Source organism: Streptomyces olindensis (genome assembly GCF_040645895.1).
Lineage (GTDB): Bacteria > Actinomycetota > Actinomycetes > Streptomycetales > Streptomycetaceae > Streptomyces > Streptomyces olindensis.
In genome coordinates, this window is the sequence record NZ_JBEYZD010000005.1 from 67,236 (window position 1) to 123,241 (window position 56,006).

Genomic DNA, 56,006 nt, shown 5'->3' on the forward strand with positions numbered 1-56,006 from the left:
TGGGCCCAGACCACCCCGACACCCTGACCAGCCGCAACAACCTCGCCAACGCCCTCTACGGCATGGGCCAGTACGCGCAGGCAGCCGACCACCACCGGCAGATCCTGGACGACCGCACCCGCGTCCTGGGCCCAGACCACCCCGACACCCTGACCAGCCGCAACAACCTCGCCAACGCCCTCTACGGCATGGGCCAGTACGCGCAGGCAGCCGACCACCACCAGCAGGCCCTGGACGATCGCACCCGCGTCCTGGGCCCAGACCACCCCGACACCCTGACCAGCCGCAACAACCTCGCCAACGCCCTGAACGGGATGGGTCACTGCGAGCAGGCGGTCGACCTGCACCGGCAGACCCTCGTCGACCGCACCCGCGTCCTGGGCCCAGACCACCCTCACACCCTGGCCAGCCGCAACAACCTCGCCTTCGCCCTGGATGCGATGGGCCGGTACGAGCAGGCGGTCGACCTGCACCGGCAGACCCTCGTCGACCGCACCCGCGTCCTGGGCCCAGACCACCCTCATACCCTGGGCAGTCGGCACAATCTTGCCGACGCCCTCCGGGGCATGGGCGAGTACGCACAGGCCGCCGACCTGTACCAGCAGGCTCTCACGGCCTACCTCCGCGTCCTCGGTCCGGATCACCCGAACACCTTGGGCAGCCGGCACAACCTGGCCATCGCATTAGAGGGCATGGGCGAGTACGCGCAAGCGGCCGACCGCCACCGGCAGAACCTCGACATCCGCACCAGCACCCTCGGACCGAACCACCCTGACACCCGGCTCAGCCGCGACAGCCTGGAGGCAGCGCTGACCGCCTCGCGCACAACGCTCAGGTCACGCAACCGTCCGCCCCGGCACAGAACGATCACCGACTGACCCCCCAGTAAGAGAGATCAGGCGTCGTGAAGTGGCTCCGGAGGGCGGTTCGGTCCGGCACCACCGGGCGGCTGGTCAGGACGTCGGCATCCAGTAGCGGCGCTTGTCACCAACCCTGTCGATGAACTGGCCGCCGTTCGTCTCGATCACGCGCTGGGAGGCGGTGTTCGTCTCGTCGCAGGTCAACAAGGCCCGCCTGATGCCGAGCGAGTGGGCGATCGGCAAGGCTGCGGCGAGCATCGCGGTCGCGTGTCCGTGGCGGCGTGCGCTGGGCCGGACGTCGTAACCGATGTGGCCGCCGGCCTTCTCCAGAGGTGGAGTCAGCCGGTGGCGGATGGCGAGCCTCCCCAGCATCTGGTCACCCTCGGCCCACCACAGCGTTGTCATCGGCACGAACCAGTCCGCTCGCCCGGCTGCCTCGTCCCGTTCGCTCAGCACGCGCTTCACGTAAGCGGCGAATGCCGCGGTGTCGGTCAAGGCCGGAGGGTCGACGTCGTTGACGAACCATGGAGTTGGGTAGTCGTGATCTTCGCGGAACTCGTTCACCGCCGCCAGGAAGGACGCCTGCAAGCGGACGGTCGGATCGATCAGCTCGGCCATCTGGTCATGATGCCCGTCCGTCTGCTGCGGGCCCAGCTGTTGCCGGCAGCGGGCCAGGCCCGCGGGTTCGCGTGTTTGGGCACTACTTGATCCCGTTGGTCGCCTTCCCCTGATCACGTTTGTCCCTGCGGAGCTACGCCCATCGTCTCCAGCCGGCTGTCGATTCCGCAGTGCAGCGTGTAGGTCAGCGCCAGCGGGTTGGCGAATTCCCGTGCGAAACGGCGCACGAGGGTCATGGTGATCTCTCCAGCCGTCAGACCACTGCTCAGATAGAGGTCGAGGAACGCGTACGCGTACTCCGCCGCGAAGCACTGCGGAATCTCTATCTGCGAGCCCAGAACACCGCTCGCACCCATATCGACAAGGGCCCTGCCCAGATGCTCGAGTTCCGGCGACGCGGCTGCCTGGCCGGTGTGGCAGGCGTTGAGGAGCACGAAGGGACGGAAGATCGCGTCCGGGGAACCTAGGTATCTGGTCCGTTCCCGCAGGACCAGGTCAGCGTCGATGCATCGTTCGTCGGAGAGCTTGACGGCGAGGTGCTGATGCTGCGAGCCGTTGTCGACGAAGCGGCCGTGACACCAGAAGTACATGATGTCGTCGTCCAGGACGGCCTCGGACAAGGCACTGAGCAGTGTCGCGGATCGCGTCCGCACGGTCAGGGTCGCGCGTTCCTCCAGCAGCTTGCGGACCTGGGGTGCTCGGCCCACGTGAGCAAGGGAGTCATCCGTGTTGAGGCTCGCGGCCGGCAATCGGCGAGGCGCCGTCTCACCCTGGATCATCGGGTACGACGCGCCGGTCTGCTCCACCTGGTGCCGGTAGCCGAGGAACCGGGAGCACGGGTGAGGGTCGTTCGACCTTTCGACGGCGAGCATCGGCCAGGGCAGATGGAGGTCGGAGTCGAAGCTGATACGCAGCCCTTCCTCTCCGCTGAGCACGCTCAACAGATGTGAGCGGAACTCCTTCACCTCATGGTTCTCCCCGGCGAGGAGCCGGTCGAGCAGGTACTGGCCCTCCTTGGCGAGCTCAGCGGTGAGCAGTTCGGTATCCGACGCGTACGGGGTCAGATCGGCTGCTTCGGCCAGGGGGAATCCGGCGATGGGGGTGCCATCGGCGTCCGCTGGTTGATGCCGTACGAAGAGATCTCGCCAGGTCGTGCGGAGCCGTCCGGCCGTTCTGAGGACGCTGGTGGCGGATGCGGTGAGGTATGCATGGTGGAGCCGGGTCCGGGGACCGCGCTCGCCGGGCCTGAAGGCGGTCATGTGCAGCCCGTCGGTTCCACTGCGTCGCAGGGCCACGACGAGGTCCAGCGGTGCGACCGGGTGCGGTGCCGCGTCAGACACTTCCCGGCGCGCGGCCACAGCCGTGTAGTCGCGCGACGGATTGTGCCGAACATGAACCGTCGCCTCCTGGGACATGCTCAACTGCTTCCCCCTCCAGCAGTGCCGGAGACGGGCGCGAGAAGGGGCGCCGGGACGTGGACGATCGCCTCGAAGTCCTGGAGCACCCGGCCCAGGTCACGGTCGTACACGGTGAAGCGCAGCCGGTGAGCGCCGGGCTCCCGCGCGATGAAGGTGAACGCCGCAGGTGCGCCTTCGGCCGCGTACTCGGTCGCCGCCGGCTCCAGGGCGGCCGCGGACCCGACGGAGGAGACCAACACCATCGGAGGCAGCGTGCTTTCCGACGCGGCCCCGCCGGGGCTGGTCCGCTCCAGCCTTACGTCCACCGTGACCGGCTCACCGACTCGCGGGGCCCCGGATCGCAGTGTCAGACGAGGTGCCCACGGCCGGCGGACACCCGTGTCCGGTCGGAGGTGCTCGGCCGGGACCGCCGCCTCCTCGGCGGCGCGCATCTCCTCGACGAGCAGACGGTAATCCGCGTCGATGCCATGCAGCGTGTCGAGACAGGACACCAGGTCCGCCTGCTGTCGCCGCAGGGTCCGGGCCGCTGCCCCGGTGCCCTCCGCACCGTACTCCGCGTCACGGAGGAACGTGCGCAGCGGCTTCACAGCCAGTGTTGCCACTTCCTCGGCGTCGTGCGATGCGCTCTTCCGCAGCGCCGTCGCCACTTTCTCGGCGATCTCGGCCCGCATTCGCGCCTCCAGTTCGGAGAATGACGCCAGAGAGATCAACCAGACGGTCACCTGGGCCAGGCCGGGCAGGGGCACGCTGCCCTGGATGCGGTACAGCGTCGAGACAGAGGTCGGTGGCACCAGGGCGGCTTGTATGCGCGCCGTGGGGAACTCTTCAAGCGGCTCGGCAAGCACCGTGTTGAAGAGATCCTCCAGTTGATGCACGGCGTCCCTCAGCCGGTTCTCCAAAGTGCCAGACCAGATCTCCACCTCTTGCTGGGCCCGCTGCAGGAGGAGGCCGGTCAGCTCATCGGCCCGCGCCCGCAGGGATTCCTGCACCCGGAGTGTCACTTTCGCCGTGAGCTCCGCCTCCGCCGCCCATCGCGGGCACTCATCAGCGACGTGGTTGAAGAAGCGCTCCCCCTCCCAAGCGATCCTCTCGCGGGTCCGCTCGATGAGCGCCGCTCCCTGGTGAAGAGCCCTCCCGTACCGTTCGGCGAGGACGGTCTCTTCGCTCCGCAGCACCTCCAGTGCGTCGTGCCCGGATCGCATGAGGGAGCCCACGGTCCTCCCCAGGTCACGAGCGGATTGCAGGAGTACGTGCGTGCGCTGCGCTGCGGCTCGTCGCAAAAGTGCCCGTTCGAGTTCGGGAATGCCGGTGTCAGTGATCGCCGTATCGTCCTGTCCTGTCCGGGCCGTCAGGGCCCTTCGAGCCTGGACGAAGAACAGTTCGTCGCCGGAGCGCATCAGCGGAGTCACTTGTTCACGCAGGCGCGCGCGCACGGCCGCCCGCTGGTGCTGGGCCACCAGGTCCTCCTTGTTGACGACAAGGAGGAGGGGGGCGGCCTGTGGTGCTCGTAGGCGATCGCCGAGGAAGTGTGCATCCGTGTACGACAGCGGAGCGCTGCCGTCCAGCACCGCGATCAGCAGGTCGGCGCCTTGCACGGTTCCGGTGAGGTGCTGCGCATGGAGGCCGTCCGCGTTTCTGCCGGGTAAGTCGACCAGGACCAGACCGTCCCGGCACACCTCCGCGGGCCAGCGGATCTCAGCGCGTTCGTAGCGCGCATCCGGCCTCGACGTGTCGTCACACGGCATGAGGTGCGCCGCGACGTCCTGGACGTCTACCTCCCTGCGGAGTGGTGGAGCAGGTCCGCCCGAGGGGGCCGGATACAGATAGGCCGTGGCAGTGGGTCCATAGGAGACCTCGGTTGTCACTGCCGGGGTGCGCTGCGGGGCTTGGGGAAGTACTGCGGCGCCCAAGAGAGAGTTGATCAGGGTGCTCTTGCCCGCGCGGCTCTGGCCGACCACCGCAACCCGGAAACGGTCGTCCGCCAGGGCGGACGAGTGCCGCAGGAGCCGTGCGTGTGTGTCTTCCCTGCCGAGAACACTGGCTGCCGACGCGGAGCGCCGTACCAATGCGATCAGGCGGCTGCGATGGTTCCCCGCGGCCACGTGACCTGACCGCGCTTCGACCGGCGACGTCGGCGTGTCCGGTTCAACGGCCCGCTCGGCCCATGCGCGAAGAGCCGCACCGAACATCGCGTCCGCGGCGGCCCGTGCCGAGAGAGCGGCGCTCAGGAGGTGGGCACGCTCTGTCTGGGCCGGATCCTCCTCCAACGCGGCCATCTCACGAGCCCCCGATCCGGCGGCCTGGGGCAGGCCGGCCGCGTCCGGCTGCCGGCCCAATCCCGTGGAGTCGTGCACCAGGTCACTCAGCGCGGACCACGCCTGCCGTTCACGTTCACCGGCGTCGCTCCTCGCCAACGACACCAGCAGTTCCGCAGGAATGTCGACCACGGCCCACCCCGCCCCCTGAACGCGCTGCAACAGCGCACTCACACCAGGTTAGAGCTTGGACGACCGCCGAGGGCCGTTATCTAGTGCCTGACCTGTCGCCGCATCTCCAACAAGAGGTGCATTGCGGTGCGCCATCTCCAGATCTCCCCGACTCCGACGACAGCGGATCGCCGGGTGAGCTGGCCCGGGTCGGCGCGATGAGCCCGAGGGCTTCCCGTCCCGCGCCGAGTGCCGCAGCCGCGCGTAGCCCGGCGCATGCACAGCATGAGCTCATCGCATGACCGGGGTGGCGCCGGTCGCCGCGATGGACAGTTCCCACAGCCGTGCGGCTCCGTCGGGGTCGATGGCGTAGGCGCGGACGCCGCCGTCGTCCATGGGCGCGGCGGGGGCGGAGACGCGAGCGATGTCGCAGTCCTCGAGATAGAGCCCGCCGCGGCCGTCGAGGAGCGGGGAGGTGGCGGCCCACAGACCGGTGGCGGCGCCCTGGGAGGGTGTCTTGAAGTCGGCGCCGATCACGGTGCCGTGCTCGTCCACCCATCCCCGTTCGATCTGTTCCTCGAGAGTCATCTCTCGCTGGAGGCCGGTGATGATCTTGCCCGGGTGGGGAGCGAACGCCCGAACGCCGTCGTTGTGCCCGAGCCCGTCGAGCTGTACGGCGAACAGGGCGTTGGCGGTCTTGGCCTGGCCGTAGGCCAGCCACTTGTCGTAGCCGGTACGGAAGTGCGGGTCGTGCCAGCGGACGTCGGTCAAGGTGTGCCCGGCGGAGCTGTTGACGACGACGCGCGCACCACCGGCGGCGGCCAGGAGCGGATACAGCTCGCAAGCGAGAGTGAAGTGGCCGAAGTGGTTGACAGCGAGCTGGCCTTCCCAGCCGGGCCCGACCCTCCGCTCAGGGGTGGCCATCACGCCGGCGACGGCCATGAGGAGGTCGAGCCTGTCGATGGAGTCATTGATCTGTGAGGTGGCGGCGCGCACGCTGTCGAGGTCCGCCAGGTCCATGGGGATGACGTCGCAGCCCTCCACGTCTGCGAGAGCAGCGCGGGCGAGGCCGGGCCGGCGTGCCGGGACGATGACCCGGGCTCCGGCGGCCGCCAGGCCTCGCGTGGTCTCCAGACCGAGTCCGGAGTAGCCCCCGGTCACGACGGCTGTCGCGCCGGAGAGGTCGAGGCCGGCCATGACGTCCTCGGCGGTGCTGGTGACGGAGAAGGGCGAGCCGAGCGGCTGCTGATCGGTGATGGTCATGCCGACGACGCTAGAAACTAGAGCGAGGTCTAGATCAAGTCCTAGGCTGGGCGGCATGCCGACTGTCGAAACCCGCGCGGAGCCACTGAGCATCGGCGAGGTGGCCGAGCGAACCGGACTCAGCGTGCATGCACTGCGCTTCTACGAGCGCGAAGGTCTGCTGGTCGGACTGGTCCAACGCACAGCGGGGGGCCGGCGGCGATACACCACCGCCGATGTCGACTGGCTGCTGATCTGCGTCAAACTGCGCGAATCCGGCATGCCGCTGGCCGACCTCAAACGGTTCGCCGAGCTGGTACGGCACGGCCCGGGCAACGAGGCAGAACGGCTGCAGCTCCTCGACGCACATCAGCAGCGCGTCGAGGCACAGATCCAGGCGCTGGAGGAGTGTCGCTCGGTTATCGCCTGGAAGGTGGGCGTCTACGCCGAACACCTTGCCCGCGGCGAGGCCGGCGGACTCTGGGACCCGACGGTCACCAACGTCCCGGGACAGCACACCTAGCACTTCAGCTGTAGATCGTGATGTGTGCCATGGTCTGGGGGCTCTCTGCCGCTGATGGAAACTCAGGTGGCATCGGCGGGCGGTCCGGGTAGATTCGCGCCGTGCCCGAGCTGAAGCAGCTGGATGCTGGCCATGCCCCGGCGGTCCTGGCCTTCGAGCTGGCGAACCGCGCCTACTTCGCTGCCTCGATCTCCGACCGGGGCGACGAGTTCTATGACCAGTTCGCCGACCGGCACAGTGCCATGCTGGCCGAGCAAGAGGCCGGCGGCTGCGCCTTCTATGTGCTGGTCGCCGCGGACGGCTCGGTTCTGGGCCGGTTCAACCTGTACGACTTCAAGGACGGCACTGCCCATCTCGGCTACAGGGTCGCGCAGCACGTCGCGGGCCGCGGCGTTGCGACCGCGACCGTCCGGGAGTTGTGCCGGCTGGCGGCGATACGGCACGGGCTGCGCACACTGCGCGCAGCCACCTCCCATGCCAATGCCGCGTCCCAGAGGGTGCTGACCAAGGCCGGGTTCGTCCCGGTCGGCCCGGCAGACCCGGCCGACCTCGGCGGTAAGCCGGGCACCTGGTATCAGCGCGACCTGGCACTCCAGCCGTAGACCGCGATCTTGCCGGTGGGCCGGAATCGCCGGCCGCGAGCACCGCGGACGTCATGGTCTCCCCCAGGGGGCCGACTCTGACGCCGCTGCCCGGCCACGCGGTTCCTCGGCCCTCGGGTCGCAGTGGACGCGACAGGCGCGCTCGTACCACAGGGCCGCGAGCACCAAGGTCAGCGCAGCGGTGCCGAGCACCAGCAGGCCGAGGGTGAAGGGACCGGACACAGGGGTGGCCAGGCGGACCCCCGGGACCAGGTCGAGCAGGAGGGGAATGCCGGCAGTGGCTGCTTCCGGTGTTCTGGAACCGGGCGGACGGTCTTGCATGTACATGATGACGCGCGGCTCTCTGGAAGGAGGAGGGGGAACTCCCGGGCTGTCCGGGCCTCGTGGCTTCCTCACGTCGCGACGCTCATCTGCCGCCGTCACGGTGACGGCGGCAAAGACGTGGCGGCCAAGGCCCGTAGCGCGGCGACCGGTTTGCGCAGTCCGTAGGCGACCGCCGTCGACGTTCCGTCGGCATGGGTCCAGGTCAGCAGTGCGCGTCCGTCGGCCACGCTGCCCTGCACCGTGGTGGGTTCGCCGAGGAGCGGCAGACGGCCGACGATCTTGACGGTGAGACCGGCGACCTCGGTCCAGAAGTAGTCGTCCTGCGGTGGTCCCGGCGCAGCGAGACCGAGGGCGGAGGCCGCCGCGGTCCTGCCCTGGGCGACGGCGTTGGACCAGAAGGGCGCACGCCGGTCGGGCCGTGTGCCGTCGCCGCGGAGGTAGGTGACGTCGCCGGCGGCGAACACGCCGGGGACGGTGGTGGCGCAGGCAGGGTCGATGCCGACGCCGAGGCGGTCGGCGAGGCCCGTCCCTGCCAGCCAGCCGGTGCAGGGCACTTCTCCGGCGCAGGTCACCACCAGGTCCGCGGTGAGTTCGGTGCCGTCGGGGAGCGCCACGCCGCTCACGGGGTCGCCGGTCAGGGTGGCGAAGCCGGTGGCCTGGATGAAGCGGATGCCGTACGTCGCGGCTCGTGTGGTGATCTCGGCGGACAGGTGGTCGCCGAGGATGCGCTCCAGTGGCCGGTCGGCGTCCACGACGGTGACCGGGATGCCGCGGGCGGCGCAGGCGCTGGCCACCTCCATGCCCAGGAAGCCGGCGCCGACCACGATCGCCGAGCCGGCGCGGGCCAGGCGGGCGCGGAGTTGGCGGGCGTCGTCGAGGGTGCGCAGGACGAGTTCGCCCCGCTGCCCGGGGGCGGCGAGGCGCCGGGCGCCCGCGCCGGTGGCGATGATCAGCGCGTCGTAGCCGACCTGGCGGCCGTCGGCGGTTGTGACGGTGCGGTGCCGGGTGTCGGCGGTGACGGCGGGCGAGCGGATGACGTCGGCGTCGAGTCCGTCGAGGGCCAGGCCGAGGGTGTCGTCGGCGGCCGGGTCTTTCAAGACGGCTTTGGACAGGGGCGGGCGCGAGTAGGCGCCGTGTTCTTCCGCACCGATGATCGTGAGGGGTCCGGTGTGGCCGAGGGTGCGCAGGTGGCGGGCGGCGGTGGTGCCGGCGAGTGACTCGCCGACGACGAGCACCGAGCGCGGTGCGGTCACGACAGGACTCGCAGGGCGGCGACCGGGCAGGCATTGACGGCCGCGCGGGCGGCGAGCTGATGCTCCTCGGGGACGTCGGTGCCCTCGAAGTGGTAGGTGAGTTCGGCGTCGTCGTCCAGGCTGAAGATGTCGGGGGCCTGGTCGGCACAGAGGCCGTGGCCTTCGCAGCGTGGATGGTCGACGGAGATCTTCATGGTGCTGTCCTCAGCTGTCCTGGAACGGGCGAGCGGCGGGGTTCAGGCGGGGATGAGTTCGAGCGGCAGACGCTCGAGGCGATGGATGACGTTGTTCAGGGCCCACTCGGGTGTCCCGGCCACCTCGATGCGGTCGACGCGTTCGACCAGGGCGCGGAGCATCGCTGAGGTCTCCATGCGGGCCAGGCCCTGGCCGGCGCAGCCATGGGTGCCCTGCCCGAAGCCGAGTTGGCGGGCGGCGTCGCGGCGGATGTCGAAGGTGTCCGGGTCGTCCCACTCCAGCGGGTCGCGATTGGCGGAGCCGTAGAGCACCAGCACCCGGGAGCCCTTGGGGAGCGGGACGCCCGCGAGTTCCGTGTCGCAGGCGGCAGTGCGGGAGAAGGCGCGGATCGGGGATTCGTAGCGGACGATCTCGTTGACCGCTTTCGCGACGAGGTCGGGGTCCGCCTTCAGCAGGCGCCACTGTTCGGGGTGGGTGGCGAAAAGGTACAGAGCGCTGGAGATGGCGCTGATCGTGGTGTCCAGGGAGGGCGCCAGGTAGTCGATCATCATGGTGACGCACTCGGCGGGCATGATCCGGCCATCGTCGGCGGCGCGCAGCAGGTCGTGGCCCATGCTGCCGTCCAGCACGGACCGGTCGCGGACGACACCGCGGGCGTAGCGCATCATGCCGAGGGACGAGGGGAGGGTGCGCATCGCCTGGCGGTTGAACGGGCCCAGCGCGTCGAAGGTGGCGCCTGCCCAGCGCAGCAGGTGTTCGCGGCCCTGCTGGGGCCAGCCGACCAGGTCGGGGACGACCGACATCGGCAGCGCCGTGGCGACCTCCACCGCATCCACCGTCCGGCGGGCTACGGCTGCCGCGACCACGGCGGCCGCCTGCTCGTCGACCGTGTCCTTCATCGTGCGCAGCGCCCTGGGCGTGAGGCGATGCGCGAGGAGGGAGCGGCGGCGGGCGTGCTCCTCACCGTCACTGCACAGCGTGGTGCCCTGCCCCACACGGTTGGCAACGGGGTTCAGACCGACGCCGTCCGAGGAGACGAAGGTGTCGTCGTCCAGCAGCACCTGCTTGCACTCGGCGTAGCGCGGCAGGGCGTAGACCTTGTGCTTGCTCAGCCAGACCACGGAGCCGAGCTCACGCAGCGCGGCGTAGTGCGGATGAGTGTCGCGGATGGCCGACGCCGAGTACAGGTCGGGGCGGTAGACGGGAATTGCCGCAAGCATGGGCATGAACAGCCCTCCTGAAGGGGCGGTGAGAGAGGGGGGCATGACGGGTGTGCGTGTGGGGCGGGCGGTCGGCGGACAGCTGACGGGAGCGCAGCCCCGGCGAGCTCCCGCTCCATCCCGTGCACGGGCGGGCGCCGTCAGCGCAACAACGCCGTAATGACGAAATAATCAAGCTTGATGGAATGCTGCGTCAAGAGTTACGCCAAAGAAAACGATGAACTCATCAGAACTGCGAGTGTTCTCTCTTCATGCGCCGGAGCAAGCTAGACGACGGAGGCCGGCTCCCAGAGCGCGGCGTGCTTCTCCTTGCCCAGCTCGGCCCAGACCGTCTTGCCCTGCCGGGCGTGGCGGGTTCCCCAACGCTCGGCGAGCTGGGCGACGAGGAGCAGGCCGCGTCCGCCCTCGTCGAAGGCGCGGGCCCGGCGCAGGTGGGGGCTGGTGCTGCCGGCGTCGGACACCTCGCACAGGAGCGACTGGTCACGGATGAGGCGCAGGCGGACGGGGGGCCGGCCGTAGCGGATGGCGTTGGTGACCAGTTCGCTGACCACCAGTTCGGCGATGAAGTCGAGGTCACCCAGTCCCCAGGACGACAGCTGCCGGACGGCGCTCGAACGAGCCCGGGCGACGGCCGCCGGGTCGGCGTCCACGTCCCAGGCGGCGACTTGGTGGTCCCCGAGGGCCCGGGTGCGGGCGAGCAGCAGGGCGGCGTCGTCATGGGGTCGGCCTGCGGGCAGCAAGGCCTGGAGCACGGTGTCGCAGGTGGCCTCCAGGGATGCGGAAGGCTGTGCGAGGGCGTGGCGCAGGAGGGTGAGGCCCGCCTCGATATCGCGGTCGCGGGCTTCGACCAGGCCGTCGGTGTACAGGGCGAGGAGGCTGCCTTCGGGCAGGTCGACCTCCGCCGCTTCGAACGGCAGTCCGCCCAGGCCCAGCGGCGGACCGGGTGGCAGATCCAGGAGGTCGACGGTTCCGTCGCCGCTCACCACGGCGGGCAGCACATGCCCCGCGCGGGCCAGGGAGCAGCGGCCGTCGACGGGGTCGTAAACGGCGTACAGGCATGTGGCGCCGACGTCCCCGGCCGTTTCCGGGTCCGGGTCGGCCGAGGCTTCGGCGGACAGCCGGATGACGACATCGTCCAGGTGCGTCAGCAACTCCTCCGGAGGCAGGTCGACGTCGGCGAGCGTACGCACCGCGGTGCGCAGGCGCCCCATCGTGGCGGCGGCGTGAATGCCGTGGCCGACCACATCGCCCACGACCAGGGCGACCCTGGCTCCGGACAGCGGAATGACGTCGTACCAGTCGCCACCCACACCGGCCTGGGCTCCGGCGGGCAGGTAGCGGCAGGCGACATCGACGGCGGTCTGCTCCGCCGTACGCCGTGGCAGCAGACTGCGCTGGAGAGTGAGGGCCGTGGCATGGGCGTATGTGTAGCGGCGGGCGTTGTCGATGGCCACGGCCGCCCTGGCCGCGATCTCCTGGGCGAGGAACAGGTCCTCGTCGTCGAAGGGAACCGGGTCACGGTGACGGCAGAACCGCGCGACGCCAAGAGTGGCGCCGCGGGCGGTCAGCGGCACCACCAGCGTCGAGCGGGCAGGAGGGGTGCCGAAGCCGTCGGCCGGATCCGTCGGCGTCGTCGTGTGCCGGGACGGCCGGCCGGTGGCCAGGGCGCGAGCCGTGACCGATCCGTCCGCGCAGGTGTGAACCGCCCCCAACCCGACCGTCGGCTCCGGGCCGCCTTGCGCCGACGACGCCTGGGCGACCCGGCGCAGGACGAGCGGGTCCGGCGCCGGACCGCCGTAGCCGCGGACCATGGCGTCGAGCAGGTCGACGGTGACCAGGTCGGCGAAGTGGTCGAGGGCGAGGTCCGCCAGTTCCTGGGTGGTGCGGGCGATGTCCAGGGTGGTCCCGATGCGCAGACCGGCCTCGTTCACCAAGGACAGCCGCCATTGCAGTCGCCGGTCCCGCTCCTCCTGGAACGCCGTGACACCTTGCTCGGACGCGTCGTCGACGTATCCGTTCGCCATCGCGATCAGGAGGCGCGATGCCGCGCTGATCAACTCCGCGTCCTTCGTCAGCCGAGGCATTTCGGCAAGCAGTCTGTCCAGGACGACGCCCTGACCGAACCGGAAGGCCCGCAACAGCACTGTGACCGGCGTGCCGTGCCGGGCCAGCCGACGCGCGCGTTCCAGCTCGGCGGCCGGCGGATCTGTCTCGCTCGGCTCGATGCCGTGTTCCAGGCCGGCCAGCACGCCGACGACGTGCTCGGTGATGTTCTCGGACGTCATGCGGACGAGATCCGGGTTGCTCCACAGTTCGGGAACCTCACGCCGCAGGCACCGCACCACGTCGGCGATCATCTCGTCCGCCATCGGCCCGAGGTCGCCGGCGACACGGGACACAAGGCTGGCGGCGGTGTACTCCACACTGTCGACGGTACGCCGTATGGGAGGCCCGCGAGCTGTCGGGATGGGAGGCCCGTGAGCGGTCGGGCATCGGCAGTGTCCTGCTCGGTGCGGCGCGCAACCCGGTGCGTCAGCCGGTGGCGATCGCCGCCCCGGCGTACGCCACCGCCGTCAGGGCCAGTACGGCGGCCGGGACGGCCCGGACCGGCGGGTCGCCGTGGCGCAGGTGGACCACCGCCGCCGCGGCCATCAGCAGGGCGAGGCATGTCGCGGCGGCCACGCCCAGTGGCATCCAGGTCAGCCCCGTCAGCAGACCGGCAACCCCGGCCACCTCCAGCGCGCCGACGACGCGATAGAGCCGTACCGACATGCCGAGATGGGCCGCCGCCTGGCGCATGAACGGCGCCGCGGCCAGCTTCGCCAGCCCCAGCGGAAGGAAGACCAGGGACAGGACGACGGCGAGCACGGTGGTCATGAGTCGGACCCGCCCTTGCGCCGCTCCTCGCCCAGCCGGGCGTAGTGGTCGATGAGTTCGGGGCTGTCCACAGCGGCCGGATTGACGACCTGCTCCACCGCGGCGCCCTGGAGCAGTCGCTTGATCGGGACCTCCAGCTTCTTGCCGGTACGGGTGTGCGGGATGCCCGGCACTTCGAGGATCTCGTCGGGGACGTGGCGGGGTGAGGCGCCGGTGCGGATGGCGTCCTTGATCCTCTCCCGGAGGGTGTCGTCGAGTTCGACACCCGCCGCTGGGACCACGAACAGCGGCATCCAGTAACCGCCGTCCGGCTCCTCCGCGCCGATGACCAGCGCCTCGGCGATCTCGGGGAGACGTTCGACGACGTCATGGATGTCGGCGCTGCCGAGCCGTACACCGTTGCGGTTGAGCGTCGAGTCGGAGCGGCCGTGGACGATCACCGAGCCGTGGCCGGTGACCGTGATCCAGTCGCCGTGCCGCCAGACACCGGGGTAGAAGGAGAAGTACGCGTCGCGGTAGCGGGTGCCGTCGGGGTCGTTCCAGAAGTACAACGGCATCGACGGCATGGGACGGGTGACGACCAGCTCGCCCACCCGGTCCACAACCGGGAAGCCCTCGACGTCATAGGCGGCCAGCGCCACACCCAGGTGGGGTGCGGACAACTCCCCTGCCCAGACCGGCGTGTTGGGCGCGCTGCCCGCGAAGCCGGAGACGACGTCGGTGCCGCCGCTGATCGACGCGAGCAGTACGCGGTCGCCGACGTGGTCGCGGACCCAGGGGTAGGCGGAGGCCGGCAGGGCGGAGCCGGTGCAGCCGACCACGCGGATCGACGACGGGTCGTGTACGGACGGGTCGATGCCGAACTTGGCCATGCCCAGCAGGTATTGGGGGCTGGTGCCGAAGACGGTGACCCGGTGGCGCGCGGCCAGCTTCCACAGGATGTCGGGCTGGGTGAGGGGTGCCGGGCTGCCGTCGTACGTGCAGGTCGTCGCGCCCGTCAGCAGCGTCGAGGCGACGAGGTTCCACATCATCCAGTGGGTCGTGGTGTACCACAGGAAGCAGTCGTCGGGACCCAGGTCGCAGTGCAGGCCCAGGGTCTTGAGGTGTTCGAGCAGGACGCCGCCGTGGCCGTGGACGATTCCCTTGGGCAGACCGGTGGTGCCGGAGGAGAAGACGACCCACAGGGGGTGGTCGAACGGCACCGGGGTGCAGGTGAGTTCCTCGGTGCGGGTGGCCGCGTCCTCCCACGGGAGCACCAGCGAGGGGTACGCCCTCGACGGCCAGGGCAGGCCCACATGGTCCACCAGCACAGTGGCCTTCAAGGTGGGCAGTGCGTGGGCGAGTTCAAGGGCGGCGTCGCGGCGGTCGTGGGTGGTGCCGTTGAAGAGGTAGCCGTCGGCGGCGATCAGGACGGTGGGTTCGAGCTGGGCGAAGCGGTCGGCGGCGGCCTCGGGGGCGTAGTCCTGGCCGCACACCGACCACACGGCGCCCAGGCTCGCGGCGGCCAGGAACGCCACGATCGCGTGCGGGGTGTTGGGCAGATAGCCCACCACCCGGTCGCCTGACCCCACGCCCAGCTCGCGCAGGGTGCCCGCGACCGAGGCGACCTGGGCGCGCAGGCGGCTCGCGGTCACCTCGTAGCAGGAGCCGGTCTCGTCCAGGGCGATGACCGCCACGGCATCGTCGGCGAGGTTGCGCAGGGCGTGGTGGGCGTAGTTGAGGGTGGCGCCGGGGAACCAGCGGGCGCCCGGCATCCTCTCCTCCCTCAGCACCCGCTCGTACGGCGTGTCCGCGTCGATGTCGAAGTACTCCCACACCGCCCCCCAGAAGCCCTCCAGGTCGGTGACCGACCAGCGGTACAGGTCGGCGTAGTCGGCGCCGGACATCCCGACATGGCGGGCGAAGTCCATGAGATTGCTGTCCGCGACGGCCTGCGGATCCGGCGTCATGAAAGGCTCGGGCACACTCATCAGGTGACGCTCCTCAGCAGGCTGTTGTCGACGGTTCGTCGCGGCGGGTGGGGACTGCGGGTGCTGTGCAGCAGGGACGCCCAGGCGGCGGTGCCGGTGAAATCCCGGCCCCCGGCGGGGACGACGTCCATGACGACGCGGTCGGGGCGCAGCAGCACGGCGTCCGCACGGCCGGCGCGCAGCCAGGCGGCGAGTGTGCCGTCGTCGCCGAGGCCGGTCACGGGGACCGCCCGGACACCGAGCGCGTGGGCGAGGGCGTTCAGCGAGGGCCAGGGATCGGCGGTGGTCAGGATGGTGAAGGAGTCGCCGAGCACCTCGTCGAGGCGGCTGCGCCGTCCGTCGGCGGTGATCCATGGTTGGGGGCAGTGCGTTCCCGCAAGGCCCTTGCGGAGGCGGCGGCGTACGAGGAGTCCCGTGGTCAGGGGCGGGCTGAGGTCGCGGCCGGCCAGTTCGGTCAGGCCGGGTATGCGGCAGGCCGCGGCCAGGGCGCTGCGGCGGATCGCGGCGGCACTGTCCTGGCCGCCGGTCATGGCCCAGCCCATGGCGACCGCGAGCCGGATCACATGCCGGGCGTGCGGCTTGCGTTCACTCTCGTAGGTGTCCAACAGCCGCTCGTCCCCGCCCTGTCGGAGCACGCGGGCGAGCTTCCAGGTGAGGTTGTAGGCGTCCCGCAGTCCCGCGCACAGCCCCTGTCCGATGAACGGCGGGGTGAGGTGGGCGGCATCGCCGAGCAGGAAGACCCGTCCGCTGCGCCAGCGGTCGGCGAGGCGGGCCCGGAAGGTGTACTGCGTCTCCCGGACCACCTCGAAGTCCCCGTCGTACGAGGGCGGCAGCCACGGCCCGATCAGCTCGCGGACCGGCTGCTCCTCCCCCTCGCGCAGCCGGAACTCCCAGCGGTAGCGGTCCTCGCCGACCCGCATGAAGGTCGCCGGGCGGTCTGGGTCGCACACCTGGTCGACGCCCTCCCAGCAGCGGACGTCGGCGTCCGTCCGGACGTCGATGACGGTCCAGCGTTCCTCGAAGCGCAGGTCCTCCCAGACGGCGCCGATGGCCTCGCGGGTGAGGCTGTTCGCGCCGTCGCAGCCGAGCACCGCGTCGGCCCACAGTTCGTGCTCACCGTCGTCGTCCCGGTAGGTCACGCGCACGGGGCCTTCTGTGTCGGGGCCGATGCTGATGACCTCCACGCCGCCCCGCAGTTCGCACTCCGGGTGCCGGGTGAGGGCATCGTGCAGCAGCCGTTCCAGCTCGGGCTGGTCGAACATGCTGGTCTGCGGGTAGCCGTGCAGGCCGTTCTCGGTGCGCCGGAACTCGGCCATCACCCGGTGCCGGGCGTCCAGCAGCCGCAGCCCGTTCGCCGGGCGGGCGATCGCGGCGAACTCCTGCCCCACGCCCGCCGCTTGAAGGATCCTGCGGACCTCGTCGTCGGTGGCGACGGCACGCGGGAGCGGGTAGACGTCCTGGTGGCGTTCCAGGACGACGCTCCGGACTCCGCGCCGGGCAAGGAGGAGGGCGGCGGTCACGCCCACGGGCCCGGCGCCGACGATCACCACGGGCACGTCTGCCCCGTTACGTTCGAAGATCATGTGCTTCGGGTCTCATTTCGCGTCCGTGACGGGGGTGCGCTGCTCGCCGAGGTCGATGCGGCCGTCAGGGGTCGCGATCGTCGCTGCGATCACGTCGCCCGGGCTGAGGTAGTGCGGGTTCTTCGCCTGGCTCTTGAAGAACGCCTTCCACTTCACGGCGGGCGGCAGCAGCGCGCCGATCTTCTCGACGGCCTTCGGCGGCGCCTTCAGGGCCGTGCCACCGGGAGTACCGGTGAGCAGCAGGTCGCCGGCGTCCAGGGTCTGGAAGCGGGCCAGCAGGGTCAGCGCCTCGGCCGGGCGGACGATCATGTCGGCCAGGGTGCGGTCCTGCCGCAGCTCACCGTTGACGCTCAGCTTCAGGCGCAGGTCCAGGAGATGAGCGAAGTCCTCCGGCTCCAGCAGGGCCAGGTACGGCCCGGTCGGCGTGAAGGTGGGGTACGACTTGCTCTCGTAGAACTGCGTCTTGGTCAGCTGTACCTCACGGGCGCTGACGTCGTTCGTGATCACGAGTCCGGCGACGTACGAGGGCAGATCCCGCTCCTCGACGACCGTGCCGACGGGCAGGGATGCGCCCATGACGAGGCCCAACTCGATCTCGTAGTCGAGGAACTTCACGTGCGCGGGGCGGACGACGGCCTCGCCGGGGCCGCTGACCGAGCCGGACGCCTTGCGGAAGAAGGCGGGCGGGATGTCGCCGGTGAAGCCGGAGTCGCGGGCGTGGCTGCGGTAGTTGACCATCTGGGCGACCACGCGGCAGGGCGTGGTGACCGGCGAGAGCGCCACCAGGTCGGCGACGGGCGTGCCCGGTTCGCCGGAGGCAGCGGCCTCGCGGACAGCCGGCCGGTCGGCCAGCAGCTCGGCGGTGGTCACGGCCTTGGTCTCGACGGGGACGGCTCGGCCGATGGGGGTCCCCCCTGCTCGAGCGGAGTCGAGAGCTTGGGGGAGGACGACCCACCAGCCTTCGGCGGTGCGCAGGACATTGGTGCTCATGTCAGTGCCTTTGTGAGGGGGATTCGCGTGCGGGGTCAGGAGTTGGCGGCCTTGAGCAGGCCGAAGAGGCGTGCGGGGTCCATCTCGTTGTCGCCGCGCAGGGCCTCGATGACGTCGCGGACCCGCTGCGGGGAGGGGCTCGCGCCCAGGAAGTCCCGGGTGGCCGGCGGCCCCCACTGGGCGAGGCCGCTGGTCGACATGGGCGCCCAGCCGGGCTCGACGTCGCAGGAGAACAGGTCGCCGTCGGCGAAGTGCTCGAGCATGAAGTGGTCGGGGTCGCGCCAGTAGTCGAAGAGCTGGCTGCCCTGGATGTGCCGGCCGATGCCCCAACTGCGCTTGTAGCCACGCTCCTTGAGGTACTCGCCGCCGGCGGCGATGGAGTCGAGGTCGGTGACCTGGTAGGCCGAGTGGACATACCCCGTGCCCGGCCCCAGATGCATGGCCAGCGTGTGGTGGTCGGCGGGCACGCTGCCCAGGTCGCAGCGGATGAACGCCATCGTCGGGCCGCGCCCGCGCTGCCCGTCCAGGAACAGGAAGTCGGACACGATCATTCCGAGGGTGTCCAGGTACCAGTCCAGGGCACGGCCGAACACGCGGGTCTCCAGGACCACATGACCGAGACGCTGGATGCGGGAGGGCTCGCGCGGCGGACGCTGGGTGGCGTTCGTACGACGGTGATCCGTGCCGAAGTTGAGGAGCAGCGGCCGCTGCTCCGGCAACGCGGGGAGCTGTTCGCCGCAATACACCACCCGCACCGGGAAGCCCGAGGGGTCGAGCAGGTCGACCACCTTTCCGCCGCCGGGCACGTCGATCTCCCGTACCGCCGTCCCTGTGGCCCGCGCCAGCCGGTCCAGGTCACCCCGCTCGGCGGCGCGGAACGCCGGGCCGATGAAGCGGGACGTACGACCGCGTCGGATCACCATGCAGGGCGAGCCCGCGAAGGTGCCCCGCAGCCACAGCTCACTCTCCGTGCGGGCGGCGACGCCGAAGCCGAAGTCCCGGGCGAAGACCTCCGCCCGCTCCAGGTCCGGCTTCTCGAACTCCAGCCAGGCCAGGTCCGCGACCTTGATCAGGGGATTGCGGGAGCGGCCGGGATGCTCGCCGCGCAGGGCACCCTGTTCGCTGTGCAGGTCCTGGTGGGCCGTCTTGACGTCGGGCCCGTGGACGCGGGTTTCAGACATGGTGCCCTCCGAGCAACATTGCTTCAATGAGGAAATCATCAGGTTTGACAGTTCCGTCGTCAAGATGTTCACGACAGGAATGATGAACTCATCAGAGCTGCTATCGTCATCGCCCGGGCGGGTAGACTCGGCGTATGTCTACGTCAGCCCCGCCCAGCAACCGCTTCGAGCGGCGCCGCGCCGAGACCCGTCGGGCGCTCGTCCGCGCGGCCCGGCAGATACTCGCCGAGACCGGGGACACCAGCGCCAGCATCCAGGCGATCGCCGAGCGGGCGGACGTCGGTTTCGGCTCCTTCTACAACCACTTCGAGTCCAAGACGGAGCTGTTCGAGGCGGCCGTGGTGGACGCGCTGGAGGAGTTCGGTCAGAACTTCGATGAGTGCCTGACGGGGATCGACGACCCGGCGGAACTCGTCGCGGCGGGCTTCCGGCTCAGCGCCCGCATGGCCGACTCCCACCCCGAGCTGATGCAAATCCTGCGCCGCCGCGGCCTCGGTCACATCCACTCGGACAACGGCCTGGTCCGGCGGGCACTGCGAGACCTTGAGGCCGGCCTGACGTCCGGCCGCTTCACCCCCGTCGACCCGGTGGTCGCCCTGACCGCACTGGGCGGAACCCTGTTGTCGCTGGTGGAGATGCGATTCGCCCGCCCCGACCTGGACGGCGACGAGGCCGCGGCGAACCTCGCCGAGATGGTCCTGCGCATGCTGGGCGTACCGCAGGACGACGCCCACGAAGTCGCCCGGCGCCCCCTCCCCGACCCCGCCTCACCGGCCGCCGCTACGCGGTGAGCGACGGCTCGGCCGGAAGGCGGCCGAGCGGCCGGCGAAGTCGGCGCCGATCGCGCCCGCCGGGGGGTGACGGCGTGTCCTCGAAGGCGATGCGGTCGCCACGCCGGAGCTGCCCGCCCGACCATTGCAGCCGGTAGGCCGGAATGGCGGGCGTCCCGCAGGCTCTGGCAGCGCATGAACCCCGCCGGGGTGTGGGCTGCCGCGGCCGTCGGCCTGGTGATCACCGGAGCTGCGCTGTTCGGCACGATCCGCAAGGTGCCGGAGCCGGCCAGGTCACCCGGGCCCGGACCGCACCGGGGTGTTCCGCCGCGTCACCGCCGCCGGCCCGGCTCGCACCTCGTTCGCCCCCTGCCGGAGTTCGCCGACCGCGGTCGTGGCATCGGCCTGTGGACGGGATCCTTCTTCCTGGTCAGTTCTTGTGCCCGCTGGTTGTGCTCGCGCTGACCTCCGTCGTCGGCTCCACCGCGAAATCCATGGGCGTACCGGCTCTCTCCGGGGCCGTCGCGAGCGCCGCACTCGGCCTCCCCGCACGGCGCCACCGTGCGGGGGCCGCCCCCGCGCCGGTCCTGCAGATCGCGTTTGGGACTGATGACCGGACTCCTCGTCGGCATCTTCACCTGCCGCCGGCAGACGCCGCGACTTGTCCTTGGTTCGCACCGTGCCCGCCTCCCGGCACACCACGGCCGCCGAGGGCGGCATCAAGCCGCCGCACAAGCTGGTTGACCGCCGGCCGAGGCAGCCCGAGGCCACCGCGGATCAGACTCCCATGCGGCTCCGGACGCCCGCCCGGGCGAGGCGCGCGCTACCGCAGCGCGTACTCGACGCCTCAGGCCGCGAGACCGTGACTTCCGGCGGCTTGCACTTGACACGATCACCTTATCGGTAACAGTGTAGCCATTATGAGCACCTGGTCTGAGCCGCAGCCCGATTCCCGGTTCGTCGCGGTGGGTGGATCGCGGATCCACTACAAACGCGCCGGGCACGGCCCGGCACTCGTTCTGCTGCACGGCAGCGCTTCGTCGCTTCAGCACTTCGACCGTGCGGCGGCCCTGCTGTCGGAGTCGTTCGACGTCATCCGCCCCGACCTGCCGGGCTTCGGCCTGACCGGCCCTCGCGAGGACCGCGACTACCGCATCCCGACCTACACGGCGACGGTGGCGGCCTTCCTGGAGGCGCTGGAGGTGCCTCGCTACGCGGTGGCCGGCAACTCACTGGGCGGCAACATCGCCTGGAACCTCGCCCTGGACCATCCGGAGCGGCTGACCGGCCTGGTGCTGGTCAACGCCACGGGGTACCCGGAGAAGGAGATCCCGGCGGGCATGCGCGTGACCCGCAATCCGCTGCTACGGCCCGTGTTGCGGCGCGTGATGCCGCGCGGCGCCATCGAGCGCAACCTGCGTTCGAGCGTCGGCCCGCACTCGACGATCGTGGACGATGCCATGGTGGACCGTGCCCACCAGCTCATGAACCGGCCCGGGAACCGCTCGGCCTTCGTCGACTTCTGCAACACCGACCAGCCCGACCGCAGCGCGCAGATCCCCCGCATCACGACGCCCACGCTCGTCCTGCGCAGCGCGAGCATCGACGGCCAACACTTCAGCCGCGACATCCCCGGCGCCGGGGAGATGGTGCACCCCCATGGCGGTCACCTGCTGCCCGAAGAGGAACCGCAGTGGGTCGCGGACGCGATCGTCATGTTCCTCCGCTCCTCCACCGACACCCCCACGCACTGAGGTCAAGGAGACCCGATTCATGAAGTACTTCGCCGCCTCCGGCGAGGACCGACGGCTCACCACCGAATCGCGGCAAGCCCTGCGCGGCAGTTTCATCGAACTCTCCGACGGCCTCACGCACTACGAACTGAAGGGCCCCGAGGACGGGCAGCTGGTCGTGATGGCGGGCGGCCTGACCATCCCGCTCTTCTACTGGGACGGCCTGGTCACCGAGCTGCACGCCCGCGGGCTGCGCACTCTGACCTGCAGCGCGTACGGCCGCGGCTACTCGGACCGGGTGCGGGCGCGATACGACGAGACCCTCTTCGCGCGGCAGCTGGCCGAACTGACCGAACGCCTGGGTCTGACGACGAAGCCGCTGCACATCGTCGGCACCTCCATGGGAGCCCTCGTCACCATGACCTACGCGGCCCAGCACCCATCACGGGTGTCCACCCTCACGATCGTCGGGCCCGCCGGTCTCGCGAAACCGCGGCCGACCGACCCTCACCGGCTGCTGCGCAACGATCTGTTGGCCGGTGTCGTCGCCCGGACGCGCGGCCGCCAGATACTCCAGGGGCACCTCGGGCACAACGTCCGCGACCCCGAACTCGGGGCGAAACTGACGGACATGGTCCTCGAAGCCTTCCGCTTCGAGGGGTCACTGTATGCGGTCTTCGACACGCTGCAGCACCTGCCGCTCTCCGGCCGTGACGACCTCTTCCGGCAGACCGGCGCACTGGGCATTCCCACACTGCTCCTCTGGGGCGACGAGGACAACGTCACGCCCCTGACCCACCTCTCCGCGGCGCGTGCCCTCCTGAGGCCCCAGGAGCATCACGTGATCCCACAGTGCGGTCACATGGCCCCGTTCGAACGTCCGCGCCACGTCGCCGATCAGATCGTCCCGTTCGTGGCCGCACGCGCCGAAAGGCTCGGCTCATGAACGACCCGCAGGTCATCGACGTACTGGTCATCGGTGCGGGGCCTTCGGGATCCGCCCTGGCGATCGACCTCGTCCGCCGGGGACTCGACGTACGGATCGTCGACAGGTCCCCCCACGCCTTCGACGGCTCCCGCGCCAAGGGCGTCCAGCCCCGCAGCCTCGAAGTCCTCGAAGACCTCGGTGCCCTGCCCGACGTGCTGGCCGGCGGCAGCACGTACCCCAAGCTCGGGATCCATGCCGGCCCCCTGGCCGTGCCGTGGAAGATGTTCACCCACAAGGAGGCGACTCCGGACGTCCCGTACCCGAACACCTGGCTGATCCCTCAGTTCCGCACGGACCGCGCACTGCACGCCCGGCTCAGCAAGCTCGGCCATGAGATCGAGTTCGGCAGGGAACTGACTGAGCTGACGCAGGACGAGGACACGGTGGTCGCCAAGGTGGCGGGCGCGGATGGCACGGAGGAAATCGTCGCCCGGTACGTCGTGGGCGCCGACGGTGGTTCCAGTGTGGTGCGCAAGCAGCTCGGCATCGGTTTCGTCGGGACCACGGACGAGAGCGACCGGATGCTGATCGTCGACGCCTCGGTGACCGGTCTGGCCCGCGACCGGTGGCACATGTGGCCCGGCCGGGGCGGCAGGTTCATCGGCGCCTGCCCGCTCCCGCACAGCGACATGTTCCAGTGGATGATCCGTCTCACGCCGGACGAGGAACCGCCTGCCAAGAAGGACGACATCGTCCAGCGGATCCACCAGCACACCCGCAACCGGGGCATCCAGTTGCACGACATCCACTGGACGTCGGTGTTCCGGCCCAACATCCGCCTGTCGGAGAATCACGGCCGAGGTCGGGTCTTCCTCGCCGGTGACGCCGCGCATGTCCACACCCCGGCCGGCGCCCAGGGCCTGAACACCGGTATGCAGGACGGCTACAACCTCGGCTGGAAGCTCGGCCAGGTCCTCGCCGGGGCGGACCCGGCGCTGCTGGACACCTACGAGGCCGAGCGGCAGCCGATCGCCGCCGGGGTCCTGGGTCTGTCCACGGACAAGTGGGGCGGCATCGCCAAGCTCGACCCGTCGAGCATGAAGCGGGGCAAGGACGAGCAGCAGCTCACCCTGACCTACTACGGTGGTCCGCTCGCCCCCGCCGACGGCATGCGCACCGGGACACTGCGCGTGGGTGACCGCGCACCGGACGCCCGACTGCTCGGTGCCGACGGCGCCGAGACCCGGCTGTTCGAGGTCATCCGCGGGCCGGACTTCACCGCCCTCGCCTACGGCCCCGGTGCCGCCCGATCCCTCGAACAGCTTGCCTGGCCGACCGCGGGCGCCCAGCTGAAACGGCTCACCGTCGGCCCGGCCGCCACCCACGGCCTCACCTTCTCCGACCCCGGGAACACACTGCGGCGTGCCTACGGCCTGACCGGCGACACGCTGCTGCTGATCCGTCCCGACGGCTACATCGGGCACATCGCCACCCGGGACTTCCTCAGCACCACACAAACCGCCGTCCGGGCGATGACCCCGCAGGCAAGGAGCCGCACCATGCCCCAGCAGAGCCACCCCTCCCCAGGTTCGGGGGCCACCGCATGAGCCGCACACTGCTGCGCGGAGCGCGAGTCATCACGATGACGCCGGGCCGGCCGGACGCCGAGCACCTCGACATCCTCGTCGACGGCGGCCGCATCGCCGCCGTGGACGAGAACATCGAGGCGCCCGACGCCGAAGTCGTCGACTTCTCCGGCCGCATCGTCATCCCCGGCCTGGTCAACGCCCACCTGCACACCTGGCAGACCGCGCTGCGCTCCGTGGGCGCCGACTGGACGCTGATGGAGTACCTGACCCACCTCCACGGCGAGTGCGTCGGGCACTACACCCCGTCCGACATGCACATCAGCAATCTCGCCGGCGCACTGAACCAGCTCAACTGCGGAACGACGACCCTCGGCGACTGGTGCCACAACGCCCTCTCGCCCGAACACGCCGACGCCGCCGTCGAGGGCTTGGCCCACGCCGGGATCCGCGCCGTCTTCCTGCACGGCACGGCCTACCGGTCGCCGGACACTCCCCACCCCCTCACCGAGATCGACCGGCTGCTCGACGGCCCCGTCCGCGACCGCGCCCTCCTCACCCTGGGCATGGCACTGCAGGGGCCGCAGTACTCCTCGCCCGACACCGCGTTGGCCGATTTCCGAGCCGGCGCGGAACGCGGCCTCGTCGTCTCGATGCACCAAAGCGGCGGAGAACCCTCCCCCGGCTGGGAAGCCGTGCGCGCCGCCGGGCTGTTCAGCCCTCTGACCAACATCGTGCACGGCGTCGACCTGCCCGACGACTGGATCAAGGCGCTCGTCGAAGCAGGCGTCACCTTCACCAGCACCCCGGAGAACGAACTGGGCCAAGGGCACGGCACACCCATCACCGGGCCCCTGCTACGCCTGGACGCGGCGCCTTCCCTGGGTACCGACATCGACACCGCCGTACCCGGCAAGCTCCTCACGGCCGCCCGCATCGCCCTTGCCCACCAGCGCAGCCTGGACCACGCCCGGCACCGACAGACGACCGGCATGCACGCCAACACTGCTTCGGTCACCGCCAAGCAGGCACTGGCCTGGGCCACGGTGGAAGGAGCGAAGGCCCTGGGCCTCGCCGACCGGGTGGGCCGGATCGAGGTGGGCATGCAGGCCGACCTGGTCGCCGTCGACGCCCGGGCCCTCAACCTGTGGCCGGCACACGACCCGGTCGCCACGGCCCTGCACGCCGACATCGCCAACATCGAAGCCGTGATGGTCGCCGGCACCTGGCGCAAACGCGATCACGCCCTGCTCGCGCCGCGACTCGACGAGGTCAAGGACCGACTCCGCGAGTCCGGAGAGCGGCTATCGCGCAGCATCGGGCCCGCAGGCAACCAGGGCTGACACCCGCGGCAGCCTGCGCGGGGTCGGCAGTCGCCTCGGCATCACCGCAGCGGCACTCTGCCGGCACATCAAGAGCGGACACGATCTGCTCCTGCTGTCCGCTGACACCGTCTGGGGCAGATACCTCTCCCTGGTCTCGACGACCTCGAGGGAGCGTCGGCCGCCATCGGCGAGGACGGGCCGTTCGTGATCCAGGACTACCCGCTCTCGTTCTCCGTCGTCATGTCCCCCGCCGTCATCGCCCGCATCGCCGGTGTCGCGCCCGGATGCGTGATGCTGAGGCACGAGGACTGGCCGGGCCTGGAGAGGTGAGCAGGTCCCGGTAGCGTTCCGCCAGTTGGGAAGGCTGCTTTCTGCTGAAGACCACCAGTTCCCGGAAGTAGCCGGTCCCGATCCGCCGTGCATGGCGCGACCAGCGCAGAGGCATGATCACGTCGCTCGGTCAGGCCTCGCCGCGCAGGCGAGCAAGCCCGCTGATCAGAAGTTCGAGGCCGAAGGAGAACTCGTCCTCGATCGGAACCGGCATCACCCCGGCCACGGTCACGGTGGCCGGGAACAGATCCGGATCCACGCTCTGAAAGACGGCCGCCGACTCTGCGTCATCGGCTTGTCCTGCGCCGCCATGCCCGTTGACCTGCACGGCGAACCCGAGGACGTAGCGGGCCAGAGTCGCATACGCGTACGCGGCCACGCGCGGCGGGAAACCACTGTCGAGCAGCACCGCGACACAGCGCTCCCGCAATGCCATGGCGTTCGGTCCCATGGGAATCCGCTCGACCAGCAGGCGCGCCGCGTTACGGTGCCGGGCCAAGGCGTCGAACATGGTGTGCGCGACCGTCCGCAGCGCCCGCTCCCAGCCCATCGTGCGGAGTTCGTCACCGTTCAGCTCCACGCTGCCGAACATGCGGTCCACGACATGAGCGACCAGAGCTGCCCGGTTGTCGAAGTGCCGGTACAGCGTCGCGGTGCCCGAGCCCAGACGCTGGGCCAGCGTCCGCATCGAGAGAGCGTCGGAGCCCTCCTCCTCCACGATCCGCAGTGCGGTGGCGACGATGCGCTCCAACGGCACGGGCGGCCGCCCCGGAGAACGCCGAGCCGATGCCCTCGTGCCTGCTCGCGCAGGACCGGTTTCTGCCACGGAACGTCCGACCTCCTCCGCCAGCACCATAACAGCAACACCGTAGCCGATACGGGGATCGCCGGTCGGACGAGGCGCTTGGGGCCTTCGGTGTCCACGGCGCCATCGCCGGCGCCGGGGGTGCCATCGGCCTGCTGCTCGGCGGTGTGCTCGCCGAGCACCTCGACTGGCGCTGGACCCTCTACGTCAACCTCGTCTTCGCCGGTGTGGCGTTCCTCGGAGGTGCCCTCCTTCCGCGCCGTTCCCACCGCGACAAGACCACCAGCCTGGACATCCCCGGCGCCATCCTCGTCGGCGGCGGCCTGTTCAGCCTGGTCTACGGCTTCGCCAACGCCGAGAGCCATGACTGGAGTTCGCCGCAAACGCGGGGGCCGGCTGGTCGCCGGAGTCGTCCTGCTCGCCGCGTTCACCGTGTGGCAGACCAGGTCTTCCCAGCCCCTGCTGCCCCTGCGCGTGCTGCTCGACCGCAACCGCGGCGCCTCCTCCATCGCCGTGCTGATCAGCGGCGCCGGCATGTTCGGGGTGTTCCTCTTCCCGAGCAGGGAGCCGAACCGACCCGATGCACCGGGTCGGTTCGGCCCTTTCGGCACCCTGGCGTCGCCGGTCCTCCGCGGCCGTGCCGAGGACCGGTCACCCGGACATGAGAGCGGTGTCCGCCGCCGACGCGGCAGGAGAGTTCCCTCCGCGGGCAGCACCACATCCCCTCATCGATACGGCGCCACGCACGCCTTGCCGGCTTCCCCCAAGACGACACACAGCGGCCAGTCACTCCGCCGTCACACATCACTCCGCTATCTGCGCAGGTCAGCGGACCCTTCCTCGCGGTTTGAGGGGTGTCTGCGGCAGTTCGGGGGCAGGCAGCGGCGCCCCGTCGTACCCCTTCACCTCCCCGAACCGCGACCCTTCCATCCAGTCCCGCCGCGCCTGCTCGATCTCCTCCTGGGAGCGGCCGATCCAGTTCCAGAACATGATGAGTTCCTCCTCGAACGGTTCACCGCCCAGGAGCATCAGGCCCGCGTCCGACTCCGCCCGCAGGGGCAGTTCCTCCCGGCCGCAGCCGAGGTAGAGCATCGAGCCGGGCAGGACCGGGACGCCGTCCACGTGGGCCTCGCCGGACATGGACAGGACCGCGTACTCGAAGTCCGGTTCCAGCGGCAGGCGTACGTCCGCGCCGCGGCTCAGGGCCACGTCGGCGCCGACGATGGGGGTGTACGCCGTGCCGGGCGACCTCGCGCCGTCGAGGTCGCCGAGGATCAGGGTCGCCTTGACGCCGGGCGCGGTGACGACCGGCAGCTCGGCGTGGTGTTCGAAGCGCGGTTCGGTGTGGCGGTGGCTGTCCGGCAGCGCGACCCACAGCTGCGCGCCGTGCAGGAAACGGGCGTGTGAGCGGGGGCTCTCCTCGGAGTGGCTGATCGCCCGGCCGGAGGTCATCAGGCCCAGCTCGCGCGGGCGGATCGTCTGCAGGCTGCCGGTGGAGTCGCGGTGCAGCACCTCGCCCTCGTGCAGCCAGCTCACCGTCTGCAGGCCCATGTGGGGGTGCGGCGGCACCTGCATGCCGGGTTCGTCGGCGATGTCGTCGGGGCCGTAGTGGTCGACGAAGCACCAGGCCCCGACCATCCGGCGGCCGAGGTTGGGCAGCAGTCGGCGGACCTCGCTGGACTCGCCCAGCTTGACGTGGCGGGGGCTGAGGAGTTCCCGCACGGGCTCCGCCACCACGAAGCCACGGCCACCGCACAGGGCGGGAGCCGCCTCGCGCTCAAGATTGCTCATGGCGCCCAACCTAGTCCGGCGCGGGCTCCCGCGTCAGCGCGTCCGCCCGCCATCCGGGCCGCGCCGGCGGGTCGCGGTCGACCGCGCGGTGGCGTCGCTGGGGCTCGCCCCCGCGCAGTACTCGCTGGTGGCTGTGTGTACGGCAGGCAGCGCGAGGGCCGCCCTGACCATGTAGTGGAATATTGAACCAACGGGTTCGGTTGTCGGCCTCGAAGGAGGTCACCCACCCGTGAACACGACCTACGACGAGACGTACTACGCCCACGGAACACCGGCGGAGCGCTGGGAGCGCGCGCTGCTGTTCTTCGACGCCAAGGACTACGCCGCCGCCGCGCGCGTCCTGGTCGGGCTGGTCGAGGAGGCGCCCGAGCAGACCGGGCCGCGCCTGCTGCTGGCGCGCTCCTACTACCACTCGGCGCAACTGCGGCGCGCCGAGGCCGAGTTGCGGACGATCGTCGAGCGGGACCCGGTCGAGCACTACGCGCGGCTGATGCTCGGCCGCACGCTCCAGCGGCAGAACCGGCACGAGGAGGCGGAGTCGCACCTGCGGATCGCCTCGGCGCTCGCGGGTGACTTCGAGCAGCTCTGACCGCCACCCGCGCGAAGGTGCCCCGGCTCCCTGCGAGCCGGGGCACCCGTGTGTCGGGCCACCTGCGTGTCGGGCACCCCGGGTCCGCGTGTCGGCGGGTCCGCTACCGCGCGGGGGTCCCTGGTCCGTACGAGCGGCGTCCCCGCCGGTGGGCGATCTCGCCCAGCAGGATGTCGACGGCGAGGAACGCCGCCAGCGGGATGCCGAACAGGGGCAGGAAGTACCCGAGTACGGCGGTCCCCGCCAGCAGCGGCACCAGGATCTGCGGCGGCACCTGCTGCCAGGCGCCGCGCGGGATCGGCCGGCCGAAGGCGGTGCCGCGGCCGCGCTGCCACCACATGCGGTAGCCCCAGACGATCAGCAGGATCAGACAGAGCGCGAGCAGCATCAGGGCGATCTGGTTGGCCAGGCCGAAGAGGCTGCCGGTGTGCAGGTCGATGCCCCACCGGGTGAGCTTGGCGAGCACCGGGTAGTCGGCGAAGCGCAGGACGTCCATGACCTCGCCGCTGCCCGGGTCGATCGCGACGGAGTCCTGCTTCTCGGGCCAGCTGCGCTGCACCTGCTTGACGACGTACGCCGAGTTCGCGTCGGCGGGCGGCACGATCTCCACCGGGTCGCCGAGGCCCTCGGCCCGCGCCGCCGCCAGGACCTTGTCCAGACCCACGCCGTGCGCGGCGTCTCCGGCCTGCCCGGCGGCGGAGCCGTGGCCGGCGTGCTCACCGCCCGCCGCGGCCGACACCGACGGGGTGGCCTGGCCCAGCGAGGTACGCAACTCGTCGATGGAGGCCCCGGCGTAGGCCGACCAGGTCAGACCGGTTGCCGAGAGGAAGAAGAACCCGGCCGCCGCCCACACGCCGACGCCGCCGTGCAGTCCGAGCGTGCGGCGCCGCCCGTTCGTCCCCCGCACCTTGCGCAGGGCACGGCGGCGGGAGAACCACAGCACCAGCCCGCCGGCCGTGATCACCGACAGCCAGCTAGCCGCCAACTCGCTGTAGAGGCGCCCCGGTTCGCCGAGGTGGAGGTCGCGGTGGAACTCGTCGATCCAGGTGCGCAGGGGCAGCGCGCCGGTCGAGCCGTACTGTTCGAGGGCGCCCCGCACCTGCGCGGTGTACGGGTCGACGAAGACGGCCAGCGTGTGGTCCTCGTCGACGCCCGAGACGCCGGACAGCAGCACCCTGGTCGTCGCGTCGTCCTCGGGCGAGGGGCGTACGGCCGAGACCGTGCCCTCGGGGTGGGCCTCGCGGGCGGCGGCCACCTGCTCGCCGATCGGCAGCTTCCGCTCGCCGACGGGGACGGTCAGCTCGTGGTCGTACACGATCTTCTCCGCCTGGAAGGAGGCGGCGTACAGCAGGCCGGTGACGGCGGCGACGAGGAGGAACGGCGCCACCAGCACCCCTGCGTAGAAGTGCAGGCGCAGGACGAGGGGGCGCAGCGGGGCCCAGCTGTTCTTCGACGGTGCCGGGGTGGCTGGTCGCGGGGCCTCGTCCGTGGTGGTCGAGGGAGCGGTGGTCATCGGCGGGCTTCTCCGGGGGACGTCTTCGTGGCCGTTGCGGTGCAGTAGTCGGAGCGGAGGGGCGTCCAGTTCCCGGAGGGGGTGTGTGACCTGCGCCACGTGAGGGGGGAGGGTGTCGTGTCATCCTGACGCGATGGGAACTCCGAGCGATCGCGCACCCCTGGCCGAGCGGGTCGAGGAACTCCTCGCCGCCGACGGCCCGTTGACCATCGTGACGGCCGGGGACCCGGTGCTGCGGCGCGGCACCGAGCGGTACGACGGCCAGCTGGACCCCGCGCTGCTGGCCCGGTTCGTCGAGGCCCTGCGGGTCACCATGCGCGCGGCGCCGGGGGTCGGGCTGGCGGCGCCGCAGGTCGGTGTGGAGCTCAGGATCGCGGTGATCGAGGATCCGGCTCCGGTGCCGGAGGAGGTGCGGGTGGTGCGCGGGCGGGTGCCGCAGCCGTTCCGGGTGCTGGTCAATCCGGCCTACGAACCCGTCGGTGGCGCACGGGCCGCGTTCTTCGAGGGCTGCCTGAGTGTGCCGGGGTGGCAGGCGGTGGTGGCGCGGCCGGCCGAGGTGCGGCTGACCGGGCAGGACGAGCACGGGCGCGCCCTGGACGAGGTGTTCACGGGGTGGCCCGCGCGGATCGTGCAGCACGAGACGGACCATCTGGACGGCGTGCTGTACCTGGACCGGGCCGAGTCGCGTTCGCTCTCGTCCCACCAGGCGGTGGCGGAGCGCTGGGCGCAGCCGACGCCCCGGGAGGCGGCGCGGGCCCTCGGCTTCCCCCTGCCGTAGGGACGAGAAAAACCGGAGGCGTCCGATGCGGCGCCTCCCTTACGGTGGCCGCATGTCTACGCCCCGAATTTCCTAGCCGAGGACCCGCTTCCACGCCACCCGTGTGTCCTCTTGCTTGTTCGGAGCGTTCTCTCATGATCACTGTTCGTGATGTCGACGTGCGCGTGGGCGCGCGTCTGCTGCTGTCCGGCGTGTCCTTCCACGTCTCCCCCGGCGACCGCGTCGGCCTGGTGGGCCGCAACGGCGCCGGCAAGACGACCCTGTTGCACACCTTGGCGGGCGCCCTGCGGCCCGCCGCCGGCACCGTCGTCCGCACCGGCGACGTCGGGCATCTCCCGCAGGACTCGCGCGCGGCCGACCAGTCGGTCACCGTCACCGACCGGATCCTGTCCGCGCGCGGCCTGGACCGGGCCGTGCGGGCGCTGCGCCGCGCGGAGGCCGCGATGGCCGACGGGACGGAGCGCTCGATGCGCGCCTATGTGCGCGCCGAGGCCGAGTTCCAGGCGCGCGGCGGATACGCGGCCGAGGCGGAGGCCGCCCGGGTCGCCGCCGGGCTCGGCCTGCCGACGGAGCTGACGGGGCGGCGGCTCGGCGCGCTCTCCGGCGGTCAGCGCCGTCGCGTGGAGCTGGCCCGGATCCTGTTCGCCGGGCACGGCACGCTGCTGCTGGACGAGCCGACGAACCACCTCGACGCGGCGTCGATCGTCTGGCTGCGCACCTTTCTGACGAACCATCAGGGCGGCCTGGTGATGATCAGCCATGACACGTCCCTGCTGGCCGCCACCGTGAACCGGGTCTTCCACCTGGACCCGGGGCGGGCGGTGATCGACATCCACAACACCGGCTGGGACACGTATCTCGAACGGCGGGACGCCGACGACCGGCGGCGGGCACGCGAGCGGGCGAACGCCGAGCGCAAGGCGGCCGCCCTGTACGCCCAGGCCGACAAGATGCGGGCCCGGGTGGCGACCGCGGTGGCCGCGCGGAACATGGCACGCCGCGCGGACCGCATGCTCGCGGACCTCGAACCGGCCCGGCGGGCCGAGAAGACCGCGAGGATCCGGCTGCCCGAGCCGGCGCCCTGCGGCCGCGTCCCGCTCGGCGCGGTCGGCTTGACCAGGTCGTACGGCGAGCGGCAGGTGCTGCGCGGCGTCGACCTCGCCGTCGACCGGGGCAGCCGTCTGGTGGTGCTCGGGCCCAACGGCGCCGGAAAGACGACCCTGTTGCGGATCCTCGCCGGACAGGACGTGCCCGACGGCGGCCGGGTGGTCCGCGGGCACGGGCTGCGCCTCGGCTACTTCGCCCAGGAACACGACACCCTCGACCCGGCGTCGACGGTCCGCGAGCACCTGGCGGGCGCCGCCCCGCACCTCACCGACGGAGAGGTGCGCCAGGTCCTCGGCTCGTTCCTGTTCACCGGGGACGACACCGGCAAGCCCGTCGGTGTCCTCTCCGGCGGCGAGAAGACCCGCCTGGCCCTCGCGGGTCTGGTGCACTCGGGCGCGAACGTCCTGCTCCTGGACGAGCCCACCAACAACCTGGACCCGGCCTCCCGCGCCGAGGTCCTGGCCGCGGTGGGCACCTACCCGGGCGCGATCGTCATGGTCACGCACGACGAGGGCGCCATCCGGGCGCTGCGCCCGGACCGCGTCCTGCTGCTGCCGGACGCGGACGAGGACCTGTGGGACGAGGAGTACCTGGAACTGGTGTCCTCCTGACTCAGCTGTCCCGGTAGGACTCCAGCAGCCGCAGCCACACCTCGCTGATCGTCGGGTAGGCGGGGACGGCGTGCCACAGCCGGCTGATCGGGACCTGGCCGGCGACGGCGACGGTCGCGGAGTGGATGAGCTCGCCGACGCCGGGGCCGACGAGGGTCACGCCGCGCAGGATCTCGTCCTCGACGTCGACGACCATGCGGGCGCGGCCCTTGTAGCCGTCGGCGTACAGGCCCGCTCCCGCGACGGAGGACAGGTCGACGTCGACGGCCTGCACCCGGTGCCCGGCCTGCTCGGCCTCGGCGAGGGAGAGACCGACGGCCGCCGCCTCCGGGTCGGTGAAGACGACCTGGGGGACGGCGGCGTGGTCGGCGGTGGCCGCGTGGGCGCCCCACGGCTGGGCGAGGAGGGGCTCCCCGGTGGCCTGCGCGGCGATGGCGGCGCCGGCGATGCGGGCCTGGTACTTGCCCTGGTGGGTGAGCAGGGCGCGCTGGTTGACGTCGCCGACCGCGTACAGCCAGTCGTGGCCGGTGACGCGGAGGCTGTCGTCGACGTCGAGCCAGGAGCCGGGTTCCAGGCCGATGGTCTCCAGGCCGATGTCGTCGGTGCGCGCGGCGCGGCCGGTGGCGAAGAGGATCTCGTCGGCCTCGACGCGGTCGCCCTTGTCGGTGACGGCCACGACGGTGCCGTTCTCGCGGGTCACCGACTCCACCGAGGTGCCGGTACGGACGTCCGCGCCCGCCTCGGTGAGGGCCTCGGCGACCAGTTCCCCGGCGAAGGGCTCCATCCGGGCGAGCAGGCCCTTGCCGCGGACGAGCAGGGTGACCTTCGAGCCGAGGGCCTGCCAGACGGTGGCCATCTCGGTGGCGACCACGCCCCCGCCGACGACGATCAGCCGGCCGGGCACGGTCTTGGCGCTGGTGGCCTCCCGGCTGGTCCAGGGGCGGACCTCGTCGAGTCCGGGCAGCCCGGGCAGGGCGGCGCGGCTGCCGGTGCAGACGGCGACGGCGTGCCGGGCGGTCAGGACCGTCTCGCCGCCGTCGGGGCCGGTGACCGTCACCGTGCGGGGTCCGGTGAGCCTCCCGTGGCCGCGGTGGAGGTCGGCACCGATGGAGTCGAGCCAGCCGACCTGGCCGTCGTCCTTCCAGTTCGAGGTGTAGTAGTCCCGGTGGGCGAGGACCGCGGCCGCGTCGAGGGGGCCCTGCACGGACTGGCTCAGGCCCGGCACCCGGCGGGCGTCGGCGCGGGCGATGACCGGCCGCAGCAGGGCCTTGCTGGGCATGCACGCCCAGTAGGAACACTCGCCGCCGACGAGCTCGCTCTCCACGACCGCGGTGGTCAGTCCGGCGGCGCGGGTGCGGTCGGCGACGTTCTCCCCCACGGGCCCGGCCCCGAGCACCACGACGTCGTACGTGTTGGTTTCCGTTTCCGTCATGGGGTCAGTCTGGTGGGTGGTGTGCGCCCTGGCCACATGGGTAGGGGCGCGGAATACGTGTCCGGTCGGCCGTGTTGTGCCGACGGCTTGACCCCACACCAGGAAGAGGGATTTACGCCATGAGCAGCACCGTGGAGCTCACCAAGGAGAACTTCGACCAGACGGTCACGGACAACGAGTTCGTCCTGATCGACTTCTGGGCGTCCTGGTGCGGGCCGTGCAAGCAGTTCGCCCCGGTGTACGAGAAGGCGGCGGAGGAGAACCCGGACCTGGTGTTCGGCAAGGTGGACACCGAGGCGCAGCCGGAGCTGGCCGCGGCCTTCGGTATCCAGTCGATCCCGACGCTGATGATCGTCCGTGACCAGGTCGCCGTGTTCGCGCAGCCGGGCGCCCTGCCCGAGGCCGCGCTGACGGACGTCATCGGACAGGCCCGGAACCTGGACATGGACGAGGTCCGCAAGGCGATCGCCGAGCAGCAGTCCCAGCAGGCGCAGCAGCAGGGCCAGTGACGTGCCCGGGGGCGGGTGAGACGCCCGCCCCCGAGGCGAGCCCCTAGTAGGGGTAGGGAGCGACGTCCCCGCGCACCGTCGTCCAGCGCAGTTCGGTGAAGGCCTCCAGGTTGGCCTCGCCGCCGAAGCGGGCGCCGGTGCCCGAGGCGGCGACTCCGCCGAAGGGTGCCACAGCCTCGTCGTTCACCGTCTGGTCGTTGATGTGGACGATGCCGGTCGGGATGCGCTCGGCGAGGTCGAGGCCCCGGGCCGGGTCGCGGGTGACGATGCCCAGGGAGAGGCCGTACGGGCTCTGCGCGGCCAGGGCCGCCGCCTCGTCGGCCGTGGTGAAGGACCGGACGGGCGCCACGGGGCCGAAGACCTCCTCCGCGTAGGCCGGGGTGTGGTCGCCGACGTGGGCGAGGACCGTCGGCCGGTAGAACAGCCGGTCGTGGGTGCCGCCCGCGGCGAGCTTGGCGCCCGAGGCCTTGCTGGCCTCGACCAGGCCGCTGATCTTGGCGAGCTGGCCGGAGTCGATGATCGGACCCAGGTGGACCTGGTCGCGGTACGGGTCGCCGACGGCGAGCGAGTCGGCCTTGGCGGCCAGCCGCGCGACGTACTCGTCGTACAGGGACGCGTGCACCAGGTGGCGTCCGGTCGTCATGCAGATCTGGCCCTGGTGGAAGAACGAGCCCCAGGCGGCGGTGGAGATCACCGCGTCGAGGTCGGCGTCCTCCAGGACGATCATGGCCGAGTTGCCGCCCAGCTCCAGGTGCGCCCGCTTCAGGTGACGGCCGGCCGCCTCGCCCACGGCCCGTCCGGCGGCGGTGGAGCCGGTGAAGGAGATGACCGGCACGCGCGGGTCGGCGACCAGGGCCTGACCGGCGTCCGGGCCGCCGGGGAGCACGTGCAGCAGGTCCTGCGGCAGGCCCGCGGCGGCGAAGACCGCGGCGAGGGACAGCCCTCCGCAGACGGCCGTGCGCGGGTCCGGCTTGAGCAGCACCGCGTTGCCGAGCGCCAGGGCGGGCGCGACGGAGCGGATGGACAGGATCAGCGGGGCGTTGAACGGGGAGATCACCCCCACCACACCGGCCGGGACGCGGCGCGTGTACGACAGGCGCGGGGCCTCGCTGGGCAGGACCTGGCCGGCCGGGCGGGAGGCGAGCGCGGCGGCCTCGTAGCACTCCTGGGCGGCGACGTGCAGCTCGAAGTCGGCCTTGCCGGGGACCGAACCGGACTCGCGGACGAGCCACGCGCGCAGTTCGTCGGCGTGCTCGGTGAACAGGTCGCCCGCCTTGCGGAGCACGGCGGCGCGGGCGAAGTGCGGGGCGCGGGCCCACGCGTGCTGGGCGGCCGCGGCCCTCCCGGCGGCGGCGCCCACGTCCTCGGGGGTGGCGAGGGCGAGGGCACCGAGGACTTGGCCGGTGGCGGGCTCGGTGACGCTGTACCCGGGGCCCGCGAGGGGGTGGGGCTGCCAGGTCCTGGGGTCGAGCAACGGCATGACGGCTCTCCGATCGATCGGTCACCGGCTGACGGGTGGGCGGAAGTCCCGTGCGTGCGCGGCCGGTTCGGCGGTCACATGGCGGGACGCGCGGAGCGGGCGCGGCACGGCGTGCCGCGGCTCGCGTGCGAACGCGCCCCCGTTTTGTTGAGCATGCAACATCCTAGCCGTGTGGCACGAGGGGCGGGGCGAACCGTCCCCTGTTTGTCGACCGTACGCGCGGGAGCGGTCCGCCCGCACGTCAGCTGGACTCGCGGTGCAGCACCGTCGCGCCCAGCACCTTGTGCGTCTCCGGTTCGGCGCCGGGCTTGCGCACCGCGCGGTCGACCAGTTCGGCCAGTTCGCGGCCCGAGGGCAGTTCCAGGCGGACCGTGGTCAGCCGGGGCCGCAGCAGCCGGCCGAGCATCAGGTCGTCCGCGCCGATCACGGCCGTCTCCTCGGGGATGCGGATGCCCTCGTCCTGCAGGGCCCGCATCAGCAGCATCGCGTACTCGTCGTTGTAGGTGAACACGGCGTCCAGGCCGAGGGTCCGCCAGCGGGCGGCGAGGCGGGCGGCGGCCTCCTCCTCGTTGGCCAGGGGCAGTTCGGTCACTGTGGCGTCCGTGCCCCGCAGGGCCTGGCGCACACCGTCGAGCCGGGGTGCGGAGAACGCCTCCAGGCCCGGCTCCTGGGGGATGACGACGCCGATCCGGCGCCGGCCGCGGTCGTAGAGGTGGGAGCCCGCGCTGTGGCCGACGACGTCGTGGTCCATGAGCAGGGCGTGCGCGCCCTCGATGGTCTCGGGGCCGAGGGTGACCACGGCCCGGGCACCGGAGCGCTTGAGCACCGCCACGCCGCGCGGGCCGAGTCCGGAGCCGGGCACGAGCACGGCGACGGGCCGCAACTCGGCCCAGGCGCGGGCGGCTTCGTCACCGTGCGGGCCGCCGGTGCCGTACTGCACGACCGTGTAGTCCAGGGTGCCGAGCGCGCCCTGGAGGTCGGAGAGGAACCGGCTGTAGAGCGGGCCGACGGGGAAGGTCGGCGCGGGGATCAGCACCATCCGGCTGTGCCCGGCGCGCAGGCTGCGGGCCGCCGCGTGCGGTACGTAGCCGAGTTCCTTGGCGGCCTCGTGGACCCGGCGGCGGGTGGGTTCGCTGATCCGTACGGCACTGGTGTTGTTCAGGACGTAGGAGACGGTCGCGCGCGAGACGCCGGCCAGACGGGCCACATCGGCGCTCGTGGGGACGGAGCGCAACGGCGCGGGGGACGGGAGCGCGGGCGTTTTCGGTATCTGCACCATGACGTACGGCATCTTGGCAGAAGCCCCAATGCACCTGTCCGGCGGGGGAGTTGTGACGAATCCGTGAGCGTTCACGGCTCGCGGCGGGCGCGCTCAGCGGGCGGGGCGCGCCCCCGTCACCCGGTCGACCAGGTCCGTCCACGCGGCCTCCAGGCGGGGCAGGGGGATGCCGCACTGCCTGGTCAGGTGGTGGATGAGGGCCGGGTCGAGCTGACCCATCAGGGTGTGGGCGAGGAGTTCGCAGTCCGCGCCGGGGGCCGCCTGGCGCAGGAGCATCTCCACGTGGTGGCGCAGCACGCGGCGGGCCGGGTTGACGAAGCGGCGGCTGGCACTGGGCTCGGCCGCCAGTTGCAGCTCCAGTTCGTCGGACGACCGGCGCAGCAGGGCGCAGCCGAACGCCCGCAGCCGCTCCACCGGCGGCGCTCCGGGGCCGAGCGGCGGCGGACCGCCGAGGAACGCGGCCTGGAACTTCTTCTCGGAGTGGTCGAGCAGCGCCGTCAGCAGGCCGGTGCGGTCGCCGAAGCGGCGGAAGACGGTGCCCTTGCCGACGCAGGCCGCGGCGGCCACCGCCTCCATCGTGACGGCCTCCGCGCCGCGCTCCGCCACCAGCCGCGCCGCGGCCTCCAGCAGCCGGGCCCGGTTGCGCGCGGCGTCGGCGCGCAGGCAGGGCTCGTCGCCCTCCAGGGCGGTGCCGAGCTGGAGCAGCTCCGGGTGGTCGACGGGCTCCTGGGGCGTCGGGACGGGCGGCGGGGCGGCGGACATGAAGCCAGCGTAAAGCATCGGGAACAAAACTGGACCGCGGTCCGGTTAGGATGCTAGAACATTAAACGGACCCCGGTCCGGATTCGTGACGGCAGTGTTTCACTGCGGTCTTTTCACATACGTGGGAGTCAGCATGTCTGTTCGTATCCTCGCCCTGGTCGGCAGCCTCCGCGCCGGTTCGCACAACCGCCAGCTCGCCGAGGCGGCCGTCAAGCTCGCCCCCGAGGGTGCCGAGGTGTCGCTGTTCGAGGGCCTGGCCGAGATCCCGTTCTACAACGAGGACATCGACGTGGAGGGCAGTGTCCCGGCCGCCGCCGCGCGCCTGCGCGAGGCCGCGAACACCGCGGACGGCCTGATCCTGTTCACGCCGGAGTACAACGGCACCATTCCGGCCGTCCTGAAGAACGCCATCGACTGGCTGTCCCGCCCGTACGGCGCCGGTGCCCTCAGCGGCAAGCCGGTCGCGGTGGTCGGCACGGCGTTCGGCCAGTACGGCGGTGTCTGGGCGCACGACGAGACCCGCAAGTCCGTGGGTGTGGCCGGCGGCAAGGTGCTGGAGGACGTCAAGCTGTCCATCCCCGGCTCGATGACCCGCTTCGCCGAGACCCACCCGGCCGACGACGCCGAGGTCGCCGCGCAGCTGACCGAGGTCATCGCCCGCCTGCACGGGCACGCCGCGGAGCCGGCCGCGGCCTGACCCGCGCCCGCCCGGCCGCCACGGAGGGACCGCAGCCGTCACGGCTCCGGTCCCTCCGGCACGTCGCCGCCCGGGCGCGGTGCGGCGCTCAGACCGGCTGGGGAGCAGCGTCCCGCCCGGCCCGGTGGATCGGCGCGTCCGAGCCGGTCAGGGGCGCCCCCGTGCCGCCGTGCCGGGCCGCGACGATCTCCGCCGCGATGGACACGGCCGTCTCCTCGGGCGTACGGGCGCCCAGGTCGAGGCCGATCGGCGACCTCAGCCGGGCCAGCTCCCGCTCGCCCACGCCCACCTCCCGCAGCCGCCGCTCGCGGTCCTCGTGGGTGCGGCGCGAGCCCATGGCGCCGACGTACGCGACCGGCAGCCGCAACGCCTCCGCCAGCAGGGGCACGTCGAACTTCGCGTCGTGCGTCAGCACGCACAGCACCGTGCGCGCGTCGGTCTCGGTGCGGCGCAGATAGCGGTCGGGCCACTCCACGACGACCTCGTCGGCCTCCGGGAAGCGCGCCCGGGTGGCGAAGACGGGGCGGGCGTCGCAGACGGTGACGTGGTGGCCGAGGAACTTGCCCGCCCGGACGAGAGCCGCCGCGAAGTCGATCGCACCGAAGACGATCATGCGGGGCGGGGGCACGGCCGACTCGACGAGCAGGGTGAGGCCGCCCGGGCAGTGCGAGCCGTCGTCGGCCAGCTCGACCGTGCCGGTGCGGCCGCTGTGCAGCAGCGCGCGGGCCTCGGCGACCGCCGTGCGGTCCAGGTCCGGGCCGCCGCCCAGACCGCCCTCGTACGAGCCCGTCCCGGTCTCCGTCCGGGCAGACCCGCCCTCGTGCGAGCCTCCCCCGGTCTCCGTCCGGGAAGACCCCTGTCCCGCCTCGCCCGGGCGGACGAGCAGCGCACGGCCGAGGTGGCGGGCAGGGCCCCGGACGACCCGGGCCAGGGCCACCGGCTCGCCGCGCGCGGCGGCGGCCAGTGCGGCCCCTTCGACCGACCGCCCCGCGGTGTACGGGGCGACCATGACCTCGATGGTCCCGCCGCAGGTCAGCCCGACCGCGAACGCGTCCTCGTCGCTGTAGCCGAACCGCTCGACGAGCGTCTCGCCGTCCCGGAGGGCCTGGACGCACAGGTCATACACCGCTCCTTCCACGCACCCTCCGGACACCGAGCCGATGGCCGTGCCGTCGGCGGACACCGCCAGGGCGGCGCCGGGAGGGCGCGGGGCGCTGCCGCCGACGGCGACGACCGTGGCGACGGCGAAGTCCCGGCCCTCCTCGATCCACGCGCCGAGCGGCCCGGCGAGATCAAGCACGGCCGCCCGCCAGCAGCACGCGGTCGGGCCGGATCGGAAGGTTCCGGTGGCGTACGCCGGTCGCGTGCCACACGGCGTTGGCGACCGCCGCCGCGGCCCCCACGATGCCGACCTCGCCGATGCCCTTGATGCCGACCGGGTCGTCCGGGTCGGGGTCGTCGACCCAGTCGGCCTCGATGTTCTGGACGTCGGCGTGCGCGGCGACGTGGTAGCCCGCGAGGTCGGCGCCGTAGACGCCGCCGCTCGCCCGGTCCCGGACGGCTTCCTCGTGCAGGGCCATGGACAGGCCCCACACCATGCCGCCGACGAGCTGGTTGCGGGCGGTCAGGGGGTTGACGATCCGGCCGGCAGCGAAGACGCCCAGCATGCGGCGCACGCGGACCTCGCCGGTGGCGGTGTCGACGGCGACCTCGGCGAACTGCGCCCCGTAGGAGTGCCGTTCCTTCTGGGCGAGGGCGCCGACGGCCTCGGCCGTGTTCGACCGGGCGGTGACGCCCTCCGGCGGGATGTCGGCACCCGGCACGAGGCTCCCGCGCAGCTCGTCGGCGGCCGCCCGGACGGCCCAGCTCCAGGAGCGGGTGCCCATCGAGCCGCCGGCGATCATCGCGGGGCCGAGGTCGCTGTCCCCGATCCGCACCCGCACCCGGTCCGCCGGGACCTCCAGCGCGTCGGCGGCGACCAGGGTGAGCGCGGTCCGGGCGCCGGTGCCGATGTCGGCGGCGTTGATCCGGACCGTGAAGGTGCCGTCCGCCTCCGCGGTCACGGCGGCCGTGGACGGCATGGCCGTCACGGGGAAGGAGGCGGCCGCGGTGCCCGTGCCGAGCAGCCAGCGCCCCTCCCGGCGTACGCCCGGCCGCGGGTCCCGCTCCGCCCAGCCGAACCTGCGGGCGCCTTCCCGGAAGCAGGCGATCAGGTTGCGGCTGCCGAACGGCAGCCCGGACACCGGACCCACCTCGGGCTCGTTGCGCAGCCGCAGCTCGATCGGGTCGACACCGCACCGCTCCGCCAGCTCGTCGAGCGCCGACTCCAGCGCGAACGAGCCGGGGGCCTCGCCCGGGGCGCGCATCCACGTCGGGGTGGGCACGTCGAGCCGCAGGATCCGGCTGGCCGTGTGGTGGGCGTCGGCGGCGTACATCGCCCGGCCGGCCGCGGCGCTCGGCTCGACGAAGTCGTGCACGGCCGAGGTCTGGTTCAGGGACCGGTGCTCCAGCGCGCGCAGCCGCCCGTCCGCGTCGGCGCCGAGCCGGACCCGCTGCGCGGTGGCGCTGCGGTAGCCGGCGAGCGAGAACATCTGCCTGCGGGTCATGACGACCCTGACCGGGCGCTGCAGGACGGTCGCGGCCATGACGGCGGCCACCTGGTGCGCCCGCACGCCCTTGCTGCCGAAGCCGCCGCCGACGTGCTCGGAGCGCACGCGCACGGAGGCCGGGTCGAGGGAGAAGAGGTTCGCGAGCTCCCCGGCGACCCAGTTGGTGCCCTGGTTGGAGTCGACGACCTCCAGCCGGCCGCCCTCCCACCGGGCCGTCGCCGCGTGCGGCTCCATCGGGTTGTGGTACTCCTCCGGCGTGGTGTACTCGGCGTCCACCACGACGGCCGACGCCGCGAGCCGGTCCGCCAGGTCCCCCTTCTCGACCACGGCCGGCGCGTGCCCGTCGAGGGCGTGCGCCTCGGGCTCACGTCCGGCGGAGAACGCGATGTCGTGCGGCTCCCGGTCGTAGTGCACGACGAGGGTCTCGGCGGCCTCCCGGGCCTGCTCGGAGGTCTCGGCGACGACGAGTGCCACCGGCCAGCCCAGGTGGGGCACCCGGTCGTGCTGGAAGAGGGCGACACTCGGGTCCGGCGGGACACCCAGCAGGCCGATGTAGTCGCTGTCGACGCGCGGGGCGTTGTGGTGGTGCAGCACGGTGAGGACGCCCGGCATGCCGAGGACGGCCTCGGCGTCGACGGCCCGGACGCGGCCCCGGGCGACGGTGGACAGCACCAGCCAGCCGTGGGCGAGTTCGGCGAAGGGGATCTCGGCGGCGTAGCGAGCGGCTCCGGTGACCTTGTCACGGCCCTCGACGCGGGTGTGCGCGGTGCCGACGGCTCCCCTGGTGGCGGTGGTCATCGGGTGGCCTCCTCGGCGAGTTCGCTGAGCACGGCGACCACGAGGTTGCGCATCAGGGTCACCTTGTATCCGTTGTGGGGCAGCGGTTTCGCGGCGGCCAGTTCGGCGTCCGCCGCGGCCGCGAAGGTCTCGGCGTCGGCCGGGGCGCCGGTCAGGACGCGTTCGGCCGCCCGGGCCCGCCAGGGTCGGGAGGCGACCGCCCCGAAGGCCAGACGCACCTCGCGCACGCGCCCGTCGTGGACGTCGAGCGCGGCGGCGATGGAGCCGATGGCGAAGGCGTACGAGGCCCGCTCGCGGACCTTGCGGTAGCGGGAGACGGCGGCCACCGGGGCGGGCGGCAGGGTGACGCCGGTGATCAGCGCACCCGGCGGCAGAACGGTCTCCAGGTGTGGGGTCTCCCCCACCGGCAGGTAGAAATCGGCGAGCGGCACCTCGCCCGGGCCGTCCGCCGTCTCGTACGACACGACCGTGTCGAAGGCGGCCAGCGCCACGCCCATGTCGGAGGGGTGGGTCGCCACGCAGTGGCCGGAGGCGCCGAGGACGGCGTGGTTGTGGTGCTCGCCCTCGATGGCGGGGCAACCGCTGCCCGGGACGCGCTTGTTGCAGGGCGAGGTGACGTCCGCGAAGTAGCCGCAGCGGGTGCGCTGGAGCAGGTTGCCGCCGACGGTGGCCATGTTGCGCAGCTGCCCGGAGGCGCCGGCCAGCACGGCCTGCGCCAGCGCCGGGTAGCGGCGGCGCACCTCCGGGTGCGCGGCCAGGTCGCTGTTGGTGACGGTGGCCCCGATGCGCAGGCCGCCGGCCGGGGTCACCTCGACGCGGTTCAGGGGCAGTTCGCGCACGTCGACGAGGAGGGCGGGCCGCTCGACGCCGGTCTTCATCAGGTCGACCAGGTTGGTGCCGCCGCCCAGGAAACGCGCGTCCGGGTCGCCGTCGAGAAGCGCCACGGCGCCCGAGACGTCGTACGCCCGCTGGTAGCCGAACTCCTTCACGCCGCGGCCCCCTTGGCCTCGGCGGCCCGGGCCACGGCCTGGACGATCGAGACGTAGGCGCCGCAGCGGCACAGGTTGCCGCTCATCCGCTCGCGTATCTCCTCGGGGGTCAGCGGTGGCGGTCCGGCCTCGGGCCGTACGTCACCGGTGGCGGCGCTCGGCCACCCGGCGGCGTGTTCCTCGAGCACGGCGATGGCCGAACAGATCTGGCCCGGCGTGCAGTAACCGCACTGGTAACCGTCCAGATCGAGGAACGCCTGCTGCACCGGGTGGAGTTCTCCGCCCTCGGCCACGCCCTCGATGGTGGTGATCTCGCGGCCTTCGGCCGCCACCGCCAGCTGCAGACAGGACACGCTCCGGCGGCCGTCGACCAGGACCGTGCAGGCGCCGCACTGCCCCTGGTCGCAGCCTTTCTTGGTGCCGGTCATGTCCAGTCGCTCACGCAGGGCGTCGAGCAGGGTCGTGCGGTGGTCGACGGTCAGCGTGTACTTCTCGCCGTTGACGGACAGGGTGAGGTCGCTGGACGTCGATGGGGGCATGGAAGCCTTCTCTCTCACATCGCGAGGTCGTCAGACGGGCATGCCGGTGGCGGGTCCGGTCCGCAACCGGGCAGGATGCGGGGCGGGTGCAGCCGGGCCGGGCACAGCCTCAGGGGCTGTCCGCGCGGACGGCATGCCGATACGATGGAACAATCGGACAGTTGTCCGCTTACCCGGAAAACGTAATGGACGATTGTCCGCTTAACAAGGGCCGAGTTTCGGCCACGACCGCGAGGAGGGCGCGTGCCGCAGAAGAAGGACGCTCCCCTGCGCTCGGACGCGCAGCGCAACCGCGAGCGCATCCTGGAGGTGGCCGTGGTCGAACTGACGCGTGCGGCGGACGCCCCGCTGAGCGCGATCGCCAAGAAGGCGGGCGTCGGGCAGGGCACCTTCTACCGCCACTTCCCCAGCCGCGAGGCGCTCGTGATGGAGATCTACCGTCACGAGATGCGGCAGGTCGCCGACTCCGCGGCACCCCTGCTGGAGAGCCGGGAACCCGACCGGGCGCTGCGCGAGTGGATGGACCGCCTCGCCCGGTTCGCCATGACCAAGGCCGGTCTCGCCGACGCCATCCGGCAGGCCACCAGCGCCCCCGGGAAGCCGGAGAAACCGGCACACGCCCCGGTGACCGAGGCGGCCGAACTGCTGCTCCGCGCCGCCGAGCGGGCCGGCACCATCCGCCCGGGGATCACCGCGGAGGACCTCTTCCTCGCCATCGGCGGCCTCTGGACGATCGACCCCCGCGGCGACTGGCAGCCACGCGCCACGCGCCTGCTGGACCTGGTCATGGACGCTCTGCGCGTGGGGGCGCCGGGGAGGTGAACGCCGGTCCGCGCGCCGGGCTTCCCGCGCGCGGGCGGCGAGTGCCCGCCTGTAGCGCAGTGCGGGGCGGGGCGCCGTTCAGGCGACCGCCGTCGGCGCCAGGGACCGCAGTTCGTCGAGGGCCGCCGCGACCGCCGGGCGGGCGTGGCCGCCGCCGCGTGTGCAGGTCAGGAGCTTGCGGTGGGGGTTGCCGGTGCAGCGGACGCGGACGACCGGCAAGTGCGGGGTCAGGTGGGCCAGGCGCGGGACCAGGGCGACGCCGAGCCGGTGGGCGACGAGGTGCGCGGCGACGTTCCAGTCCAGGGCGTGGTGGACGACGTCGGGGGTGAATCCGGCCGCGCCGCAGGCGGACAGCACGTGAGGGCGGCAGGGACTCTCCTCCACCGGCGCGATCCACGGCTCGCACGCGGCCTCCGCGAGATCGACCCGGGTCCGCCCGGCGAGCTCGTGCTCCTCGTGCACGACCAGGTCGAACGGGTCGTCCAGCAGCGGCCGCTGATCGAACCGCGCGTCGCTCAGCGGCGGGTTGTGCGGGGTGGACTCGACGATCGCCAGGTCGGTGACGCCCTCGAAGAGCAGGTCGAAACTCTCCGGAACACCCGCCTCCGTGATCCGTACGGACAGCCGCGGATGCCGCTCCCCCAGCCGGGCCGCCATCGGCGCCAGGAGCACCGCGACGGCCACCGGGAAGCCGGTCACCCGCAGCACCCCGGAGGGCGCCCCGTGGTCGGCCCGCAGGTCGAGTTCGGCCTGGTCCCAGCGGGCCTGGATGGCGTCGGCGTGCGCGAGCAGGCTCTCGGCGGCCGGGGTGAGGCGGACCCCGCGCCCCTGCGGCTCCAGCAGGTCGACGTCCAGGTCCCGGGCGAGCTGCCGGATCTGCTGGGAGGCGGCGGACGGGGTGAAGTGCAGGGCGCGGGCGGCCGCGGTGACCGTGCCGTAGTGGGCGACCGCCCGGAGGACGTGCAGTCGGCGCAGGTCAATCATGAAGGTCAGGCTTCACAATGCCGTCCACAAAGTCAACCTGGACGTGTACGGAGACCTCGACGCACCCTGGCTGTGTCGCGACGGTCAACCAGCCACGACGTACGAGGAGTCATCCATGAACCGCACCGACGCCACCGCCTGCCCGCACTGCGGATGGCCGGACGGGGGCGAGCCGTTCCAGGTGCTGTCCCGGCACGCCACCGCGACGGGCCGCACGGAGTGGACGCGCTGCGGATGCGGCTCGCTGCAGGTCCGGGTCGTCGACGGGGCCGGGACGCGCGTCGTCTCGCGCGGCAGGCCGGCGGCCGAGTCCGGCGCGGTGAGCCGCTGACCGCTCGGGCGCCCCGTGCCGGGGTCATGAGCCGGGGCCCGGGCGCCCGGGCGCCCCACCGCCTCCGTGACCTGCGCGTATCTTGGGGGCGCCGACGGCTCGTGGACGGGCACGCGCGCGTGCGGCCGGTGCGGAGGGCCCGGGGTGGCGCGCCGGTCGCCGCGTTCTCCGCCCACCGCCCTGGCCCGGCACCGGAACGCCACCCGCCGGACGGCGGGCAGGTTCCGCCGCACGGCGGCGTCCGCCGCCGGGGCCGGCGGACCGACCATGGCTGCCCGAGCCGCCGCGACCCCGCGTGAGGAGACGTCATGACGCACGTACCGCCCCCGTTCGACCCCGAACTCGCCGGCGCCCTGGAGCTGATCAAGGACATGATCCGTCCGGAGCTCACGCCGGACGAGATCGCCGAGGTGCGCCAGGGCCCGGGCCTCCAGATGCTGGCCGAGCTGGACCTGACGATGGGCGGCACGTTCGAGGTGGAGGACCGGCAGGTGCCGGGACCGGAGGGCGAGCCGGACATCTCCCTGCTGATCTGCCGCCCGGCCGCCGCGGCGGCCTCCGGACCGCGGCCCGTGATCTACCACGTGCACGGCGGCGGCATGGTCATCGGCAACAACCGGGTCGGCGTCGAGGGCGCCCTGGCGTGGGCGCAGGCGCTGGACGCGGTCGTGGTGTCCGTCGAGTACCGGCTGGCGCCGGAGCATCCGTATCCGGCGCCGATCGAGGACGTGTACGCCGGGCTGCTGTGGACGGCGGACCACGCCGCCGACCTCGACGGCGACCCCGAGCGGATCGTCATCGCGGGCGCCAGCGCGGGCGGCGGGCTGTGCGCGGCCCTGGCGCTGCTCAGCCGGGACCGCAAGGGGCCGCAGCCGATCGGGCAGGTGCTGTTGTGCCCGATGCTCGACGACCGCAACGACACGCCGTCGACGTACCAGATGGCGGGTCTCGGGGTGTGGGACCGCACCGCCAACGAGACCGGCTGGACGGCGCTGCTGGGTGAGCGGCGCGGCGGGCCCGACGTGCCGGCGTACGCGGCACCGGCCCGGGCCGAGGATCTGTCCGGGCTGCCTCCGGCCTTCCTCGACGTCGGCTCCGCGGAGACCTTCCGCGACGAGGTCGTCGCCTACGCCTCGCGCATCTGGCAGGCCGGCGGCGTGGCCGAACTGCACGTCTGGCCCGGCGGCTTCCACGGCTTCGACGGTTTCGCCCCGCAGGCGGCGCTGTCCCAGGCGGCGCGGGCGGCGCAGCTCGACTGGCTGCGGAGGCTGCTGGCCGCGTGAGGCCCGGGCCGGGGCCCTGGGTCGGGGCGGGGTGCGAGAGAGGGGGGCGGCGGGTGCCACCGGGGAGCGGTGTGTGCGTGCCTCTCCCCCGGCCCCTCGCCCGCTGCCTGCCGGGTGCTTCCGGGGCCCTCGCCGGGTCCTCGTCGTCGGCTGCTTCCGCGGCCCTCGCCAGGTGCTCGTCGTCGGGACCGTCCGGGCCCCCGCCGGATCCTCGTCGCGCACGAGCGGCTCGCACCACGGCCGCATGCCGCACCATGGGCCTATGAAAGAGCTGGCCGGGCGCCTGACCGCGCTCGACCCGGATGCCGGTGCGGCGGTCCGGGTCATCGCCTACTTCGACCGACTGGCCGAGTCCAGGGCCGGTGTCGAGGCACTCGTGCGCGGTGCCGCCGTACTGGCCGGCTGCCCGGCCCGGCTCGTGGATCCGGAGCGCCGCGTACACGTCCGGGTCGAACCCGACGGCGCCCGGCGGGACGCCGAGCCGCCGCCCGATCCCGCATGGCCGTCGGCCCGGCTGGCCCCGGACAGCGCGGCGACCCTGTGGCTGGAACGCGGCGGGCCGGCGCCCGGCAGGGAGGACAAGGCGTCTGCCGCGACCGGCACGAGTGGCGCCCACCCCGCCGCAGCCCTGCCCAGTGTCGTCGACGCCGTGATCCTGGAGCGGGCGGCCGGTGCCCTGCGGGTCGTTCTCGACCGCACCCGGGGCCGGGCCCCCGCCGACGACCCGGCGCTGATCGAGACGCTGCTCGACGGCACGGCCCCGGAGCAGGCCCGGCTGCACGCCGCCCGCCGGCTCGGGCTGGACCCCGCCGCCCCGGCCCGGGCCCTCGCCCCGCTGGACGGCCGGCCACGGGTCGTGGCGGCCGACGCCGAGTCCCTGCCGGGCGGTGACGGGGCGACCACCGCACGGGCGAGCGACCCCGAGCGCCCGGCGTCCGGGCAGGCCGTGTCCCCTCCCCGGGCCGGTGTCGCGCCGGCTTCCGCCACGCCGGACGCCCGTCTCCCGGCCGGGCGGCTCGGGGTCGGGCCCGCCGTTCCCGTGCTCGAACTGCCCCGGTCCTGGGACGCGGCCCGCACCGCCCTGCGGTTCACCGCCGAGGGCACCCCGCAGGACCCCGGTCCACGGGTCGTGTACGCCGAGGAGCTGGGCGGCGTCGCCCTGCTCGCCGGCCTCGTCGCACCGGGCGCCGAACCGCCGCCGGACGTCCGCGCCCTGGAAAGGGCCTCGGCCCACACGCCCTGGCTGCTGGCGACCCTGCACGCGGTCGCGTCCACGGCGAGCCTGCGGGCCGCCGCCACCGGCATCAACGTCCACCACTCCACGCTCCAGGACCGGCTGACGCACGCCGAGCACCTGCTCGGCTGGCCACTGCGCACCCCGCAGGGCCGGCTCCGGCTGCAACTGGCCCTGACGATGCGCCACCTGGCCCGTCCGTAGCCACCCTCACATCCGGCCGCGGCCACGTGGGGGACACTGTCCGGGCGCCCTCCCGTACGACGTTCAGGAGCATGACGCATGAGCGTGCAGCGGTACCCCCTGGCCGGGGTCACGGTGGTCAGCCTGGAGCAGGCCGTGGCCGCGCCCTACGCCACCCGGCAGCTCGCCGACCTCGGCGCGCGTGTCATCAAGGTGGAGCGGCCCGGCGGCGGTGACTTCGCCCGCCGGTACGACACGACCGTGCACGGCCACTCCAGCTATTTCGTGTGGCTCAACCGCTCCAAGGAGTCCCTCACGCTGGACCTGAAGGACCCGCGCGGCCGCGAGATCCTGCACGACCTCCTCGACGGCGCCGACGTCTTCGTGCAGAACCTCGCCCCGGGCGCCGCCGCCCGGCTCGGCCTGGACGCCGCCGGCGTCACCGGCCGCCGCCCCCACCTGATCGCGTGCACGATATCCGGCTGGGGCACGACCGGCCCCTGGGCGGACCGCAAGGCGTACGACCTGCTGGTGCAGTGCCAGACCGGTCTCGTGTCGCTGACCGGGACCCCGGAGGGCACCGCCCGGACCGGGATCTCCGTGGCCGACATCGCCGCCGGGATGTACGCCTACAGCGGCATCCTCACGGCCCTGTACACCCGCGCCGTCACCGGCGAGGCCCACCCCGTGGAGGTGTCCCTGTTCGAGGCGCTCGCGGAGTGGATGGGCCAGCCCGCCTACTACACCCGGCACGGCGGTACCCAGCCCCCGCGCCTCGGCACCCAGCACGCCACCATCGCGCCGTACGGGACGTACACCGCCGCCGACGGCAAGGAGGTGCTGTTCTCCATCCAGAACGAGCGGGAGTGGGCGGCCCTGTGCGGGGAGTTCCTGGGCCGGCCGGAGCTGGTCGACGACCCGCGCTTCGCCACCGCCTCCGACCGGGTCGCCCACCGCGAGGAGCTCAACACCGTCGTCGCCGGCCGCTTCGCCCGCTCCGGCTCCGACGAGATCCTCAAGGACCTGGAGCGCATCGGCATCGCCTGCGCCGGTGTCAACGACGTCGCCGCGTTCCTGGACCACCCGGTGCTGGCCGCCCGGGGCCGCTGGACCGAGGTCGGGATCCCGGGCGCCACCGTGGAGGCACTGCTCCCGCCCGCCGACCTCGCGGGTCTGCCCGCGCGCATGGACCCCGTGCCGGCGGGGGGCGAGCACACCGAGGCGATCCTCACCGAACTGGGCCGCACCGACGAGGAGGTGGCGGCGCTGCGCGCCGACGGCGTCGTCTGACCGCGCCCCGGACGGACCCGCGGCCTAACGGGACCCGGCCTCCCGGCCCGCCGCCTCCTCGGCCTGCTGCTGCTTCTTCGAGGCGCGCAGGCTGGTGATGGTCGTGACCGTCAGGACGAGCACGATGAAGCCCAGCGAGAAGGGGATGCTGATCTCGGGGACGTGCACGCCCGACTCGTGCAGGGCGTGCAGCACCAGCTTGACGCCGATGAAGCCGAGGATGATCGACAGGCCGTAGGAGAGGTGGACCAGCTTCTTCAGCAGGCCGCCGATGAGGAAGTACAGCTGGCGCAGGCCCATCAGGGCGAAGGCGTTGGCGGTGAAGACGATGTACGGGTCCTGCGTCAGGCCGTAGATGGCGGGGATGGAGTCGAGGGCGAACAGCACGTCGGTGGAGCCGATCGCGAGCATCACGACCAGCATCGGGGTCATGATCCGCTTGCCGTTCTCGGTGATGAACAGCTTCGTGCCGTGGTAGCGGTCGGCCACGCCGAAGCGTTCCTCCGCCATCTTCAGCAGCTTGTTCTCCTGGTACTCCTCCTCGTGCTCCTCCTTGCGGGCGTCCTGGACCAGCTTCCAGGCGGTCCAGATCAGGAAGGCGCCGAAGATGTAGAACACCCAGGAGAAGGCGGAGATGATCGCCGCGCCGGCCGCGATGAACACGGCCCGCAGCACCAGAGCCATGATGACGCCGACCATCAGCACGCGCTGCTGGTACTGCGAGGGCACCGCGAACTTCGCCATGATCAGCACGAAGACGAAGAGGTTGTCGACGCTGAGCGACTTCTCGGTGATGTAACCGGCGAAGAACTCGCCCGTGGGACCGCTCCCGCCGTAGTACCAGAGCCCCAGCCCGAACAGCACGGCCAGGACGATCCACACCACCGTCCAGGTCCCGGCTTCCTTGATGGACACGTCGTGGGGCTTGCGGCCGATGAAGAAGTCGACGGCGACGAGCAAGCACAGCGCTGCCACGGTCAGCAGCCACACGGAGAGCGAGACGTTCACTTGTTACTCCTGGTGCAGGTGGGGGAATGGGACATCCTCATCCGAGATGGCTGGTTCCCGCCACTGCCGCCAGGTGAACACATGGTCAAAACCGCACGTGGAGCGCCTCCAGGACGTCCTGGTCCGTCAGCTGGTCGAAGTTCTCGTACCACAGGCCCACGGCCATGAACGCGGCCGGCTGGTGCAGGCAGATCACCTCGTCGGCCTCCGCGCGCATCAGGTCGGCCGCCTCCGGCGAGCACACCGGCGCGGCGAGCACCACCCGTTCGGGCGCCTGACGGCGTACGGATCGCAGCGCCGCCCGGGCCGTGGAGCCGGTCGCCAGGCCGTCGTCGACCACGATCACGGTCCGTCCGCGCAGGTCGGGCGCGGGGCGGCCCTGCCGGTACAGCCGCTCGCGGCGGCGCAGCTCCGCGCGTTCCCGCTCGATGACGGGGGCCAGGGCGGCCTCGTTCAGGCCCAGGTGGCGCAGGGCGTCCTCGTCGAGGAGCGGCACCTCGTCCCCGGCCATCGCGCCGACGCCGTACTCCTCCTGGAAGGGCGCGCCGATCTTCCGTACGACGAGGACGTCGAGCGGGGCGTCCAGCGCCGCGGCGACCTCGCGCGCCACCGCCACCCCGCCCCGGGGCAGGGCGAGGACGAGAGGACCGGGCAGGGCACCCTCCCGCTGCCGGGCACGAAGTTCTTCGGCCAGTTCCCGGCCGGCCTGCCGCCGATCACGGAACCGCATGACGGTCACCTCCGCTTCCCGCCCGACGGACGGCGCCTCGGTCCGGCCCCGCGTACCCCCCGCTCACCGGACAATGCGCACCTTCCGGACCTCCGTCACACTCGGAACGCGGGGTGTTTCCGGCCGGGCGGCAAGGCAACCCGGCACCGTGCGCACGGCACGCACCGTACGCACGGCACGGCTGTCCGTGCCGGTGGCACCCCGGGCCACTGAGCAGACTCCGACGCGACGGGAGCACCCGGATGACCACTGCCCCTTCTCATCCGCAGCTCGCCCGGTCGGGCCCGCGCATCGGCGTGCTGGGTTCGTACGGCGGCTTCAACATCGGCGACGAGTCGATCCTGACCTGTGTCCTGCGCTGTCTGCGCGCCCAGCGGCCCGAGGCCCACCTGGTCGTCTTCAGCCGGAACGCCGAGCACACCCGCGCCCACCACCCGGGCGCGGACGAGGTGGTGGACTGGGAAGGCGTCAGCCGCAATCGGGTCCTGGACACGCTGACCTCCCTGGACCTGCTGGTCCTGGGCGGCGGCGGGATCCTCTACGACGGCGAGGCGCGCCGTTATCTGCGGCTGGTCCGGGCCGCTCAGGAACGCGGCATCCGCACCTTCTCCTACGCCGTCGGCGCGGGGCCCCTGCGCGAGCCCGACGACCGGGAGGCCGTGCGCACGGTCCTGGCCGAGATGGACGACGTCGTGGTGCGGGACGAGGAGTCCAAGCTGGTGCTGGAGGAGGTCGGTGTCGAGCGCGACGTCGTGGTCACCGCCGATCCGGCGCTGCTGCTGGAGCCGGAGCCGTTCACCGACGAGATGATGCGCCACGAGGGCGTGCCCACCGACTCCCGTCTGGTGGGGATGTCGGTGCGGGAACCGGGCCGGGCGGCCGAGAAGCTGGACGAGGGCGACTACCACGCGCTGCTCGCCGACGTCGCCGACTTCCTGGTCCGCCGGCTGGACGCGCACGTGGTGTTCCTGCCGATGGAGCGGCACGACGTACGGCACGCGCACGCGGTGCTGTCCCACATGACCGCTCCGGACAAGGGGCGAATCCTGCACGGTTCGTACAGTCCGGGGGAGGTGCTGGGCTTCATGCGCCACCTGGACCTGGCGGTCGGCATGCGGCTGCACTTCGTGATCTTCGCGGCGCTCTCCGGGCTGCCGGTGCTGCCGCTGCCGTACTCGGGCAAGGTCTTCGACTTCGCCCGCCGGATGGGCGCGCCGGCCCTGGTGGGCGTGGCGCGGGAGCAGGCCGGGCTGCTGCTGGCGGAGGTGGACCGGCTGTGGGACGAGTATCCGGAGCGCCGGGAGGACCTGCACGCCCGCGTCCGGGAGCTGTCCACGCGGGCCCGCGAGACCTGCGCCCGCTGCGGCGTGCTGCTGGACGAGATCGACGGCCGGGCCGGCGCCTCCGCGGAGCCGCACGTGCCGGCGGAGGCGGCCACGGGGGTGGACCCGACCGTGGCCGCGGACCCGGCCGTGGCCGCGGAGCCGGAGCCGCCGCGCCCGCCCACTGCCGAACCGCGCCCGCTGGGCGTGTGACGCCGGGGCGGGAGCCCCGCCCGCGGGAGGACACCGATGCCGATCCTGCAAGAACCGAGCAAGCCCCGCACGGTCACGCTGCCCGCCCGGCCCGCCCGGCACGGCGGCCGGACGGAGGTCCTGGTGGTCGGCGGCGGCCCGGCCGGGTTCGCCGCCGCCGTCGCGGCGGCCGACGCCGGGGCCGAGGTCGTCCTGGTGGAGCGCTACGGGTTCCTCGGGGGCAACGCGACCGCGGCGCTGGTCATGCCGCTGATGTCGTTCCACAACGAGCACAAGCAGGCCGCGTTCACCGAGGACGGTGAGGACTCCCGGCTGCTGCCCACCGACCACGGCGAGGGCGAACCGGTCGTCCAGGGCGTGCTGTGGCGGCTGCTGGACCAGCTCATGGGACGCGGCGGCTGTCTGAAGCCGTCACCGAAGACCGGGTACACGGTCCCCTTCGACCCCGAGCTGTTCAAGCTGGTGCTGCTCGACATGATGGACGAGGCGGGCGTGCGGATGCTCTTCCACGCCTTCGCCTCGACCGCGCTGCGCCTGGAGGACGGCTGGCGTGTGGTGTTCGAGACCAAGTCGGGGCCGGTGGTGATCGACGCCGACGTGGTCGTGGACGGCACGGGCGACGGCGATGTCGCGGCCGCCTGCGGGGCGCCGTACGAGATCGGGCGGCCCGAGGACGGGCTGGTGCAGCCGATGACGCTGATGTTCCGCGTGGCGGACTTCGCGCGGCCGGACTTCGCCGCGTACGTGCGGGAGCATCCCGACCAGTGGCGCGGCGTGCACGGCCTGTGGGACCTCGTCGAGGAGGCCCGGGCGGACGGCGACCTGCGGCTGCCGCGCGAGGACATCCTGTTCTTCGCGACCCCGCATCCGCGCGAGCTGAGCGTCAACAGCACCCGTGTGACCAGGGTGCTCGGCACCAGCGTGTGGGACCTGACCCGGGCCGAGTACACCGCCCGGCGCCAGCTCGCGCAGATCGACCGCTTCCTGCGCACCCGCGTGCCCGGCTTCGAGGAGTCGTACGTGGTGCAGAGCGGCACCCACATCGGCGTCCGGGAGACGCGGCGCGTCGTCGGCGACTACCAGCTGACCGGTCACGACATCCTGGCCGCCCGCCCCTTCCCGGACGTCGTCGCGCACGGCGCCTACCCCGTCGACATCCACAACCCGCGCGGCTCCGGCACGGTCCTGAAGCGGGTGCCCGCGGGCAGCTTCTACGACATCCCGCTGCGCTGCCTCGTGCCGCAGGGGACCGAGCGGCTGCTGGTGGCCGGCCGCTGCATCTCGGGCACGCACGTGGCGCACTCCTCGTACCGGGTGATGCCGATCGCGATGGCGACGGGCCAGGCGGCGGGGGTGTGCGCCGCGCTGACCGTGCGCCACGGGCACGGGCCGCGGGGCGTGCCGTACCGGATCGTGCAGCGGGAACTGCTGCGGCAGGGCGCCCGGTTGCGGATCGACCTGCCGGTTGGCGGCTGAGCCCGGCCGGTCAGTCCGCCGCGGTCCTCAGCTGCTCGTCGCACCACCGCCGGGCCGCCTCGGTGACCTGGTCGAGCGCGCCCGGCTCCTCGAACAGATGGGTGGCACCGGGTACCACGTGGAGGGTGTGCGGGGCGTGCAGCCGGGCGGCGGCCGCCTCGTTGAGCCGCAGCACGTGCTGGTCGCTGCCGCCCACGATCAGCAGCACCGGGGCCCGGACGGCGTCCAGGGCGTCGCCCGCGAGGTCGGGCCGGCCGCCGCGCGAGACGACCGTCCGCACCCGGTCGGGGCGCCGGGCGGCGGCGACCAGGGCCGCGCCCGCGCCGGTGCTGGCGCCGAACAGGACGACGGGCAGGCCGTGGGTGCCGGGCCACCGTGCCAGCCAGTCGATCGCGGCCACCAGCCGGCGGCCCAGCAGCGGGATGTCGAAGCGGAGTTCGGCGGTCAGGGCGTCCTGCTGTTCCTCCGCCTCGGTGAGCAGGTCGATGAGCAGGGTGCCGAGGCCGGCGGTGCGCAGTCCGGCGGCGACGTCGCGGTTGCGGGGACTGTGCCGGGAGCTGCCGCTGCCGTGCGCGAAGAGCACGACCGCGCGGGCGTCCGGGGGCACGGTCAGGTCGCCGGTGAGGGCGGCGGCGCCGGCCGGCACGGTGACGGTCCGGGAGATCATCGGGAGCCTCCTCTCCCCCGGGTCCCGTGGTACCCCCGCTGCGGCGGACGTCCCATGGCGCGATGTGTGGGGTGCGTGTCGTTGACGCCATGATCCGGGCCGGTGGAGCGTGGAGGGGTGACAGAGCGCCGTATCGTCTTCGTCGTCTTCGACGGCTTCCAGCCGCTCGACCTCACGGGCCCGCACGAGGTGTTCCACGGCGCGGGCGGGTACGCCTGCGA

The 56,006-nt window shown here is 72.3% G+C and carries 50 protein-coding genes and 1 pseudogene (1 of these 51 only partly in view); 23 read left to right on the forward strand and 28 right to left on the reverse strand.

The window, feature by feature from the left end; translation table 11 throughout:
* Positions 1-878, forward strand: an 878-nt coding sequence (locus tag ABZ948_RS04285) for a tetratricopeptide repeat protein (RefSeq protein WP_359757093.1), incomplete at its 5' end; no start/stop codon positions are given.
* 75 nt (positions 879-953) lie between these two features.
* On the opposite strand, the gene ABZ948_RS04290 is transcribed toward ABZ948_RS04285, so the two are convergent.
* From ABZ948_RS04290 to ABZ948_RS04305, 4 genes are all read right to left on the reverse strand, one after another.
* Positions 954-1,478, reverse strand: coding sequence for a GNAT family N-acetyltransferase (locus ABZ948_RS04290; RefSeq protein ID WP_359757095.1), 525 nt, complete (start codon positions 1,476-1,478; stop codon positions 954-956).
* Between the two features lie 113 nt (positions 1,479-1,591).
* A complete protein-coding gene (locus tag ABZ948_RS04295) occupies positions 1,592-2,893 on the reverse strand; it encodes a CHAT domain-containing protein (protein ID WP_359757097.1) in 1,302 nt (433 codons plus the stop codon).
* A gap of 2 nt (positions 2,894-2,895) precedes the next feature.
* Positions 2,896-5,343: a dynamin family protein gene (locus ABZ948_RS04300; RefSeq protein ID WP_359757100.1), complete on the reverse strand. Its 2,448-nt coding sequence runs from the start codon at positions 5,341-5,343 to the stop codon at positions 2,896-2,898.
* A 270-nt stretch (positions 5,344-5,613) separates the two neighbouring features.
* Complete coding sequence (locus ABZ948_RS04305) at positions 5,614-6,585, reverse strand: SDR family NAD(P)-dependent oxidoreductase (protein WP_359757102.1); 972 nt, start codon at positions 6,583-6,585, stop codon at positions 5,614-5,616.
* Positions 6,586-6,640: 55 nt separating this feature from the next.
* On the opposite strand from ABZ948_RS04305, the gene ABZ948_RS04310 reads away from it, so the two are divergent.
* Together ABZ948_RS04310 and ABZ948_RS04315 are read left to right on the forward strand one after the other, a co-directional pair.
* On the forward strand, positions 6,641-7,087 hold the full coding sequence (locus tag ABZ948_RS04310) for a MerR family transcriptional regulator (protein ID WP_359757104.1): 447 nt from the start codon (positions 6,641-6,643) through the stop codon (positions 7,085-7,087).
* A gap of 101 nt (positions 7,088-7,188) precedes the next feature.
* Positions 7,189-7,689 carry a GNAT family N-acetyltransferase gene (locus ABZ948_RS04315; RefSeq protein WP_359757106.1) on the forward strand — a complete coding sequence of 167 codons (501 nt, stop codon included), beginning with the start codon at positions 7,189-7,191 and terminating at the stop codon, positions 7,687-7,689.
* Positions 7,690-8,108: 419 nt separating this feature from the next.
* Here ABZ948_RS04315 and ABZ948_RS04320 read toward each other — a convergent pair whose 3' ends face one another.
* From ABZ948_RS04320 to ABZ948_RS04360, 9 genes are all read right to left on the reverse strand, one after another.
* Positions 8,109-9,266, reverse strand: a complete 1,158-nt coding sequence (locus ABZ948_RS04320) for an NAD(P)/FAD-dependent oxidoreductase (RefSeq protein ID WP_359757108.1) — start codon at positions 9,264-9,266, stop codon at positions 8,109-8,111.
* Positions 9,263-9,460, reverse strand: coding sequence for a ferredoxin (locus tag ABZ948_RS04325; RefSeq protein ID WP_031119287.1), 198 nt, complete (start codon positions 9,458-9,460; stop codon positions 9,263-9,265). Before ABZ948_RS04325 ends, ABZ948_RS04320 begins: the two co-directional genes overlap by 4 nt.
* A 42-nt stretch (positions 9,461-9,502) precedes the next feature.
* Complete coding sequence (locus tag ABZ948_RS04330; protein WP_359757110.1) at positions 9,503-10,681, reverse strand: cytochrome P450; 1,179 nt, start codon at positions 10,679-10,681, stop codon at positions 9,503-9,505.
* A 266-nt stretch (positions 10,682-10,947) separates the two neighbouring features.
* Positions 10,948-13,104: a SpoIIE family protein phosphatase gene (locus tag ABZ948_RS04335; RefSeq protein WP_359757112.1), complete on the reverse strand. Its 2,157-nt coding sequence runs from the start codon at positions 13,102-13,104 to the stop codon at positions 10,948-10,950.
* Positions 13,105-13,213: 109 nt separating this feature from the next.
* Positions 13,214-13,558 (reverse strand): DoxX family protein, encoded by a 345-nt coding sequence (locus ABZ948_RS04340; protein ID WP_359757114.1) that lies wholly within the window; start codon positions 13,556-13,558, stop codon positions 13,214-13,216.
* A complete protein-coding gene (locus ABZ948_RS04345) occupies positions 13,555-15,528 on the reverse strand; it encodes an acetoacetate--CoA ligase (protein ID WP_359757116.1) in 1,974 nt (657 codons plus the stop codon). Before ABZ948_RS04345 ends, ABZ948_RS04340 begins: the two co-directional genes overlap by 4 nt.
* Positions 15,528-17,111, reverse strand: coding sequence for a bifunctional 3-(3-hydroxy-phenyl)propionate/3-hydroxycinnamic acid hydroxylase MhpA (gene mhpA / locus ABZ948_RS04350; RefSeq protein WP_359757118.1), 1,584 nt, complete (start codon positions 17,109-17,111; stop codon positions 15,528-15,530). The genes ABZ948_RS04345 and mhpA overlap by 1 nt, the downstream gene beginning before the upstream one ends.
* 12 nt (positions 17,112-17,123) lie before the next feature.
* Positions 17,124-18,101, reverse strand: a complete 978-nt coding sequence (locus ABZ948_RS04355; protein ID WP_359757120.1) for a fumarylacetoacetate hydrolase family protein — start codon at positions 18,099-18,101, stop codon at positions 17,124-17,126.
* Between the two features lie 35 nt (positions 18,102-18,136).
* Positions 18,137-19,282 carry a VOC family protein gene (locus tag ABZ948_RS04360; RefSeq protein WP_359757122.1) on the reverse strand — a complete coding sequence of 382 codons (1,146 nt, stop codon included), beginning with the start codon at positions 19,280-19,282 and terminating at the stop codon, positions 18,137-18,139.
* 134 nt (positions 19,283-19,416) lie between these two features.
* Here ABZ948_RS04360 and ABZ948_RS04365 point away from each other — a divergent pair, with 134 nt between their 5' ends.
* The 6 genes from ABZ948_RS04365 (at position 19,417) to ABZ948_RS04390 (ending at position 25,954) form a co-directional block, all read left to right on the forward strand.
* Positions 19,417-20,073: a TetR/AcrR family transcriptional regulator gene (locus ABZ948_RS04365; protein WP_359757124.1), complete on the forward strand. Its 657-nt coding sequence runs from the start codon at positions 19,417-19,419 to the stop codon at positions 20,071-20,073.
* An 899-nt stretch (positions 20,074-20,972) separates the two neighbouring features.
* Positions 20,973-21,806, forward strand: a complete 834-nt coding sequence (locus ABZ948_RS04370) for an alpha/beta fold hydrolase (protein ID WP_359757126.1) — start codon at positions 20,973-20,975, stop codon at positions 21,804-21,806.
* A gap of 19 nt (positions 21,807-21,825) precedes the next feature.
* The gene (locus ABZ948_RS04375) at positions 21,826-22,731 is read left to right on the forward strand and encodes an alpha/beta fold hydrolase (protein ID WP_359757128.1); all 906 of its coding nucleotides are present in this window, start codon (positions 21,826-21,828) and stop codon (positions 22,729-22,731) included.
* On the forward strand, positions 22,728-24,320 hold the full coding sequence (locus tag ABZ948_RS04380; RefSeq protein ID WP_359757130.1) for an FAD-dependent oxidoreductase: 1,593 nt from the start codon (positions 22,728-22,730) through the stop codon (positions 24,318-24,320). The genes ABZ948_RS04375 and ABZ948_RS04380 overlap by 4 nt, the downstream gene beginning before the upstream one ends.
* The gene (locus ABZ948_RS04385) at positions 24,317-25,642 is read left to right on the forward strand and encodes an amidohydrolase family protein (protein ID WP_359757132.1); all 1,326 of its coding nucleotides are present in this window, start codon (positions 24,317-24,319) and stop codon (positions 25,640-25,642) included. The genes ABZ948_RS04380 and ABZ948_RS04385 overlap by 4 nt, the downstream gene beginning before the upstream one ends.
* Before the next feature lie 186 nt (positions 25,643-25,828).
* On the forward strand, positions 25,829-25,954 hold the full coding sequence (locus ABZ948_RS04390) for a hypothetical protein (RefSeq protein WP_359757134.1): 126 nt from the start codon (positions 25,829-25,831) through the stop codon (positions 25,952-25,954).
* Positions 25,955-26,084: 130 nt separating this feature from the next.
* On the opposite strand, the gene ABZ948_RS04395 is transcribed toward ABZ948_RS04390, so the two are convergent.
* Complete coding sequence (locus tag ABZ948_RS04395; protein WP_359757136.1) at positions 26,085-26,711, reverse strand: TetR/AcrR family transcriptional regulator; 627 nt, start codon at positions 26,709-26,711, stop codon at positions 26,085-26,087.
* 140 nt (positions 26,712-26,851) lie between these two features.
* Between ABZ948_RS04395 and ABZ948_RS04400 the strand changes: the two are divergent.
* Positions 26,852-27,314, forward strand: a pseudogene (locus tag ABZ948_RS04400) (MFS transporter); the annotation flags it as partial.
* A gap of 270 nt (positions 27,315-27,584) precedes the next feature.
* Here ABZ948_RS04400 and ABZ948_RS04405 read toward each other — a convergent pair.
* Positions 27,585-28,550 carry a pirin family protein gene (locus ABZ948_RS04405; protein ID WP_359757138.1) on the reverse strand — a complete coding sequence of 322 codons (966 nt, stop codon included), beginning with the start codon at positions 28,548-28,550 and terminating at the stop codon, positions 27,585-27,587.
* 229 nt (positions 28,551-28,779) lie between these two features.
* On the opposite strand from ABZ948_RS04405, the gene ABZ948_RS04410 reads away from it, so the two are divergent.
* Entirely contained in the window at positions 28,780-29,139 is a 360-nt protein-coding gene (locus tag ABZ948_RS04410) for a tetratricopeptide repeat protein (protein WP_114256792.1), read from the forward strand.
* Between the two features lie 103 nt (positions 29,140-29,242).
* On the opposite strand, the gene ABZ948_RS04415 is transcribed toward ABZ948_RS04410, so the two are convergent.
* Complete coding sequence (locus ABZ948_RS04415; protein ID WP_359757140.1) at positions 29,243-30,652, reverse strand: PepSY-associated TM helix domain-containing protein; 1,410 nt, start codon at positions 30,650-30,652, stop codon at positions 29,243-29,245.
* A 133-nt stretch (positions 30,653-30,785) separates the two neighbouring features.
* Here ABZ948_RS04415 and ABZ948_RS04420 point away from each other — a divergent pair, with 133 nt between their 5' ends.
* Positions 30,786-31,430, forward strand: coding sequence for a peptide deformylase (locus ABZ948_RS04420; protein ID WP_359757143.1), 645 nt, complete (start codon positions 30,786-30,788; stop codon positions 31,428-31,430).
* Between the two features lie 134 nt (positions 31,431-31,564).
* On the forward strand, positions 31,565-33,148 hold the full coding sequence (locus ABZ948_RS04425; RefSeq protein ID WP_359757145.1) for an ABC-F family ATP-binding cassette domain-containing protein: 1,584 nt from the start codon (positions 31,565-31,567) through the stop codon (positions 33,146-33,148).
* A 1-nt stretch (position 33,149) separates the two neighbouring features.
* Here ABZ948_RS04425 and ABZ948_RS04430 read toward each other — a convergent pair whose 3' ends face one another.
* On the reverse strand, positions 33,150-34,580 hold the full coding sequence (locus tag ABZ948_RS04430; RefSeq protein WP_359757146.1) for a dihydrolipoyl dehydrogenase family protein: 1,431 nt from the start codon (positions 34,578-34,580) through the stop codon (positions 33,150-33,152).
* 119 nt (positions 34,581-34,699) lie between these two features.
* On the opposite strand from ABZ948_RS04430, the gene trxA reads away from it, so the two are divergent.
* Complete coding sequence (gene trxA / locus ABZ948_RS04435; RefSeq protein ID WP_031115558.1) at positions 34,700-35,089, forward strand: thioredoxin; 390 nt, start codon at positions 34,700-34,702, stop codon at positions 35,087-35,089.
* A 43-nt stretch (positions 35,090-35,132) separates the two neighbouring features.
* On the opposite strand, the gene ABZ948_RS04440 is transcribed toward trxA, so the two are convergent.
* From ABZ948_RS04440 to ABZ948_RS04450, 3 genes are all read right to left on the reverse strand, one after another.
* Positions 35,133-36,569 (reverse strand): benzaldehyde dehydrogenase, encoded by a 1,437-nt coding sequence (locus ABZ948_RS04440; RefSeq protein ID WP_359757148.1) that lies wholly within the window; start codon positions 36,567-36,569, stop codon positions 35,133-35,135.
* A 241-nt stretch (positions 36,570-36,810) separates the two neighbouring features.
* Positions 36,811-37,860, reverse strand: coding sequence for a LacI family DNA-binding transcriptional regulator (locus ABZ948_RS04445; protein ID WP_435857456.1), 1,050 nt, complete (start codon positions 37,858-37,860; stop codon positions 36,811-36,813).
* 81 nt (positions 37,861-37,941) lie between these two features.
* A complete protein-coding gene (locus ABZ948_RS04450) occupies positions 37,942-38,610 on the reverse strand; it encodes a TetR/AcrR family transcriptional regulator (RefSeq protein ID WP_359757152.1) in 669 nt (222 codons plus the stop codon).
* Between the two features lie 133 nt (positions 38,611-38,743).
* Between ABZ948_RS04450 and ABZ948_RS04455 the strand changes: the two genes are divergently transcribed.
* Positions 38,744-39,307 carry an NAD(P)H-dependent oxidoreductase gene (locus ABZ948_RS04455; RefSeq protein WP_359757154.1) on the forward strand — a complete coding sequence of 188 codons (564 nt, stop codon included), beginning with the start codon at positions 38,744-38,746 and terminating at the stop codon, positions 39,305-39,307.
* 88 nt (positions 39,308-39,395) lie between these two features.
* On the opposite strand, the gene ABZ948_RS04460 is transcribed toward ABZ948_RS04455, so the two are convergent.
* The 4 genes from ABZ948_RS04460 to ABZ948_RS04475 are packed head-to-tail and all read right to left on the reverse strand — an operon-like array spanning position 39,396 to position 44,242.
* Complete coding sequence (locus ABZ948_RS04460) at positions 39,396-40,607, reverse strand: XdhC family protein (protein WP_359757156.1); 1,212 nt, start codon at positions 40,605-40,607, stop codon at positions 39,396-39,398.
* On the reverse strand, positions 40,600-42,714 hold the full coding sequence (locus tag ABZ948_RS04465) for a xanthine dehydrogenase family protein molybdopterin-binding subunit (protein WP_359757158.1): 2,115 nt from the start codon (positions 42,712-42,714) through the stop codon (positions 40,600-40,602). The genes ABZ948_RS04460 and ABZ948_RS04465 overlap by 8 nt, the downstream gene beginning before the upstream one ends.
* Complete coding sequence (locus ABZ948_RS04470) at positions 42,711-43,703, reverse strand: FAD binding domain-containing protein (protein WP_359757160.1); 993 nt, start codon at positions 43,701-43,703, stop codon at positions 42,711-42,713. The genes ABZ948_RS04465 and ABZ948_RS04470 overlap by 4 nt, the downstream gene beginning before the upstream one ends.
* The gene (locus ABZ948_RS04475) at positions 43,700-44,242 is read right to left on the reverse strand and encodes a 2Fe-2S iron-sulfur cluster-binding protein (RefSeq protein ID WP_359757162.1); all 543 of its coding nucleotides are present in this window, start codon (positions 44,240-44,242) and stop codon (positions 43,700-43,702) included. The genes ABZ948_RS04470 and ABZ948_RS04475 overlap by 4 nt, the downstream gene beginning before the upstream one ends.
* 243 nt (positions 44,243-44,485) lie before the next feature.
* On the opposite strand from ABZ948_RS04475, the gene ABZ948_RS04480 reads away from it, so the two are divergent.
* On the forward strand, positions 44,486-45,064 hold the full coding sequence (locus tag ABZ948_RS04480) for a TetR/AcrR family transcriptional regulator (RefSeq protein WP_359757165.1): 579 nt from the start codon (positions 44,486-44,488) through the stop codon (positions 45,062-45,064).
* A gap of 78 nt (positions 45,065-45,142) precedes the next feature.
* Here ABZ948_RS04480 and ABZ948_RS04485 read toward each other — a convergent pair whose 3' ends face one another.
* Complete coding sequence (locus ABZ948_RS04485; RefSeq protein WP_359757167.1) at positions 45,143-46,048, reverse strand: LysR family transcriptional regulator; 906 nt, start codon at positions 46,046-46,048, stop codon at positions 45,143-45,145.
* 115 nt (positions 46,049-46,163) lie between these two features.
* Between ABZ948_RS04485 and ABZ948_RS04490 the strand changes: the two genes are divergently transcribed.
* The 4 genes from ABZ948_RS04490 to ABZ948_RS04505 all read left to right on the forward strand — a co-directional run bounded on the left by ABZ948_RS04490 (position 46,164) and on the right by ABZ948_RS04505 (position 50,369).
* Positions 46,164-46,379: a hypothetical protein gene (locus tag ABZ948_RS04490; protein WP_359757169.1), complete on the forward strand. Its 216-nt coding sequence runs from the start codon at positions 46,164-46,166 to the stop codon at positions 46,377-46,379.
* A 308-nt stretch (positions 46,380-46,687) separates the two neighbouring features.
* Positions 46,688-47,662 carry an alpha/beta hydrolase gene (locus tag ABZ948_RS04495; RefSeq protein WP_359757171.1) on the forward strand — a complete coding sequence of 325 codons (975 nt, stop codon included), beginning with the start codon at positions 46,688-46,690 and terminating at the stop codon, positions 47,660-47,662.
* Between the two features lie 262 nt (positions 47,663-47,924).
* Entirely contained in the window at positions 47,925-49,100 is a 1,176-nt protein-coding gene (locus ABZ948_RS04500; protein WP_359757173.1) for a helix-turn-helix domain-containing protein, read from the forward strand.
* Positions 49,101-49,178: 78 nt separating this feature from the next.
* Entirely contained in the window at positions 49,179-50,369 is a 1,191-nt protein-coding gene (locus tag ABZ948_RS04505; protein WP_359757175.1) for a CaiB/BaiF CoA transferase family protein, read from the forward strand.
* A gap of 24 nt (positions 50,370-50,393) precedes the next feature.
* Here the strand turns inward: ABZ948_RS04505 and ABZ948_RS04510 are convergent, their stop codons facing one another.
* Positions 50,394-51,377, reverse strand: a complete 984-nt coding sequence (locus ABZ948_RS04510) for a TerC family protein (protein ID WP_359757177.1) — start codon at positions 51,375-51,377, stop codon at positions 50,394-50,396.
* Positions 51,378-51,462: 85 nt separating this feature from the next.
* The gene (locus ABZ948_RS04515) at positions 51,463-52,107 is read right to left on the reverse strand and encodes a phosphoribosyltransferase (protein ID WP_359757179.1); all 645 of its coding nucleotides are present in this window, start codon (positions 52,105-52,107) and stop codon (positions 51,463-51,465) included.
* Between the two features lie 242 nt (positions 52,108-52,349).
* Between ABZ948_RS04515 and ABZ948_RS04520 the strand changes: the two genes are divergently transcribed.
* Positions 52,350-53,642, forward strand: a complete 1,293-nt coding sequence (locus ABZ948_RS04520; protein WP_359757181.1) for a polysaccharide pyruvyl transferase family protein — start codon at positions 52,350-52,352, stop codon at positions 53,640-53,642.
* A 36-nt stretch (positions 53,643-53,678) separates the two neighbouring features.
* Entirely contained in the window at positions 53,679-55,118 is a 1,440-nt protein-coding gene (locus tag ABZ948_RS04525; protein ID WP_359757183.1) for an FAD-dependent oxidoreductase, read from the forward strand.
* A gap of 10 nt (positions 55,119-55,128) precedes the next feature.
* Here the strand turns inward: ABZ948_RS04525 and ABZ948_RS04530 are convergent, their stop codons facing one another.
* Complete coding sequence (locus ABZ948_RS04530) at positions 55,129-55,785, reverse strand: dienelactone hydrolase family protein (RefSeq protein WP_359757185.1); 657 nt, start codon at positions 55,783-55,785, stop codon at positions 55,129-55,131.
* A 117-nt stretch (positions 55,786-55,902) separates the two neighbouring features.
* Here ABZ948_RS04530 and ABZ948_RS04535 point away from each other — a divergent pair, with 117 nt between their 5' ends.
* Positions 55,903-56,006, forward strand: partial view of a GlxA family transcriptional regulator gene (locus ABZ948_RS04535; RefSeq protein WP_359757187.1) — the 5' end (the start) only. It continues 901 nt past the right edge of the window; 104 of the gene's 1,005 nt are visible here — the first part of the coding sequence; the start codon lies at positions 55,903-55,905; its stop codon lies off the right edge, out of view.

What these genes read in the sequence shown, in the direction of transcription:
- ABZ948_RS04290 (WP_359757095.1), bottom strand. Translation starts at nt 1,478, where the DNA reads ATGGCCGAGCTGATCGATCCGACCGTCCGCTTGCAGGCGTCCTTCCTG.
- mhpA (WP_359757118.1), bottom strand. Translation starts at nt 17,111, where the DNA reads ATGATCTTCGAACGTAACGGGGCAGACGTGCCCGTGGTGATCGTCGGC.
- ABZ948_RS04515 (WP_359757179.1), bottom strand. Translation starts at nt 52,107, where the DNA reads ATGCGGTTCCGTGATCGGCGGCAGGCCGGCCGGGAACTGGCCGAAGAA.
- ABZ948_RS04520 (WP_359757181.1), top strand. Translation starts at nt 52,350, where the DNA reads ATGACCACTGCCCCTTCTCATCCGCAGCTCGCCCGGTCGGGCCCGCGC.
- ABZ948_RS04430 (WP_359757146.1), bottom strand. Translation starts at nt 34,580, where the DNA reads ATGACGGAAACGGAAACCAACACGTACGACGTCGTGGTGCTCGGGGCC.
- ABZ948_RS04325 (WP_031119287.1), bottom strand. Translation starts at nt 9,460, where the DNA reads ATGAAGATCTCCGTCGACCATCCACGCTGCGAAGGCCACGGCCTCTGT.
- ABZ948_RS04310 (WP_359757104.1), top strand. Translation starts at nt 6,641, where the DNA reads ATGCCGACTGTCGAAACCCGCGCGGAGCCACTGAGCATCGGCGAGGTG.
- ABZ948_RS04465 (WP_359757158.1), bottom strand. Translation starts at nt 42,714, where the DNA reads ATGACCACCGCCACCAGGGGAGCCGTCGGCACCGCGCACACCCGCGTC.
- ABZ948_RS04445 (WP_435857456.1), bottom strand. Translation starts at nt 37,860, where the DNA reads ATGCCGTACGTCATGGTGCAGATACCGAAAACGCCCGCGCTCCCGTCC.
- ABZ948_RS04380 (WP_359757130.1), top strand. Translation starts at nt 22,728, where the DNA reads ATGAACGACCCGCAGGTCATCGACGTACTGGTCATCGGTGCGGGGCCT.
- ABZ948_RS04505 (WP_359757175.1), top strand. Translation starts at nt 49,179, where the DNA reads ATGAGCGTGCAGCGGTACCCCCTGGCCGGGGTCACGGTGGTCAGCCTG.
- ABZ948_RS04485 (WP_359757167.1), bottom strand. Translation starts at nt 46,048, where the DNA reads ATGATTGACCTGCGCCGACTGCACGTCCTCCGGGCGGTCGCCCACTAC.
- ABZ948_RS04415 (WP_359757140.1), bottom strand. Translation starts at nt 30,652, where the DNA reads ATGACCACCGCTCCCTCGACCACCACGGACGAGGCCCCGCGACCAGCC.
- ABZ948_RS04420 (WP_359757143.1), top strand. Translation starts at nt 30,786, where the DNA reads ATGGGAACTCCGAGCGATCGCGCACCCCTGGCCGAGCGGGTCGAGGAA.
- ABZ948_RS04495 (WP_359757171.1), top strand. Translation starts at nt 46,688, where the DNA reads ATGACGCACGTACCGCCCCCGTTCGACCCCGAACTCGCCGGCGCCCTG.
- ABZ948_RS04370 (WP_359757126.1), top strand. Translation starts at nt 20,973, where the DNA reads ATGAGCACCTGGTCTGAGCCGCAGCCCGATTCCCGGTTCGTCGCGGTG.
- ABZ948_RS04340 (WP_359757114.1), bottom strand. Translation starts at nt 13,558, where the DNA reads ATGACCACCGTGCTCGCCGTCGTCCTGTCCCTGGTCTTCCTTCCGCTG.
- ABZ948_RS04455 (WP_359757154.1), top strand. Translation starts at nt 38,744, where the DNA reads ATGTCTGTTCGTATCCTCGCCCTGGTCGGCAGCCTCCGCGCCGGTTCG.
- ABZ948_RS04365 (WP_359757124.1), top strand. Translation starts at nt 19,417, where the DNA reads ATGTCTACGTCAGCCCCGCCCAGCAACCGCTTCGAGCGGCGCCGCGCC.
- ABZ948_RS04295 (WP_359757097.1), bottom strand. Translation starts at nt 2,893, where the DNA reads ATGTCCCAGGAGGCGACGGTTCATGTTCGGCACAATCCGTCGCGCGAC.
- ABZ948_RS04490 (WP_359757169.1), top strand. Translation starts at nt 46,164, where the DNA reads ATGAACCGCACCGACGCCACCGCCTGCCCGCACTGCGGATGGCCGGAC.
- ABZ948_RS04525 (WP_359757183.1), top strand. Translation starts at nt 53,679, where the DNA reads ATGCCGATCCTGCAAGAACCGAGCAAGCCCCGCACGGTCACGCTGCCC.
- ABZ948_RS04385 (WP_359757132.1), top strand. Translation starts at nt 24,317, where the DNA reads ATGAGCCGCACACTGCTGCGCGGAGCGCGAGTCATCACGATGACGCCG.
- ABZ948_RS04360 (WP_359757122.1), bottom strand. Translation starts at nt 19,282, where the DNA reads ATGTCTGAAACCCGCGTCCACGGGCCCGACGTCAAGACGGCCCACCAG.
- ABZ948_RS04375 (WP_359757128.1), top strand. Translation starts at nt 21,826, where the DNA reads ATGAAGTACTTCGCCGCCTCCGGCGAGGACCGACGGCTCACCACCGAA.
- ABZ948_RS04475 (WP_359757162.1), bottom strand. Translation starts at nt 44,242, where the DNA reads ATGCCCCCATCGACGTCCAGCGACCTCACCCTGTCCGTCAACGGCGAG.
- ABZ948_RS04355 (WP_359757120.1), bottom strand. Translation starts at nt 18,101, where the DNA reads ATGAGCACCAATGTCCTGCGCACCGCCGAAGGCTGGTGGGTCGTCCTC.
- ABZ948_RS04345 (WP_359757116.1), bottom strand. Translation starts at nt 15,528, where the DNA reads ATGAGTGTGCCCGAGCCTTTCATGACGCCGGATCCGCAGGCCGTCGCG.
- ABZ948_RS04405 (WP_359757138.1), bottom strand. Translation starts at nt 28,550, where the DNA reads ATGAGCAATCTTGAGCGCGAGGCGGCTCCCGCCCTGTGCGGTGGCCGT.
- ABZ948_RS04450 (WP_359757152.1), bottom strand. Translation starts at nt 38,610, where the DNA reads ATGTCCGCCGCCCCGCCGCCCGTCCCGACGCCCCAGGAGCCCGTCGAC.
- ABZ948_RS04440 (WP_359757148.1), bottom strand. Translation starts at nt 36,569, where the DNA reads ATGCCGTTGCTCGACCCCAGGACCTGGCAGCCCCACCCCCTCGCGGGC.
- ABZ948_RS04425 (WP_359757145.1), top strand. Translation starts at nt 31,565, where the DNA reads ATGATCACTGTTCGTGATGTCGACGTGCGCGTGGGCGCGCGTCTGCTG.
- ABZ948_RS04330 (WP_359757110.1), bottom strand. Translation starts at nt 10,681, where the DNA reads ATGCTTGCGGCAATTCCCGTCTACCGCCCCGACCTGTACTCGGCGTCG.
- ABZ948_RS04530 (WP_359757185.1), bottom strand. Translation starts at nt 55,785, where the DNA reads ATGATCTCCCGGACCGTCACCGTGCCGGCCGGCGCCGCCGCCCTCACC.
- ABZ948_RS04500 (WP_359757173.1), top strand. Translation starts at nt 47,925, where the DNA reads ATGAAAGAGCTGGCCGGGCGCCTGACCGCGCTCGACCCGGATGCCGGT.
- ABZ948_RS04305 (WP_359757102.1), bottom strand. Translation starts at nt 6,585, where the DNA reads ATGACCATCACCGATCAGCAGCCGCTCGGCTCGCCCTTCTCCGTCACC.
- trxA (WP_031115558.1), top strand. Translation starts at nt 34,700, where the DNA reads ATGAGCAGCACCGTGGAGCTCACCAAGGAGAACTTCGACCAGACGGTC.